This window comes from Anaerobacillus sp. (assembly GCF_046314235.1).
Lineage (GTDB): Bacteria > Bacillota > Bacilli > Bacillales > Anaerobacillaceae > Anaerobacillus.
On sequence record NZ_JBKBWN010000010.1, the window covers coordinates 115344 to 173014 of the forward strand.

The following is a 57671-nucleotide window of genomic DNA, read 5'->3' on the forward strand; positions in this document are numbered from 1 at the left end:
TAGCTTCAATAGCGACATCGCGAACGGTGTCTTTAAGAGCAATTATCCCATAAATGCCTTCTGAGTCAGCAACATACACTAATGTTTTTCCAGAGCTAGAAAGTTCTTCGGCTTCATCTTTATAAAATTTATCTGCGATCTCATCACCAATAAAGCTACGTTTGCCGATCTTAAATTGCCTACCATTAAGAGAAGCTTTAATTCCCCAACCAGTAACATCTTCAACATCATCAGGGTGAGTAAGCGAATTTATGTTTTGTTTTTTTGCGTAACTAACGATAGCTTCTGCCAATGGATGTGTAGAGTAACTTTCAACCGATGCCACTACATAAAGGAAATCTTCCTCAGAAAAACCATCTCTTATAATCACGTTTGTCACTTCAGGTTTGCCCTTTGTCAAGGTCCCTGTCTTATCCAAGGCAATCGCTTTAATAGAGGATAAAGCTTCAAGGTGAACACCACCTTTAAATAAAATGCCATTTCTGGCACCATTAGAAATGGCTGATAATGAGGCTGGCATGATTGATGCTACTAGCGCACATGGCGAGGCGACCACGAGCATTACCATCGCCCGGTAAAACGTTTCTGTCCAGCTCCATCCTAGTAAATAATGTGGCGCAAACAACATTAGAGTAACTACAATTAAAACTCCTTTTACATAAGTTCCTTCAAACTTTTCAATAAAAAGCTGTGAGGGTGATTTTTCATCTTTAGCTGTTTGAACTAATTCAATTATTTTGTGGAAAAGTGTTTCATCATTTGGTTTTGTAACAGCGACGGTGATAGCTCCATTCATATTGACTGTTCCCGAGAAGACATGATCTTCGATTTTTTTTACGACAGGCATTGACTCGCCCGTGATTGCAGCTTCATCAATAGTCGTTTGCCCTTTAATTATCATTCCATCAGTCGGAATTCGTTCACCAGGTTTAACTAAAACATGATCTCCAATTTGTAATGCAGTAACTGCAACAATCTTCTCAAGTCCATTAACAAGCACGGTTGCTTCCTCGGGTTGTAACTCCATTAAAGCAGATATCTCGCGATGACTCTTATTCAATGTATACGTCTCTAGTGCTCCGCTAAGTGAAAATATAAAGATCAGAATTGCACCTTCTGTCCAATAGCCAATAATTGCAGCCCCAATCGCAGCTAAAATCATTAATAACTCAACATTTAAGGAACGTTCAACAATTAAATCGGTAAGACCTTCTTTCGCTTTATAAAAACCGCCGATTCCATAGGATACTAGAAAAGCAGCGATTGCAAAAGTTTGTAAGTCTAGTTTTTGTAAAATAAATCCTAAACCTAAAAATAAACCACCAAGTAAAGCGAAGATTAACTCTTGATGTTCCGCAATTAATGATTGATTTGTTTGTAATGGTTCTTTATCTTTATTTAACTCTAAATTATCTTCCATGTTCTCATCTCCCTTTGCTATTTTGTGAGGACTTTTATACATGTAGTAGGTACAGGTGGATGTAATTGAGAAAAACAATCAAACTCATTACCCCTAAAAATGACGAAATGCTGCCACCCATAAAGGATGACAGCAAAATTTAAAAATTAAATGTAAATTATTATATTCAGTTTAACATGAAAAAGGGAGTTTAGATATAAGAAAATTGATGGATATAAGCAATACGATAATTAAGCTTAGCGAATGGCTAAAGTAATGGTGCTAGTGCTGTCGCAATTTTTTCTTTGCTTCTATGAAAGAAGGAGCGCTTTTCAAGCTGTTTGATTGTTAATCTTTCTGAGATAGAAATGTCGTGTTCCATCACTGCAATGACATCTTTTATAAACTCTCTGTTGAAAATTAGGCAGTTAATCTCATGGTTAATATGAAAACTGCGGGGATCAACATTAGCGGTACCGATGTCACAAATTTTCCTATCAATAACAATTGTTTTTGCGTGATAAAAGCCCCGATAATAGCGATAAACTTCACAGCCTGCTTCTAAAAGTGGCTGGAAGTATGGAAATGAAGCTTCCTTTACTAAAGGGTGATCACCTTGTTTTGGGACAATAAGTTTTACTGAAACCCCTCGTTTAGCTGCTTTTATTAATTCGTTCTTTATTGCTTTTCCAGGAATAAAATAGGGTGTTCCGATATAAATGGACTCCTCTGCTTCTTTTATAAATTCTATAAAAGAGTCTTCGAGAAACGAGCCGTCCGATGGAATGATTTTTAGTTCATGTAGTCCCTTAGTTAAAGGGAGGTAATAATTGTTTTCAACAATTTTTTCTTTAGTTGCGACTATCCAATCCTGTAAAAACTGCTCTTGCAAGTCTTGACATCCGTCGCCTTTAATTCGAAGGTGAATATCACGCCATTCGCCGAATTTAGGATCTCTCCCTAAATACTCATCACCAACATTGTACCCACCAATATATCCTATGTGTCCATCGATAACCGTAATTTTGCGGTGATTTCTTCGATTTAAGGTGAAAAATAGATAAGGGAATTTGGGAGAATGTGAATAGGCAAAACGGACTCCTGCTTGCATGAGCTGACGTCTCATTTTTTTAGAAATATTACAACCGATTCGGTCAACAAGAAGGCGAACTTCTACACCTTCTTGGGCTTTCTCTTTTAAAGCTGTTAATACTTCTGTTCCGATATGGTCGTCACGAAATATATAGAAGAGTACATGGATATGTTTTTCTGCGTTCTGAATATCACTAATTAGATTTTTAAATAAATCATGTCCGTTAATAAGCATTTCACATTGACCGTGGCGAATTTCTTGGATAAATCTTTTTCCTTCCTTTTTCTGCTTTTCAAAGCCTAGTTTGAAATCGATTCGCATCCAAATAACTAGAAGTAATATTACCGCAATCACTGTCATAAGTACCATTGTTACCCCTCCAATTTAAAGGTTTATAAAGTATTGTGCCCTAAATAGAACATTGTAATTTGGCAACGAAAAAAAAAACTAAAAAATAATCGACTGAATGCTCATTCACAAACTGTAATATGTTATAATAAAAATAAATTTAGTATTTTCAGAATTATAAATCACAGATAATTGAGGAGGTTGTTTGCATGGATATATTCTTATATATCAACTGGGCATTATTTTTAGTGGTTACTGGATATGCAGCTTATTTGTTTATTACGTTAGTCCGTACTCGTTATCAATTTATTAAGTTAGGGAAAAAGGCGGAATGGACGAATACGACAAAAGAACGAATCGAAGCTGTAGTGGTAAATGTTTTTGGTCAGAAAAAGCTTATGAAAGATAAAAAAAGTGGCATCATTCACGTCATGCTTTTTTATGGTTTTCTACTAGTTCAGCTTGGTGCCATTGATTTAATTTGGAAAGGGCTTGCGATTGGGTCACATCTTCCATTAGGTCCACTATACCCAATCTTTACGGTTTTTCAAGAAATCGTCGTGTTGATGATTATCATTGCCGTTGTATGGGCTTTTCACCGTCGCTATGTAGAAAAGCTCGTACGATTAAAACGTAATTTTAAATCCGGATTGGTTCTAATTTTTATCGGTGGATTAATGATTTCGAAATTGCTCGCCAAGGGAATGGAAATCATTTGGCTTGATAAAACAATTACATGGGCAGAACCTGTGGCAGCTACAATCGCAACAATATCAGGAGGATTAGGTTCTTCAGTTGCAGGAGTTTTATTTTTCATCTTTTGGTGGAGTCACCTTTTATTCTTACTTACCTTCTTGGTGTATATTCCACAATCGAAGCACGCTCACTTAATAGCAGGTCCTGCAAACGTTTACTTAGGGAGAACACATAAGGTAGGGCAGCTAGCATCTATTAACTTTGAAGATGAAGATCAAGAAGTGTTTGGAGTTAATAAAATTGAAGATTTTAACCAAAAGCAACTTTTAGACCTATATGCCTGTGTTGAATGTGGGCGCTGTACGAGTGTTTGTCCCGCAGCAGGCACAGGAAAATTATTATCACCAATGGACCTAATTGTAAAACTTCGAGACCACCTTACAGAAAAAGGTGCAGTCGTTACCTCAAGGAAACCTTGGTTACCTGCGTTTGCATTTAGTAAAACAAAGGCAAATCAGTTAGCAATGCAAGGAATAGGCTCTCAAGAAGCTGCAGCAGGATATGACGTTTCAATGATTGGTGATGTGATTACAGAAGAAGAGATTTGGGCATGTACAACGTGTCGCAACTGTGAAGATCAATGTCCAGTGGCGAATGAACATGTTGATAAGATTATCGACTTGCGTAGATATTTAGTTCTTACAGAAGGAAAGCTCGATGCAGATGCTCAGCGTGCAATTACAAATATTGAGCGTCAAGGAAATCCATGGGGTATTAACCGTAAGGAACGTGAAAACTGGAAAGACTTGCGTGAAGATATTCATGTTCCTACCGTCAAAGAAATGGAAAAAGCTAGCGAAGAGATTGAGTACTTATTCTTCGTAGGCTCTATGGGTTCTTTTGATAATCGAAGTCAAAAAGTAGCGCAATCATTCGCTAGAGTGATGAATGAAGCTGGGGTTAAATTTGCCGTTCTTGGTAACAAGGAGAAAAATTCAGGGGACACACCTCGTCGGATTGGAAATGAGTTTTTATTCCAAGAACTTGTGACGTCGAATATTGAATTATTCCAAAAACATAATGTTAAAAAGATTGTTACGATAGATCCTCATGCCTACAATACGTTCAAAAATGAATATCCTGAATTTGGGCTAGAGGCAGAAGTATATCACCATACTGAACTTTTGGCGGCTTGGATCAAAGAAGGAAAAATAACGCCTAAATATGAAGTGAAGGAAACTGTTACATTCCACGACTCTTGTTACTTAGGCCGTTACAATGAAGTGTATGAAGCGCCAAGAAATGTGTTAAGGGCTATTCCAGGTGTAACTTTAGTAGAAATGGAGCGTAACCGTGAAAACGGCATGTGCTGTGGTGCAGGTGGAGGGCTGATGTGGATGGAAGAACACGTTGGTACGAGAGTAAATGTAGCTCGAACTGAGCAAGCACTTGAAGTAAATCCAACCGTTATTAGTAGTGGCTGTCCATACTGTTTAACAATGTTAAGTGATGGAACAAAAGCAAAAGAAGTTGACGAAACAATCCAAACTTTAGACATTGTTGAGATTTTAGAAAAATCTTTAATAAAAAAAGATCTAGTTTCATAGAAAACAATAGAAAGAAAATTATAAATATTGTAAAATTACAATAAAGAGGAGCTGTTCCAAAAGTATCAGAACACCTCGAAGCCAAACTAAAGATAGATGTGTATGTTTGTACAACATCTATCTTTAGTAGACAAGGTGACTACCCTGTAAATAGCATCTACAGGAAAGTTCACTTTCTTCGATTGGATGTATTCTGTTGATCATATTTACATCCTTGTTGGTGAAAGTGAACTTTCATTGGTGACTGATACTATTGGTTTGGGACAGCCCAATTACTACAAACCTAGATCGTTTTCCAGACAATCATCCTAAGAATATGCCAAACCTATTTGCTACGTTAGATTCGATATTTTAATGAATCTATGTCTGTTAGCTGAGCGAGCGTTCGATCAAACCATTTATTCCTAAGGGGGAAGTTGAGAATGACAAGAACAGTAATTGTAAGTGGAGCAAGAACACCATTTGGTAAATTTGGTGGTAGTTTTAATAATCTAAAGGCTGTCGAACTAGGCGGTATTGCCATTAAAGAAGCGTTAGTACGAGGAAATGTAAACGCTTTAGAAGTTGATGAGTTGATTATGGGTATGGTTCTCCAGGGTGGGCAAGGTCAAATTCCATCACGCCAGGCAGCCGACCTAGCTGGTCTACCGTGGACGGTTCCAACTGAAACAATTAATAAAGTATGTGCCTCTGGAATGCGAAGTATTACGTTTGGTGATCAATTAATTCGTGCAAACGATGCTGAAGTAGTTGTTGCTGGTGGAATGGAATCGATGAGTAATGCACCTTACTTTATGTCAAAAGCTCGCTTTGGCTTTCGGATGGGTGATGGGAAAGTCCATGATTTAATGGTTCATGACGGCCTTACTTGTTCATTTAACGGTGTACACATGGGTACATACGGCAATGGTGTAGCCAATGAGCTAGAAATTTCGAGGGAAGAGCAAGATGATTGGGCACTTCAAAGTCATCGCAAGGCAGTTGCAGCAATTGAAGCCGGACGCCTCGCTGATGAGATTGTAGCAGTCGAAGTACCTGTGAGAAAAGGTAATCCAATTGTTGTTGATAAAGATGAATCGCCAAGAGCGGATACGTCTATTGAAAGACTTGCTAAATTAGCACCTGTATTCGACCCTACTGGAACAATCACAGCAGGAAACGCCCCTGGTGTAAATGATGGTGCATGTGCAGTTGTACTCATGTCGGAGAAAAGAGCACAAGAAGAAGGTAAGGATACTTTAGCGACAATTATTGGTCATACTTCGTTAGCAATAGAGCCGGAAAATTTCCCGAAAACTCCTGGTTTAGTTATAAATAAACTTTTAGAAAAGACCGGTAAATCTATTAACGAAATCGATCTATTTGAAGTTAATGAAGCTTTTGCAGCAGTAGCTTTGGCGAGCAAGAGTCTTGCAGGACTTGATCCTGAGAAAATAAATGTCAACGGCGGAGCAGTAGCGCTTGGACACCCAATCGGGGCAAGCGGAACTCGTATAGTTCTGACATTAGCCTACGAGCTAAAACGACGGGGTGGCGGTATTGGTATCGCAGCTATTTGTAGCGGTGGCGGTCAAGGTGATGCGGTGATGATTGAAGTGCAATAGTAACACGACACTTTGATTAGTTGAAAATTAACAATCTAAAGAAAGTTGGGGGATCAGATAATGGAAATAAAAAAGGTAATGGTAATTGGTGCCGGCCAAATGGGCTCAGGAATTGCTCAGGTTTGTGCTCAAGCAGGGTATGAGGTTTTACTAAATGACTTAAAAGGCGAATTTATTGTTCGCGGTTTAGGGAGCATTAGCAAAAATCTAAATCGTCAAGTAGAAAAAGGTAGATTAGCAGAAACAGAGCGGGATGATATTCTCAATCGCCTTACAGCTTCTGTGCAGCTAGAAGATGCTAGAGAAGTTGACTTAGTTATTGAAGCTGCTGTAGAAAATATGGAAATTAAAGCAAAAATCTTTGCGCAACTAGACGAACTCGCTCCAGCCCATGCCATCTTAGCGACAAATACATCATCGCTCCCAATTACAGAAATTGCAGCTGTTACAAAGCGTCCTGAAAAAGTAATTGGAATGCACTTTATGAACCCAGTTCCTGTTATGAAATTAATTGAGGTCATTCGTGGCTTAGCAACTTCAAGTGAAGTATACGAAGTTATTGAGGATATGTCCCGTAAACTAAATAAAATCCCAGTAGAAGTTAATGATTTTCCGGGCTTTGTCGCGAACCGCATTTTAATGCCGATGATTAATGAGGCAATTTATACAGTATATGAAGGGGTAGCAACTCCAGAAGCTGTCGATGAAGTCATGAAGTTGGGAATGAACCACCCAATGGGTCCACTAACGCTAGCTGATTTTATCGGGTTAGATACTTGTTTATACATTATGGAAACGCTTCATGAAGGTTTTGGTGATGACAAATATCGCCCATGTCCATTACTAAGAAAATATGTCAAAGCTGGCTGGCTTGGAAAAAAATCAGGCAGAGGATTTTATCAATACTAAGTTTAGAAATATAGAAGTAAAAACATTATTAAACTGTTTCTAGTTCAATGAATTTCATAATTCATTATTTTCGCTATTAAATCCTAAATGTAGTTGCGTTAAAACCATTCGCCACTACATTTAGTTTGAAATAGCTCGATTAAGGTAATTATGAAATTCACTTACTTATCATACGGGGAGTGAAGGCAATGGAACTACGATTTACAGAAGAACAAGAAATGATGCGAAAGATGGTAAAAGATTTTGCCCAGGAACAAATTGCCCCAATGATTGAAGAGATGGAGGAAACGGATCAATTCCCTCAAGATATTATTAAGCAAATGGGTGAATTAGGACTTTTAGGTATTCCTATTTCAGAAGAATATGGTGGTGCTGATATGGATTTCACTTCATATATTATCGCCATCCACGAATTATCAAAAGTGAGTGCAACGGTTGGTGTCATATTGTCGGTCCACACTTCTGTTGGTACAAATCCTATCTTATATTTCGGGACGGAGCAGCAAAGACAAAAGTATCTTCGGAAACTAGCATCTGGTGAATATTTAGGAGCTTTTGCGATAACAGAGCCAGGAGCGGGCAGTGATGCAGCTAGCATTCGCACAACCGCTGTAAAAAACGGTGATCACTATATTTTAAATGGCTCAAAAATTTTTATTACAAATGCAGGTGCCGCAGACACCTATATTGTATCAGCAAAAACAGATACTGCTGCAGGTGTGAGAGGGATTTCAACCTTTATTGTTGAGAAAAATACGCCTGGTTTTTCAATTGGAAAAAAAGAGAAGAAAATGGGGCTGTACGGTTCAAATACATGTGAAGTGATTTTCGAAGATGCAAAAGTTCCAGTTGAAAATTTTCTTGGTGAAGAAGGTGAAGGATTTAAAATTTTGATGGCTAACTTAGATGTTGGCCGAATCGGGATTGCAGCTCAAGCACTAGGAATTGCAGAAGCCGCGCTAGAAAGTTCCCTAGCCTATGCCAAAGAGAGAAAGCAATTTGGTAAACCAATTGGAGCACAACAAGGTCTAGGTTTTAAACTTGCAGACATGGCAACAAAAGTAGAAGCAGCAAAATTACTTGTTTACCGAGCCGCAGCACTTCGCGAAAAAAGGTTACCTTGTAGCAAGGAGGCTTCGATGGCGAAATTATTTGCTTCAAGAGCAGCTATGGAGGTTACTACCGAAGCAATCCAAGTATTTGGTGGCTATGGATATACGAAGGACTATCCAGTTGAACGATTTTTCCGTGATGCAAAAATCTGTGAAATCTATGAAGGTACAAGTGAGATACAGAGAATCGTTATTAGCAAGCATTTACTAAGAGACTAGGGGGAGAGAAAATGAATTTTTTATTAACGGAAGAACAAGAAATGATTAGAAAAATGGTTCGTGACTTTGCAAAAAACGAGGTGGCGCCAACAGCTGCCGAACGTGATGAAGAAGAGCGTTTTGACCGTGGGATTTTTGACATGATGGGTGAGCTTGGCTTAACAGGGATCCCATGGCCTGAAGAATATGGCGGAATTGGTGCGGACTATGTATCTTATGCGATTGCAGTTGAAGAACTTTCTCGTGTCTGTGCCTCTGTCGGGGTAACATTATCAGCCCATACATCATTAGCTGGCTGGCCCGTCTATAAATTTGGAACAGAACCACAAAAACAACAGTTTTTACGCCCAATGGCTGAAGGTAAAAAAATGGGTGCTTACGGCTTAACCGAACCTGGTGCAGGATCAGACGTTTCGTCAATGAAAACGACAGCAAAGCTAGATGGTGACGAATATATTTTAAATGGTTCAAAGATATTCATTACTAACGGCGGCGAGGCTGAGATTTATATCGTTTTTGCCGTAACACAACCAGAGTTAAAGCATAAAGGTGTTAGTGCTTTTATCGTTGAAAAAGGAACCCCTGGCTTTTCTTTTGGTAAAAAGGAGAAAAAGTTAGGGATTCGTTCTTCGCCAACATTAGAAATTATCTTTGAAGACTGCCGTGTACCTAAGGAAAATCTTCTCGGTAAAGAAGGTGAAGGCTTTAAAATTGCGATGATGACATTAGACGGTGGGCGTAACGGAATTGCTGCTCAAGCAGTGGGGATAGCTCAAGGTGCGCTTGATGCAGCTGTTGGTTACGCAAAGGAAAGAAAACAATTTGGTAAGCCTATTGCAGCACAGCAAGGGTTAGCATTTAAGATTGCTGATATGGCTACAAAAATTGAAGCTTCAAGATTATTAACTTACCAAGCGGCATGGCGCGAAAGTGAAGGACTTTCTTATGGTAAGGAATCGGCGATGTCTAAATTATTTGCTGGAGACACGGCAATGGATGTCGCCATCGAGGCTGTTCAAGTATTTGGTGGCTATGGTTACACGAAAGAATATCCTGTTGAAAGATATATGAGAGATGCAAAAATCACACAGATCTATGAAGGAACAAATGAAATTCAAAGACTCGTGATTTCCAAAATGCTCTTAGCAGATTAAACTAAGATGTAGTGGTGTAGACTGTATAGTTAATACTTAAATATTTTCATAATACAATTCTACATTTCTACATTAATTACAGGGGAGTGCATTAGTCGTTGAAAAAGAAGAAAGTACCTTCGATGGTAAAAGATCAACAACTTATTAAAAAAAGAAGAGAACAAATGATTAAGGCGGCCGTTATTCTTTTTAAAGAAAAGGGGTTCCATAGAACAACTACGAGAGAAATTGCGAAAGAGTCCGGCTTTAGTATCGGAACTCTTTATGAGTATATAGGCTCTAAAGAAGATATTCTCTATCTCGTTTGTGACGCGATTTATGATGAGGTTAGCGAAAAATTAAAAAAACGCCTGAAACAAGATGTAGAAGGAATCGATAGCTTAAAAGCAGCGATCGGAGCTCTCTTTAAAGTAATCGATGATTTGCAAGACGAAGTGTTAGTAATGTACCAGGAGTCTAAATCATTGCCAAAAGAGGCATTAGCTTACGTTTTACAAAAGGAAATAGATATGACGGCGATGATTGAGCATGTAATTCAAGATTGCGTGAACCTTGGTCATTTAAATTTATCAGATCAAGAAGTGAAGCTAGCTGCTCATAATATTCTCGTTCAAGCCCATATGTGGACATTTAGACGTTGGGCTGTTCAGAAAAGCTATTCGTTAGAGGAATATATTGAACTACAAACCCAATTGATTTTGGAAGGGTTACTAAAAGAGTAAGTGTATTTTTAAAATTGTAAAATAAAAGTTGCTTTTCATGTGGGGGATGAGTTAATGGAAAAGATTGAAATATATCGACCGAAAAACCATGTACGTTTTGTAACTGCCTCTAGTTTGTTTGATGGTCATGATGCCTCAATTAATATTATGAGAAGAATGCTACAAGCTTCAGGTGCTGAGGTTATTCACTTAGGTCACAACCGTTCAGCAGAAGAAGTAGTTAATGCGGCCATTCAGGAGGATGTTCAAGGTATTGCTCTATCTTCGTATCAGGGCGGCCATATGGAATATTTTAAATATATGTACGACCTATTAAAAGAACAAGGGGCTTCTCACATCCGCATTTATGGAGGCGGAGGTGGAGTGATTATCCCTTCTGAAATTAAAGAACTCCATCAGTACGGCATTGCGAGAATTTTCTCACCAGAAGATGGGAGAACACAAGGACTTCAAGGCATGATTAACATGATGATGGAGGAATGTGATTATCCAACAGTGAAAAGTGTTACTGTTGAAATTGAACAATTACGTGAGAAAAATGTTAAGGCAATTTCTAAGTTAATTACTCTAGCTGAAAAACAGGAGTTAAATAATCAAGAGATTGCGACTACTGCTGAAGCAGCCTTTGAAAAAATAAAAGCAATGGCAGAGGATGTTCCGGTTATCGGGATTACAGGAACTGGTGGAGCAGGTAAAAGTTCATTAACGGATGAGTTAGTTCGCCGTTTTTTATATGAATTTACAGATAAAACGATAGCAATTATTTCAATTGACCCGACAAAACAAAAAACAGGCGGAGCACTACTTGGAGATCGTATCCGTATGAACTCAATTAATTCACCACGGGTATTTATGCGTTCTCTTGCAACACGTGGATCAAGAATGGAAATTTCGGAAGGGATTCGCGATGCGATCCAAGTCGTTAAAGCAGCTGGTTTTGATTTAATCATCGTTGAGACGAGTGGAATTGGTCAAGGAGACGCAGCAATTGTTGAGGTAGTCGATATTTCGATGTATGTGATGACTAGTGAATTTGGTGCCCCATCTCAACTAGAAAAAATTGATATGATCGATTATGCAGATTTGATTTGTATTAATAAGTTTGAGCGCAAAGGCTCTGAAGACGCCCTTCGTGATGTAAAAAAACAGTATCAACGGAGCCGGACTCTTTTTGAAGAAGAGACTGACAACATGCCGGTATACGGGACGATTGCCAGTCAATTCAATGATCCTGGTACTAATACACTATTTGTAGCGCTAATTCATAAAATTAATGAAAAATTTCAGTTAGATTGGCAGACAACTCTAGAGACGACAAAAAACGTTGTCAAAAACAATATGATCATACCGCCTGAGCGTTCCCAATATTTATTTGAGATTGTCTCCACAATTCGTAGTTATAAACAATATTCAGAAGAGCAAGTAACCGTCGCTAGAAAGTTATACCAAATTAAAGGGACAATTGAAGCACTCAATTTAATGAGTGGCGAAACGTCTGAAGAAGTCCGTGCTGAACTCAATAAAGTTAAAAACTACTTTGAAGAAAAACTCCAACCAGAAACAAATGCGATTATCGAAAGATGGCCAACTTTAAAGGAGAACTACTCCAAAGATGAGCTAGTGACAAAAATTCGAGATAAAGAAATTCGTACAGAACTTATGACAACTAGCTTATCTGGATTAAAAATTCCAAAAGTATCTCTACCAAAGTTTGAAGATTGGGGAGAAATTGTGCGTTGGAGCTTCAAAGAAAATGTACCTGGAGAGTTTCCTTACACAGCAGGTGTCTTTCCGTTTAAACGTCAAGGTGAGGATCCGAAGCGGCAATTTGCGGGCGAAGGTACACCGGAGAGAACGAATAGACGGTTCCACTATTTATCGAAAGATGACGATGCAAAGCGTTTAAGTACCGCCTTTGACTCGGTTACGTTATATGGAGAAGATCCAGATTATCGTCCAGATATTTACGGTAAAGTAGGTGAAAGTGGAGTAAGTATTTGTACATTAGATGATATGAAGAAGCTTTACGCTGGTTTTGATCTATGTGCCCCTTCAACCTCGGTATCAATGACAATTAATGGACCAGCACCAATTATTCTTGCGATGTTTATGAATACAGCAATTGCACAACAAATCGAAAAATTTGAAACTGACCATAATCGCCAGGCTACAGACGAAGAACAAACAAAAATTAAAGCTCTTACGCTAGCAAATGTTCGTGGTACTGTCCAAGCAGATATTTTGAAAGAAGATCAAGGTCAGAACACATGTATTTTTTCAACAGAATTTGCCTTACGAATGATGGGGGACATTCAGCAGTACTTTATCGATTATAATGTACGAAACTATTACTCTGTTTCGATCTCAGGCTACCATATTGCTGAAGCAGGAGCGAACCCAATTAGTCAGTTAGCCTTTACGCTAGCAAATGGTTTTACGTATATCGAATACTATTTGAGTCGGGGTATGAAAATTGATGATTTTGCTCCTAATCTATCCTTCTTCTTCTCTAACGGACTTGATCCAGAATACACAGTTATTGGTCGTGTAGCTAGAAGGATTTGGTCTACAGTGATGAAAAATAAGTATCGTGGTAATGATCGCAGTCAAAAACTAAAGTACCATATTCAAACTTCAGGTCGTTCACTTCATGCTCAAGAAGTTGATTTTAATGATATACGTACAACGCTTCAAGCATTAATGGCAATTTACGACAATTGTAATTCACTGCATACAAATGCTTATGATGAAGCCGTTACAACACCAACTGAAGAGTCCGTGCGTCGCGCGATGGCAATTCAAATGATTATTACAAAAGAGCTTGGTCTAGCAAAAAATGAGAACTCTCTTCAAGGTTCCTTTATAATTGATGAGTTGACAGATTTAGTTGAAGAAGCAGTGTTGCAAGAACTCGAAAAATTAAGTGATCGTGGCGGAGTGTTAGGTGCCATGGAAACACAGTACCAACGTGGGAAAATTCAAGAAGAGTCAATGTATTATGAAATGAAAAAGCATAGTGGAGAACTTCCAATCATTGGAGTTAACACGTACTTAAATCCAAATGCAGCATCTGAAGAGGAATTCGCAATGGAAATAGCTCGAGCTACAAAAGATGAAAAAGAACAGCAAATTAACAATTTACGTGCATTCCAACAGCGAAATCAGGAATTTACAGAGTTAGCGTTAAAGCGGTTACAACAAACGGCCATGTCTAACGGTAATATTTTCGCAGAACTAATGGAAACAGTAAAAGTCGCTTCTCTCGGACAAATTACCCGAGCACTTTACCAAGTAGGTGGACAATACCGTCGTAATATGTAAAATATTTTTGGAGCTGAAAATCGCAAGTTTTCAGCTCCACTACTTTTGTGTGAAAAAAAGTTTGAGCATTAACTAACATATCATAAATACCAATTCCTAATGATAATAAAACTAATTTCTATTTGTTGTCGCTAGATTTGCTCGAACAAGCGTCTAAAATTCGATACAGTTTTAGTTTCTAGATTTTACATTCCATTTAATTTTTTCCAAGAGACTAGCATAATGTTTTCATTTATGTTTATAATGAAAGGTATGATTTTCCTTATAGAATTTTAAATACAAATCAAATTTTTTCATAGAAAAATGCTGGCTTTTAATAAGATAGTGTTTCTCTACCATAAATAATGATCAATGTTCATTGAAAGGATGTGTCAACTTTGACGCTAAATGAGTATACGCCAGAAGAAATTCAAGAAATGTCGATGATCGAAATCGCTTACGATTTAATGAAAGACACAAAACAGCCCTTTGTATTTGGCGATTTAGTTAAGCAAATTGCAGAAATTAAAGGAATGTCTGAAAGTGAGGTAATGGATCGAATCTCTTACCTGTATACAGATTTAAATGTTGATGGGCGTTTTATCTGTCTTGGTGAAAATCGATGGGGCTTAAGAACATGGTACCCGTATGAACAAGCTGATGAAGAAGTAACACAAACTGTTCGTCGTAAAAAAGTGAAGAAGACCGATGATGATGATGATCTGGTTGTTGAGTTAGATGAAGATTTTGATGATCTAGATGAAGACTTAGACGATGAATTCGAAGATTTAGAAGACGAACTTGATGAACTTGTTAGTGATGAAGACGACGAAGACGATGAAGATATCGACATAGATTTAGATGATGACGATGCAGATTCAGATGATGACCTAGATGTTGATCTAGAAGAGGATGAAGACGATATCCTATAAGGACAAGACTATAGGTAACCTTCTATTTTCATAAAAAAAATCTCATCTTGACAGATTTCGCTATTTTAGGTTAAAATTCTTTTTGGGCTTTTCTAATAAGCGAAATGAATAGAACTTAACTTATTATTTGAAAAATAGGGACGTTGCTAACTATTTAGCAAAATCTCTAGCCTTTCCAAATACTTAATGTAAAAACAAAAGTTCGCCCCCACTAAAATTGGGGCAGTGGCTTTTGTTTTTTTGTTTTTATACTTTAAATTTGATTAGATTGGAAAGTATAAAAGTGGAAACTATAAACTAAAATATTAAAGTGAGGGAACAAAATGGCGACGAAGTATATTTTTGTAACTGGTGGGGTTGTATCTTCACTTGGAAAAGGTATTACAGCTGCATCTTTAGGGCGGTTATTAAAAAATCGTGGGTTAAAAGTATTTATTCAGAAATTCGATCCTTACATTAACGTTGATCCAGGAACAATGAGTCCTTATCAACACGGTGAAGTATTCGTTACTGATGATGGTGCCGAAACAGATTTAGACCTTGGGCATTATGAGCGCTTTATTGATATTAACTTGAGTAAAAATAGTAATGTAACAACTGGTAAAATTTACTCAACAGTTTTGAAAAAAGAACGTCGTGGTGACTATTTAGGTGGAACTGTTCAAGTAATCCCTCATATCACAAATGAAATTAAAGAGCGTGTTTTCCGTGCTGCACGTGAAACGGCCGCCGATGTTGTTATTACTGAAATTGGAGGAACTGTCGGTGACATTGAATCACTTCCGTTCCTAGAAGCTATTCGCCAAATTAAAAGTGATGTAGGCGTTCGTAATGTAATGTATATTCACTGTACACTAATCCCTTATTTAGCAGCGGCAGGAGAAATGAAGTCAAAACCAACTCAACATAGTGTCAAAGAATTACGAAGTCTAGGTATTCAACCTAACGTTATCGTTGTTCGTACAGAACGTCCTGTCCCAGATGATATGAAAGATAAAATTGCGCTATTTTGCGATATTGATAAAGAAGCAGTTATTGAAGCTAGAGATGCTGAAACGTTATATGAGGTACCTCTTGAGTTGCAAAGACAAAAACTGGATAAGTTCGTCTGCGAGTATTTAAAGCTTGATTGTAAGGAACCTGATATGACAGAGTGGAAAGCTCTTGTTAATAAGGTGAAAAACTTATCTGGGAAAGCGAAGATTGGTCTAGTAGGTAAATATGTAGCTCTTCAAGATGCTTACCTTTCAGTTGCTGAATCGTTACGACATGCAGGGTATGCCTTTGATGCTGATATTGAAATTAAATGGATTAATGCTGAAGAGGTAACAGAGGAAAATGTAAGTGATTTGTTAAACGACGTTGATGGAGTTTTAGTACCTGGTGGTTTCGGAGATCGAGGGATCGAAGGGAAAATTTCTGCAATTAAATATGCAAGAGAAAACAAAGTTCCGTTTCTTGGGATTTGTCTTGGGATGCAATTAGCATCAATTGAATATGCTAGAAATGTATTAGGTTTAGAAGGAGCGAACTCTGCTGAACTTAATCCTGAAACGAAATATCCAGTTATTGACCTTTTACCAGAACAAAAAGACATTGAAGATTTAGGTGGAACTTTACGTTTAGGTCTTTACCCTTGTAAATTAACGCCAGGTTCTATTGCGTTTGAGGCATATCAAGAACAAGTGGTTTATGAACGTCATCGTCACCGTTATGAATTTAATAATGAATTCCGTGATCAGATGGAGAATGCAGGCTTTAAATTTTCTGGGACAAGCCCAGACGGTCGCCTTGTTGAAATTATCGAGATTGAAGATCATCCGTATTTTATTGCATCTCAATTCCACCCGGAATTTGTATCACGTCCAACTAGACCACAACCATTATTTAGAGAATTTATTAAAGCATCATTAAATAAAGCGTAGCCGCATGGCTACGCTTTTCTTTTTTTAGAGATCAAAAAAACTACATATTACTTGACGCTTGTAGTTTTTTATAAAAAGAAATTTTTGAAAATAGAAGGAGTTTCTGTCGCAAAAAAAGAATTAATATGTCAGGATATTATTGAAAATCTAGGGGAATGTGGTGAATTTATGAAGAAAAAAATATTAATTGTTGACGATCAATTTGGAATCCGTGTATTACTAAATGAAATTTTTCAAAAAGACGGTTATGATACATATCAAGCAGCAAGTGGTGTTCAAGCTTTAAGCATTGTTAAAGAGAATTTACCGGATTTAGTTATTTTAGATATGAAAATTCCAGGAATGGACGGATTAGAAATATTAAGAAGGTTAAAAGACTACAATTCAAGTATCGAAGTCATTATGATGACAGCGTACGGCGAGCTTGACATGATAAATGAAGCGATGAAACTAGGCGCCATTACACATTTTGCAAAACCTTTTGATATTGATGAAGTTCGTGCTGTTATAAAAAAGCAGCTTTTTCAATAAACAGCCAAAGGAAACGCTTACATTAAAGTTATGTTATTTGTCAAGATATTTTCGTAATTTTCTTTTCTTATTATGCTATAATTAGGTCTGTACAACTTGAATAACTATCTTATTAAGTGTAGCTCAGATCATTTGCGAGAAATAGCTTCCTTCTATACATAATTTCTATGCATTTATGTAAAAATTTAAGAGTAGAGCTACTTTTATAAATGGTTATTCGAGATAAGGGTACCTAAACGAGTGTTTTATATCAAAGGAGGAAATCACCAATGCCTTTAGTTTCAATGAAAGAAATGTTAGAAAAAGCAAAAAGTGAAGGGTATGCTGTAGGACAGTTTAACCTTAACAATCTTGAATTCACACAAGCGATTTTACAAGCAGCACAAGCGGAAAATTCACCAGTAATTTTAGGTGTATCAGAAGGTGCTGCACGCTATATGGGCGGTTTTAAAACAATTGTAAAATTAGTTGAAGCGCTAATGGAAGAGTATAAAGTTACTGTTCCTGTTGCTATTCATTTAGATCATGGTTCAAGTTTCCAAAAATGTGCTGAAGCTATCCATGCTGGATTTACTTCAGTTATGATTGATGCTTCACACCATCCTTTTGAAGAGAATATTGAAATCACTTCAAAAGTTGTTGAGCTTGCACATTTCCATGGCGTTTCTGTTGAAGCGGAATTAGGAACTGTTGGCGGCCAAGAAGACGATATTATTGCTGAAGGTGTAATCTATGCCGATCCTAACGAGTGTAAAGAGCTTGTAGAGCGCACTGGAATTGACTGCTTAGCACCAGCATTAGGTTCTGTTCATGGACCTTACAAAGGTGAGCCTAACTTAGGTTTCAAAGAAATGGAAGAGGTTCTTAACTTAACTGGTGTTCCTCTAGTATTACATGGTGGAACAGGAATTCCAACTGCTGACATTAAAAAGGCTATTTCTTTTGGTACAGCGAAAATTAACGTTAATACAGAAAGTCAAATTGCGTCTGCAAAAGTAGTTCGAGAAGTTCTTGCAGCAGATTCAGAAGTGTATGATCCTCGTAAATACTTAGGACCTGCACGTGAAGTAATCAAGCAAACAGTTATTGGTAAAATGCGTGAATTTGGTTCTTCAAACAAAGCTTAATTTATAATAATAAGAGTTGATCTTCTTAATTGAGGTCGGCTCTTTTTTATGAATATTTGAAAAGTTACGTATTTAGATAAAGGAATTAAGGATTGAACTATTGAATATAGTAGACAGGTAAAAGTCCACCGAAGGTTGTGTCTTTAAACCGCAAATCTTTAAAAAAAATTTCGATATTAAGATAAAATAGGGGTGAATAAAAATGAAATTCTTTATTGATACGGCAAACTTAGAAGAAATTCGTGAGGCAAATGAATTAGGTGTGTTAGCCGGTGTGACAACAAACCCTTCTTTGGTAGCTAAAGAAGGTGTCGATTTCCATACTCGACTGAAAGAAATAACGTCGATTGTATCAGAGTCTGTTAGTGCTGAGGTAATTGCTCTTGATTATGAAGGCATGATCAAAGAAGGAAAAGAGTTAGCTGCTATTGCTCCAAATATTACTGTAAAAGTCCCAATGACATCAGAAGGATTAAAAGCTGTAAGAACTTTTAGTGATTTAGGAATAAAAACAAATGTAACCCTTGTCTTTTCAGCTGTACAAGCGTTACTAGCTGCAAGAGCAGGTGCGACGTATGTATCGCCATTTTTAGGGAGACTTGATGATATCGGTCAAAATGGACTGGATTTAGTTGCACAAATTGCAGAAATGTTTTTCATTCATAACATCGAAACAGAGATTATTGCTGCCTCTATTCGTCATCCAATGCATGTTCATGATGCCGCTATGAAGGGTGCTCATATCGCAACAATTCCGTTTAAAGTCATTAGTCAACTAGTAAAACATCCTCTAACTGACCAAGGTATTGAAAAATTTTTAGAAGATTGGAATAGGCAAAAATAGTGGTATAATAGGTAAGAAGCAATGAATGCAGTTGCTCTTATAATAATAAATAATTTGCGACAATTTTTCGCAAGGTGTTAAGCTTAATATATTTTTAAAGCTAGAGAAGCAAAGAAGCGCCTAAAAAGGTGCTTCTGTGCTTCTATGGTTTTGAGTGCTGAGTTTTGAGTTATGAGTTTTTGGGTATGGTTCAAAGTCGAAGTTTGCATTCTGGCTTAAAACTCAACACTCGAATGATTGAAGATTTTTGTTTTTTAAGGTTGATTTCACTTAATGTGGTTATAATGGTAAAAAATGATTAAGGGTAGAAAAACGTACTTAACATATTATGTTAAATTTGTTTTTCTTAATTCAGAATATAACCTGAAAGTAATGAAAAGAAGAAGGGAAGCTGTTATGGAAAAGTTATTAATTGAGGGCGGTTATCCTCTAGAGGGAAGAGTAAATATAAGTGGGGCAAAAAACAGTGCAGTTGCACTCATTCCAGCTGCCATTTTAGCTGATTCAGAGGTAATTATTGATAATTTACCCCAAATATCTGACGTACAGTTACTAAGTGAACTTCTTGAAGAAATTGGCGGGAAAACAACTCTTGAGGGGGATTCTTTAATTGTTAATCCTGAAAACATGTTCGCTATGCCACTACCTAATGGACGAGTAAAAAAGCTACGCGCATCCTATTATCTTATGGGAGCAATGCTTGGTAAGTTTAAGAAGGCAGTCATTGGATTACCTGGCGGGTGTAACTTGGGCCCTAGGCCAATTGACCAACATATTAAAGGTTTCGAAGCTCTCGGCGCAAAAGTAACAAATGAACAGGGAGCAATCTATCTACGAGCTGATGAGTTGCGTGGTGCAAAAATTTACTTAGATGTAGTTAGTGTAGGTGCAACGATCAATATTATGCTAGCAGCTGTAAAAGCAAAAGGTAGAACAGTCATTGAAAACGCAGCAAAAGAGCCAGAGATCATTGATGTAGCAACATTGCTGACAAGTATGGGTGCGCAAATTAAAGGTGCTGGTACCAATGAAATTCGCATTGATGGTGTCGACTCTCTTCATGGTTGTCGCCATTCGATTATTCCTGACCGAATTGAAGCAGGAACGTATATGGTTTTAGCTGCTGCAATGGGTAAACAAGTATTGATTGATAATGTAATTCCATCACACTTAGAATCACTAATTGCGAAGCTTCGTGAAATGGGCATTAAAATTGAAACAAATGAAGATCAAGTTTATATATATCAAACTGGTAATTTAAAAGGTGTCGATATAAAAACATTAGTGTATCCAGGTTTCCCAACCGATTTACAGCAGCCGTTTACGTCGCTTTTAACAAAAGCAAGTGGCACAAGTATTGTCACAGATACGATCTATAATGCCCGATTTAAGCATATAGATGAATTAAGAAGGATGGGTGCCGATGTAAAAGTAGAAGGGCGATCTGCAATTATTAATGGTGGAAATATCGAACTTCAAGGGTCAAAAGTGCGAGCAAGTGACCTTCGTGCGGGTGCGGCACTTGTCGTGGCAGGGCTTATGGCAAAAGGTGTTACTGAAATATCTGGGGTTGAACACATAGATCGCGGGTATGAACATTTAGAAGAAAAGCTCATTGGTCTTGGAGCGAAAATTTGGCGCGAAAAAATGAATGCCGAAGAAATGAAAGAAGTCGAAAACGCTTAATAGTAGGGGATTTAAAGCTTATTTTAGGGGTCTTTAAAAGGGGGAGCGAAAATGGAAAGAAGTTTAACAATGGAACTAGTTCGGGTTGTTGAAGCAGCAGCATTAGCATCTGCTCGTTGGATGGGGAGAGGAAATAAGGAAAGTGCAGACGATGCAGCAACAAAAGCAATGCGTGATGTTTTTGATACAATTCCTATGAAGGGAACAGTTGTCATTGGTGAGGGTGAAATGGATGAAGCACCGATGTTATACATAGGTGAAAAACTTGGAAACGGGTACGGACCACGCCTCGATGTTGCAGTAGATCCTTTAGAAGGAACAAATATCGTAGCTTGCGGAGAGTGGAACGCGTTAGCTGTACTAGCAGTAGCAGACCAAGGTAATTTACTCCATGCTCCTGATATGTACATGGATAAAATAGCAGTAGGACCGGAATCTGTTGGTAAGGTAAGCCTAGACTTCACAGTTTTAGAAAACCTTCAAGCTGTAGCAAAAGCGAAGAAAAAAGACATTGAAGATTTAGTAGTAGCCATTTTAAAACGTGAACGTCATGAAAAACTAATTCAAGAAATTCGTGATACAGGTGCTAGAATAAAGTTAATGCAAGATGGAGATGTAGCTGCGGCTATTAATACTGCTTTTGAAGATACAGGTGTTGATATTTTATTAGGTTCAGGTGGAGCCCCTGAAGGCGTTTTGGCTGCAGTTGGTTTAAAATGTTTAGGCGGGGAACTTCAAGGTAGATTACTGCCGCAAAATGATGAAGAAATTGAGCGCTGTAAGAAAATGGGTATTGAAGACGTTAATCGCATATTGCTCATGGATGACCTTGTAAAAGGAGACGACTGTATTTTTGCAGCTACAGGAGTGACAGACGGAGAACTGCTGAAAGGTGTCCGTTACCAAGGGCAGGTTGGGTTCACTCAATCTATCGTTATGAGAGCAAAATCAGGAACAGTTCGATTTATTGATGGAAAACATAGCTTAAAAAAGAAACCGGATTTAGTTATTAAATAAACTGCATGAGAGTTTAGAGGGACTTTAACCTCTAAACTCTATAATTTTTCATTTTTACGAACGAATGTTCTTTTAATTTATACTCAAATTAGGTATAATAGAATAAAAAAGATCCGTTCCAACCTTGCTTCAAAACTCTTTCCTTGTATAAGAGTATTATTTGTGGTTAAAATAATAGTTGCATTTATATGTTTAATAGAAAAATGTATATGTATAGTTTGTAAGGAATTTAACGTCTTTCTCTTTCTGTAATTTTTTTGAGCACGCCTTCTATCAAAGGAAGAGGATAACAGTGCGAGAAACCAGCTGTCTGCCAATTACATGAGAGCTCATGGATGTCTTTTGAAATTATTCAGCTTTTACTATTCTTCTGAAAATGACAAGCGAACCTCAGTTTCAACTTCATTTAGTATATCCTTTCATAATTAAATTCCAGATTTAAATAATTATCGCATCTAAGTCTCTTCATAGAAGAGGTATTTTGTTTTTTAGGAAAAAATCTATTAAAAAGAAGTGGTGTAAATATGGGAGTAAATTTAGCCGAATTAGAAAATATGAAGTTACGTGAGCTGTACGAATTAGCTAAACAATATAAGGTAACTTCATACAGTAAGTTAACTAAGAGAGAATTAATTTTTGCCATCTTAAAAGGACAAGCAGAAGAAGATGGATTGATGTTTATGGAAGGGACGTTAGATATTGTCTCTGCAGAAGGTTTTGGATTTTTAAGACCAATAAACTATTTACCTAGCTCTGAAGATATTTATATATCTGCTTCACAAATCCGCAGATTTGAGCTTCGAAATGGTGATAAAGTATCCGGGAAAGTTAGAAAGCCAAAAGAGAATGAGCGTTTTTATGGACTTCTGCACGTTGAGGCTGTTAATGGTGATGATCCAGACACCGCCAAAAATAGACCGCATTTCCCTGCATTAACTCCGTTATATCCTGAAAAGAAAATCAAGTTAGAAGCTTCGCCAGAGAAAGTTTCATCGAGGATTATTGATCTTATCTCTCCAGTAGGGTTTGGTCAACGTGGTTTAATTGTCGCTCCTCCAAAAGCAGGTAAAACACTTTTGTTAAAGGAAGTAGCTAATAGTATATCGATCAATCATCCGGAGGCAGAATTAATTGTCCTTTTAATTGATGAACGTCCTGAGGAAGTTACAGACATTGAGCGTTCTGTAAATGCAGAAGTTGTTAGCTCGACTTTCGATGAAGTTCCTGAAAATCATATTAAGGTTGCTGAGCTTGTACTTGAACGAGCAATGCGTCTTGTTGAGCACAAAAAAGACGTCATCATCTTAATGGATAGCATTACACGTCTAGCTCGAGCTTATAACCTAGTCGTCCCTCCAAGCGGAAGAACACTATCAGGTGGTATCGACCCTTCAGCGTTCCATCGCCCTAAGCGTTTCTTTGGAGCGGCAAGGAATATTGAAGAAGGTGGTAGCTTAACAATTTTAGCTACAGCATTAGTTGATACTGGATCACGGATGGATGAAGTTATTTATGAGGAGTTTAAAGGAACTGGAAACATGGAACTTCATCTTGATCGAAAACTTGCTGAAAGACGTATCTTCCCAGCAATTGATATTTTACGTTCTGGAACAAGACGTGAAGAACTTCTATTACCAAAAGCTCAACTTGAAAACCTATGGGCAATTCGTAAAACGATGAAAGATTCTTCAGAATACGTTGATCACTTTATTCGTAAAATAAAATCGACGAAATCAAACGAAGAGTTCTTTGCATCAATAGAAGAAGACAAAGCTGGCCGAAAAGTCCGTTCGTAATAAGAAAAGCTGAAAAGCCCGGTTACCCACAAAATTACAGTTGCAAAATGTCTTTTAAGTTGATATAATTTCGACATGTGTGAAAAAGGTGTTTATTTTTTAAACATCTAGTTAACTCTGTTTCGAAGAGATTCAGGGCAAAAAGGAGATGAAAAGTATGAAACCGGAAATCCATCCTAAATATCAAAAAGTTGTATTTAAGGATACAAGTACAGGTTTTATGTTCTTAAGTGGCTCAACTAAGTATTCTAAAGATACTGTTGAGTGGGAAGATGGAAAAACTTATCCGCTAATTAATGTTGAGGTAAGTTCTGATTCTCACCCGTTCTACACAGGTCGTCAGAAGTTTGCTGACGCTGGTGGACGTGTTGACCGCTTCAAGAAGAAATACAACCTTAAGTAATAAAGAAGACAGGCAAGCGCAATTTTACTTGCCTGTTTTTTTTGCACAATCTCCTGCATTGGAGAGAATACTTGAACATCAGTGATGGGAGAGACAATAATATGCATTTGACAAGAAAAGAAGGCTGGTTGGAAATTGTTTGCGGAAGTATGTTCTCGGGGAAATCAGAGGAGCTAATTCGACGTGTACGAAGAGCTAGTTTTGGGAAACTAAAAGTTCAAGTTTTTAAACCAGCACTTGATAATCGATATAGTACTGAAGAAGTAGTATCACACAATGGTACCAAAGTGTTAGCCAAACCTGTAAAGGCTTCATTAGATATTTTAGAGCTACTGGATTTTGATACACAAGTTGTAGCAATCGATGAGGTACAATTCTTTGACGAAGCGATTATCTTTGTTGTTCAATCTCTTGCTGATCGAGGGATTCGCGTAATCGTTGCAGGGTTAGATCAAGATTTTCGTGGAGAACCATTTGGTCCGGTACCGACGCTTATGGCCTTAGCTGAAACTGTAACAAAACTACAAGCGATTTGTTTGTCTTGTGGTTCGCCCGCCAGCAGGACACAAAGATTGATTAATGGACAACCTGCAAACTATAATGATCCAATTATTTTGGTAGGCGCGTCAGAGTCGTACGAACCAAGATGTAGACATTGTCATGAAGTGCCAGGGAAATCAGAATTATTATCTATAAAGCAAGAACAAACCAATCTCTCCTGAGGTTGGTTTTTTATTATCGCAAACCAAATCTTTCTAGAAAGGCAATTAAAGTCTTTAAAATCAAGGAGCGCCATATAAAGGCAAAGTAGTTGCCGAAATTATTTGTTTGAACTGGGTAAGCTATTGGTAGGAGGTGTTTTCATGAAAAAAGCGAGTATCTTACTAGCTGCTCTATTCATGATTTCCGCATGTTCACCAATTACTCCGCTTGAGGCAGGCCAGAATAATCAAATGGATGCAAAACAGGTTGCTTACGGTTTATTAGGGCCGGGTCCAATCAATTATGGCGTTATTCGTGATGATGTCGATGAGTACCAATATGATGGGATGATCAATCAAACACCAAGCTTCCGAACATTAGATCGTCATCGTCAAGACTTTGGCGACGATAAAAATAAGGTAAGGACCATCTTATTTCAAGAAGGAACTCACCCAGAATCGGTATTCATCGTTGGTAAAGACATTTGGGTAAATGCCAGATTTGATGCAGCTGATAAGAAAGAACGAGATCGAAAACAAGCCCAACTCCAGAAAGTATTAACACAAGCGATGCAGCGCTACGATATTCATTTAAGTATTAATCCTTAAAAGAAGGAGGTTGTCCCAAAGCACCTCGACTACTCTGGATAGATTGTGTAGGTATAAACACTTCTATAAAGTAGCCGAGTTCCGCTAGTTGGACGACCTCTTTCACTATTTCAAAATGAGTTAAAAATTCTTAGTATATCGTAGAAGCAATAATGGGCGGACGGATACTTGTGATGGATTATCTACATAGAACCTTTGACTATATAAAGCAGGTGTACTATAATTAGAATGTTATGCTATAAAAAGAGGTGAATGAGCATGTTTGAACGATTACAGTCATTGGAAGATCGTTACGAAAGATTAAATGAGCTTTTAAGTGATCCAGACGTTATTAATGATTCGAAAAAACTTCGTGAATATTCGAAAGAACAATCCGATTTAACAGATACAGTGCAAGCATATAAGGAATATAAAGAAGTTGTTACTCAATATAGAGACGCTAAGTCTATGTTCGAAGAAAAGTTAGATGACGACATGTATGAAATGGTTAAAATGGAAATTAGTGAGCTTGAAGAGCAAAAAGAAGAGCTAGAAAAAAGGCTAAAAGTACTCTTACTACCAAAAGACCCTAATGACGATAAAAACGTTATTGTAGAAATACGTGGTGCTGCTGGTGGCGATGAAGCTGCATTATTTGCAGGTGATTTATACAAAATGTATTCTCGCTTTGCAGAAGCCAGAGGTTGGAAGACAGAAGTAATTGAAGCCAACTATACAGAAATTGGTGGCTATAAAGAAATTATTTTTATGATCAATGGTGCAGGTGCCTATTCTAAACTTAAATATGAAAACGGTGCTCACCGAGTTCAACGTGTACCGACAACTGAATCAGGTGGCCGCATTCACACATCAACAGCTACAGTAGCTGTTTTACCAGAGGCTGAAGATGTTGAATTAGAAATTCATGATAAAGATATTCGCGTTGATACGTTTTGTTCTAGTGGAGCTGGTGGGCAAAGTGTTAATACAACTGCATCGGCTGTACGTGTCGTGCATATTCCAACAAATACGGTTGTTACGTGTCAGGACGAGAAATCTCAACATAAAAACAAAGATAAAGCGATGAAGGTATTAAGAGCCCGCATCTTTGATAAAATGCAACAAGAGCAACAAGCAGAATATGATGAAGTTAGAAAGTCAGCTGTTGGTACGGGAGATCGATCAGAACGTATTCGTACCTATAACTTCCCGCAAAGTCGCGTGACTGATCACCGGATTGGTTTAACTTTACAAAAGTTAGATCAAATTCTGCAAGGGAAACTTGATGAAATCATCGATGCATTAGTTGTAGAAGAGCAAGCAAGCTTAATGAATCAGGCGGACGAGTAATGGCTATGCAATTGATTAAAATTTACGAAGCCCTCCGCTGGGCTTCTTCTTTTTTAACTGAACATGGTCTCGAACATCCGATAGCAGAAATTTTATTAAAGCATTTGCTTAATGTTGACCGCTCACAGCTTTTTGGGATGCTTCAAGATGAACTCCCTTTAGAAATTGAACAGGCGTTTAAAGACGCATTATATAAAGTAGCAGAGGGTACACCTGTCCAACATATAACAGGTGTCGAAGACTTTTATGGGAGACGCTTTCTTGTTAACGGAAATGTGTTAATTCCCCGTCCAGAAACGGAGGAGTTAGTTCTAGGTCTTTTCCAACGGATAGAAAAGGTATTTCCTAATCATTCTACGATCGATGTTGTCGATATCGGAACAGGTAGTGGTGCTATTGCGATTACCTTAGCGTTAGAAAGTCAAAAACTAAATGTCGCAACTGTTGATATTTCCGCTCTAGCGATCGAAGTTGCTAAGAAAAACGCGGCAAACTTAGCTGCAAATGTACAATTTATTGAAGGTGACTTACTTCAACCTCTGCTTATAACAAAAACAAAGGTTGACGTTGTAATCTCTAATCCACCATATATATCAGAAGCGGATTTTCAATTGCTAGCTAAAAACGTTCGAGATTATGAACCAACACTAGCATTAGTAGGTGGTAGTTCAGGCTATGAGCTTTATGAAAAGTTAATCGCACAAATTCCAGCTGTTTTAAATAAAAAAGGGATAATTGCTTTTGAGGTCGGTGTCGGGCAAAGTCAACGAGTTGAACAACTTATTAAAATCCAATTTCCTGATGCTTTTACAGAAATCGTTTTTGATATTAACGGTAAGGACCGAATGGTATTTGCAACAATCGTGTAGCAATTAGAGTGTTGATTTTAATAGTGGTAGGGCACAAGTAAAACTAGCCTCACTGAAAATTCAACACTCTACCAAAAAAATAATTAAATATGTTTATAATCTCTTAATCTTGTCCACACTTGTATTATTGAAAGGGTGGGGGATGAAAATGAGATTAAATCAAAAAGCTATTGTTTATATATTTACTAGTTTACTAGTGTTAGTAATGAGCTGGGAGGCTCAAAGGAGTATGTCTGTCGCTGCCGCAAATATGGTGGCCATTCCTGAGGAGGCAATTCGCCTTCGAATTCTAGCTAATAGCGACTCGCCGAAGGATCAGTGGTTAAAACGAGAAATTCGCGATCAAGTAAATGCAGAAATTACAAATTGGGTAACAGAATTAGAGTCTATTGAATATGCCAGAGATGTGATTGAATCTCAGCTTGAAAAAATTGAATTAATTGTTGCATCTGAACTTGCTAGAATTGGTGTTAGTGACAGCTTTACTGTAGAGTTTGACGAAGTGCAATTTCCAACAAAGCTTTATGGCAATGTTGTTTACCCGGCTGGGTTGTATGAAGCTGTTTTAATTACAATTGGTGAAGGGAAAGGTGAAAATTGGTGGTGTGTTCTATTCCCACCACTATGTTTTATCGACTTTGCTAATGGTGATGCTGCTGAAGCTGAGCAAGATGGCGAGGAAGTAGAAACTGAAGTGCGATTTTTTGTAGTTGAAGTTTTTCATACAATCAAGAATTTTATGTTTGGATAAATGTTAGTAGTTATGTTCTTGTGGTGCTGATAGTCTATTTTACTTACTGTTATTCTATAAAAAAGTGATATTTACGAGTTTCTTCTCATAAGATGGTAGTACAAGCCATTTTGTAGGAGGAGAAGGAATGGGAATCGTGATAAGAATAGCTACAGAAAAAGATTTGTTACCGATCCAGCACTTATTAGCGAAAGCTAATTTATCTGAACGAGGAATTGAGGATAATATTGATAACTTTCTTGTTGTAGAAGACCCAGACAAAAAGATCATTGGAACCGTAGGGATTGAGCCGATTGAAAATGACGGATTATTACGGTCTTTGGTGATGTCATCAGAAAGTTGGAATGCAAAAATTGGCTTAGATTTCATCGAATTAGCAGTTGCTTATGGCAAACAAAAAGGATATGAGACATTGTATTTATTAACAAATTCTTCAATGCCGTTTTTTGAGTATATTGGTTTTAAGATCCTTGAAGAAAACGAAATTCCTGAACACTTAAAGCTGTCAGAACATTTTGCTCAATACGTAGAAGGTGTTACGAAAGTAATGGCCTTATCCACAGCTGATATCTAAGATGAAATAGTTGTGGACAAACAGTTATATAATAAAGTAAATTTAGTAACATAATCATTATTTCAAACTGTTTTAAATTATCAACAGGTTATCCACATCCGTGGATAACTATTTTTTTCATTAAAAATATTGTATATTGTGATTGAATTTTTTTTTTTCAAAAGACATCGGTAGGTTGTTACAAAAACAATAGAAAGTAAGGTTTTTCATTACGAGAATAGAAAAAATATTGCGATAAAATGAAGATAATCTAGATTTAAGGAGTAATGACGATGGCTTATGTAGAGACAAAGAAGTGGATTGTAGAAGATGTTGACTTGAATTATCCACAAATTCAAGAGGCTGCTATGTGGATAAGAAAAAATGAAGTTATCGCATTTCCAACAGAAACTGTTTACGGTTTAGGAGCTAATGCGTTTTCTACAGAAGCGGTAGCGAAAATATTCCAAGCTAAAGGTAGACCAAGTGATAACCCGCTAATTGTTCATATAGCTAAGTTAGAGCAATTACAAGAGCTTGTTAATGAAATACCCGCTCATGCCAATACATTGATTAAAGCGTTTTGGCCTGGCCCCTTAACGTTAGTATTAAAAAAAGGAGAGGGGATTGCAGATAACGTTACGGCTGGTTTATCCACAGTTGGCGTTCGCATGCCGAATCATCCAGTTGCTCTTGCTTTAATAAGTGAGGCGAATGTGCCAATTGCGGCTCCGAGCGCCAATGTTTCAGGAAAACCTAGTCCAACGACAGCTGAGCATGTGTATGATGATCTCGCTGGAAAAATTGTTGGAATTGTCGATGGTGGAGCAACAGGCGTTGGAGTTGAATCGACAGTATTAGATTGTACAGCTGAAATACCGATGATTTTACGTCCGGGTGGTGTGTCAAGGGAACAACTTGAAAAAGTAATTGGTCTGGTAGCTGTTGACCCAGCTCTTGAAGAAGATGGACAAGCCCCAAAATCTCCTGGATTGAAATACAAACACTATGCACCAAAGGCGAAGTTGTATTTAGTTGATGGAAGTGTTTCTTTTCTACAAAAACAAGTAATATCTGCAAAAGAAAAAGGAAAAAAGGTTGGAATACTGACTACTGTTGAAAATGATAAAACTTACCAAGCTGATGTGATTCTGTCTTGTGGTTCGACGATTGATTTATCGTCAGTAGCCTTAAATCTCTATCAAGTTTTAAGGAAGTTTGATGAATATGACCTTGACGTTATTTTTAGTGAGACGTTTTCAGAGCAAGGTGTCGGCAAGGCGGTTATGAACCGTCTAACGAAGGCTGCTGGTGGCGATGTTATTAACGAATAGCAAGACACATTAGAAATGCATAGAGGGTTCTTTGCTTTTTGTCGAATAATATTTAGACGCTAATTAAAGTATTAAATAATGAAATAATTTTCCTTGGACGTGCATAGGGTAGAGTAGCATGTACTAGGGGGAGATCCTTTTGTTGAATGAATTGATTACGATTAGTATTATGGCATTTGCCTTAGGCATGGATGCTTTCTCCTTAGCAATCGGAATGGGAATGCTAGGGTTGCGCTATAAGCATATTTTTAAAATAGGAATCACAATTGGTGCTTTTCATGTGATTATGCCATTTCTAGGAATTGTTATAGGGAAATTTTTAACGCAATATTTTGGATTTTTAGCTATTATGATCGGTGGCGCACTTCTAATAATTTTGGGGCTACAGATGCTATACTCTGCTCTTTTTTCAGATGAATATAATGAAAAAATACTGCAACCCCAAGGAATAGGTCTTCTACTTTTTGCGTTAAGTGTAAGTGTTGATAGTTTTTCGGTTGGACTTAGTCTAGGAATGATCGGCGCAAAAACGGTCATTACTTTGTTGAGTTTTGGTTTTATGAGTATGACTTTGTCATGGTTAGGTTTAATTATAGGTAAAAAGGTTCAGGGGTACATAGGTGTCTATGGAGAATTGTTAGGTGGTTTTATTTTATTGGGGTTTGGAATAAAACTTTTATGGCCACTTTAAAAAACATATGTGTTATAAAATATATGAGTTATGATAAAATGTAAATGTTAACAGCAGTATTGCTGTTAACATTTTTTCATAGCTTTTTACCACTTTTATTAAAAAGGAAGTCTTTTCCTAAAGATATTATGAAAAAGCTCTTATATAATTTTGTATAACATTGTAACATTATAGCAGAAGGGAAGTGGGGAAATGGAAAAGTTCCTCTTCGTGTGTACGGGAAATACTTGTAGAAGCCCACTCGCACAAGCTCTTTTAAAAGAGAAGCGACCGGATATTGAAGTTAAATCAGCAGGTGTTAATGCTTTGCCGGGGATGAAGGCGTCTGATGGTACTTTAAAGATTTTGGCTGAAAAAGGAATTTCTTTTAATCATTCTTCAAGTCAAGTAAATGAACAATTGATAGAGTGGGCTGATATTGTCCTAACGTTGACGGAAAGTCATAAAGCAACCTTAATTAAACAATTCCCAGCTTTTGTCGATAAAATATATACGTTAAAAGAATACGCTTTCAACAAGGATTTGGAGGAAACATACCGAACGCTGCAACAGCATTATGTTGAAATGGAGCTGAAACAAGCGCAATTTATTCAAAAACATAAAGATGAAATAGAAGAATTGAGTAAGCGTCAAGACATCGGTGCCCAGAAACAACTCGATAATCTAAATAAATCACTTCAACAATTATTAACAGAAGAGCGTGAACAAATTGAAAGGCTGGAAAAGCTCTTACCTACTTTTGATGTCTCTGATCCATTCGGAGGTTCAATAGAAGTTTATAGAAGGACGGCTAAAGAAATAGAGGAGGCCATTGATAAACTGCTAACAAAGTTATAAACGCATTAAATATTAATGACTAAAGGCGAACTGGAAATTAGGAAAATGAAGATAAGTAAGGTACAGCGTCTATTAGGCTCTAAACAATTTCACTAAAAAGCGGAGGCACATGTAATGAGTAAAAAGAAGAAATATACGTTTAGTCTAAGAAAAAAGTTGGTAGTAGGTATTACTACCGTTGCTGCAATTACTTATGGAACGAGTGCCTTTTTTATTTTTTACTGGAGTGAGGTTTTAGGAACTAGACTTGGTGTTAACGAGGATATCTTTACAAGTGTTACACTGATCCTTGGTGTCATTTGGTGTGCAATCCTCGGCTATATCGGTGCCGGTTTTATTACAAAACCATTGACGAGACTCGAAGAAGCATCAAGGAAAGTAGCTAGTGGTGATATTAGTGTCGATGTAGATGTCACTAAATCTGATGATGAAATTCGTGCGCTAGGCTTAGCGTATCAAGAAATGGTCCAAAACTTACGTGGAATGGTTTCCGATATTGAAACAAACTTCCAATTAACAAATGTAAAAGTTAGTAATATCAAAAATTCGTCGCAATCAGCAGCTCATCAAGCTGAAAATATTGGACGAACAGTTAATGAAATCGCGGCGGGTGCAGAAAACTCTGCTAGCGCCATTCAAAGAACGGCAGAGTTAATGGAAGATGTTTCACAGTTAGCAGATCAAGTTCAAGATCGAGCGGTTGTATCCAAAGAACTTTCAATTGAAATGGTAGAAACATTAGCTGAGAGTAAGCAAGTGATTAACACGCTAGTATCAGGAATTAATCAGTTAGCACAAGATAACCAAAATTCATTAACAGTAGTAAACCGTTTAGAATCGCATGCGAAAAAAGTAGGTGAGATTATCTCTTTAGTCGGAGATATTGCTGAACAAACAAACTTACTTGCTCTAAATGCATCAATAGAGGCGGCGAGGGCTGGTGAGCAAGGAAGAGGTTTTGCTGTTGTTGCTGATGAAGTGCGTAAATTAGCAGACGAGAGTTCTAAAGCTGTGCAAGGAATTTCTGGCTTAATCAAAAATATTCAGGATGAAGTAGCTAACGTTGTTTCGCAAATATCGAAACAAGTCGAGGTAGCAAATAAGGAAGCTGAAAAAGGCTCACATACAAATGAAGCTATCGCAGAAATGACTAAATCAGTGAATGAAGTAGCGAATGCTGTTCAAGATATAACAGAGATTATTAATCGTCAGCGCCAAGCGATTAAAGTGACAACAAAGGAATCGCAAGAAGTAGCAGCGATTGCCGAGGAAACATCTGCAGGAACTTTAGAAGTGTCTTCTACAACTCAAGAGCAAGCGGCAGTGATGCAAGAAATTGCGTCTTCAGCCGAAGTTTTAGCAAGCCAAGCTAGTGAGCTACAAAAAACGATTGGTAAATTTACAACTTAATTTTGGAAGAGGGGCGTCAAATGAAAGTAGCAATTAGTTCAGACCATGGTGGCATTAATATTAAAGCTGAGATCATTGATCTTATGAATGAAATGAATATACAATATGAGGATCTAGGCTGTACTTGTGGGGAATCAGTAGATTATCCTGACTATGCATTACCAGTTGCAAAAAAGGTAGCGAACAAGGAAGTTGATCGAGGCATCCTTATTTGTGGCACTGGAATTGGTATGAGTATTGCAGCGAACAAAGTAAGAGGCATTCGTTGTGCTCTTGTCCACGATACTTTTAGTGCACAAGCAACTAGAGAACATAATGATAGCAATGTATTAGCAATGGGTGAAAGAGTTATTGGGCCAGGTTTAGCTAGAGATATTGCGAAAGTTTGGTTAGAAACTGAGTTTTTAGGTGGTCGTCATGCTCGCCGTGTCGAAAAAATCACCCTATTAGAAAAATAATAAAATTCTTAAATCCATCAGCTAGAGATGAAATCTCTGTCTGGTGGATATTTAGTAGTATCAAATTTTTTAAAAGAGGTGCTTTGAGCAATTAAGACAACTCGAAGTTCTAAACTAAAAACTATAAAAAGTTGGTGATTGTAATTGAGTTCTATAGGGCAAATTTTTGATCAGGTTAATCAGGCCTTAGTTGATTTAAATAATAAAATGGCATTCACTAAAGAACATGTTTTAGTCATTGGCACGAGCACAAGTGAAGTAGTTGGCCAACACATCGGTACATCTGGAACAAAAGAAGTAGCTGAAGTGATTTTTCGGGCATTACAATTATTTCAGGAAAAAACAGGTGTACAGCTAGCTTTCCAGTGTTGTGAACATTTAAACCGAGCCTTAGTTGTTGAAGAAAATACACAAAGACAATATAATTTAGAACAAGTGTCAGTTATCCCTATTCCTAAAGCTGGTGGTTCGATGGCAGCTTATGCATACCAGCAGTTCGAAAACCCTACGGTTGTTGAATTTATTAAAGCGGATGCTGGGATAGATATAGGTGATACGTTAATAGGTATGCACTTGAAACATGTCGCTGTTCCTGTAAGAAGCCAAATAAAAATGATTGGTGAAGCTCATTTAACGTTAGCGATCACAAGGCCTAAGTTAATTGGGGGAGTAAGAGCAGTTTATGAATTGCAAGAAGAAGAAGGTAATTGTGACTAAAAATTTTTCTTTTTCAAAAATTTCAAGTTCAAATCATGATCAAATGTGATAAAATAGTGAACGTGAGATTTCTTTAACGATTTAATGTATGGAAGGGGATTGTAAAATGGAACGTCTAAAGCATCAGGATCCAAAACTTTATGAAGCAATGCAAGATGAATTATCAAGACAACGCGATAAAATTGAATTAATTGCATCGGAAAACTTTGTAAGTGAAGCGGTAATGGAAGCGCAAGGCTCAGTCTTAACAAATAAATATGCTGAGGGCTATCCTGGGAAGCGATATTATGGCGGGTGTGAACATGTTGATGTCGTTGAGGATATCGCAAGAGACCGTGCCAAGGAGATTTTTGGAGCTGAACATGTAAACGTTCAACCACATTCAGGTGCTCAAGCAAATATGGCTGTTTATTTTACAATTTTAAACCATGGCGATACAGTATTGGGAATGAACCTTTCCCATGGTGGTCACTTAACTCATGGAAGCCCGGTCAACTTTAGTGGTGTTCAATATAACTTTGTTGAATATGGGGTTGATGAAGTAACGCACCTAATAAATTATGAAGATGTCCTAGAAAAAGCGAGAGTACATAAACCTAAGTTAATTGTTGCTGGAGCAAGTGCTTATCCAAGAGCGATTGATTTTAAGAAGTTCCGTGAAATCGCTGATGAAGTTGGTGCTTACTTCATGGTCGACATGGCTCATATAGCAGGACTTGTTGCTGCTGGAGTTCATGAAAATCCAATTCCATATGCTGATTTTGTTACAACAACAACTCATAAAACACTCCGTGGCCCTCGTGGTGGAATGATCTTATGTAAAGAAGAATGGGCGAAGAAAATAGATAAGTCAATTTTCCCTGGAATTCAAGGTGGTCCATTAATGCATGTTATTGCAGCCAAAGCAGTTGCATTAGGTGAGGTCCTTCAACCTGAATTTAAACAGTACGGTGAGCGAGTTGCTGAAAATGCAAATCGTCTTGCGAACAAGCTTGTAGAAAAAGGAATTGATTTAGTATCTGGTGGAACTGACAACCACTTAGTTCTTCTTGATTTACGAAGCTTAGAGATGACTGGAAAAGTTGCTGAAAAAGCCTTAGATGATATTGGTATTACAACAAACAAGAACACCATTCCATTCGATCCACAAAGTCCATTTGTTACTAGCGGAATTCGCATCGGTACAGCAGCAGTAACATCCCGTGGATTGGGGTTAGAAGATATGGACGAGATTGGTGAAATTATTGCATTAACGTTAAAAAATATTGAAAATGAAGAAAAGCTTGCTGAAGCAAAAGAGCGTGTTGCTGCGCTCATGAGCAAACATTCTTTATATCCAAATTTATAAAAATAAAAAAAGCACAAAGTGTCAGTTGTCGAACTTTGTGCTTTTTTGTCGTTTGGCTAGAAAGTCACATGATTTGGCTAGTAAGTGAGTGATTTTCGCTAGTAAATTCTTAGAAAAATAAATTAACAAGTTAAGTTATGCAATGATCAGTCTACAAAAGATGAGTAAATCGGCGAATTTTCAACAATATGTGGAGACTTTTTAATTATTTCTTGAAGTTATCGTACTTTTTATGTAAAATCTTCAAGGAGCAAAAAAGAGTTAACGTGGTATATTAACTTATAGTACATAACTCTAAAGAATAGGAGCGGGTAGCAGATGAGTAAGGTATTTGTTTTTGATCATCCATTAATTCAACACAAATTAACGTACATTAGAGATAAGAGTACAGGGACTAAGGAGTTTCGTGAACTAGTAGACGAAGTGGCGGCATTAATGGCATTTGAAATTACTCGTGATCTTCCCCTGAAAGATGTAACTGTAGAAACGCCAGTCGGACCGGCAAAGTCAAAAACGATCGCTGGGAAAAAATTAGGTTTAGTTCCTATTTTACGTGCAGGTTTGGGGATGGTAGATGGAATATTAAAGTTAATCCCAGCTGCAAAAGTTGGACATGTTGGCTTATATCGTGACCCTGAAACATTACAGCCGGTAGAATATTACGTAAAGCTTCCAACAGATGTGGAGGAGCGAGAGTTTATCGTTATCGACCCGATGCTTGCTACAGGGGGATCAGCTGCAGAAGCCATCAACTCATTAAAAAAACGTGGTGCCAAGAATATTAAATTGATGTGTTTAATAGCTGCTCCAGAGGGTGTAGAAGTTGTCCAAAAGGAACACCCGGATGTAGATATTTATTTAGCGGCAATGGATGAAAAGTTAAATGAAAAAGGATACATCGTCCCAGGCTTAGGTGACGCTGGAGATCGTTTATTCGGAACAAAGTAAATCTATTCCATTTTTTAAAAGGAATATGTATATCAACTATATTAATAAAAGATCTGTATCTCGCTTCCTAAAAGCGGTGCAGATCTTTTTGTTTTTTTAGGATCTTATATGTTTTAAGATGCTTGACAGAATTGTCGGGGCATACTAGGGCGTTTGTGCTTTGTTCTTTTTCTGAGTACTTTGTATTAGGAAGTCCTTACCGAGTAAAACATTCGCATGTTTTTGTCATAATGTGGAACGCTAAAAAAGCTAATTATACAAAAGGAATGATTTTCATGCTTTTAAGAAATTAGCTACTACACGGTTTTACTTAACTATCTAAGTGCACTAAAAATACTTGAAATTCAATAAAAACAGGGAGGGAAAAACGGAATCGGATGAAAAAAATATTATTATTGACCTTGATATTTACAGTTAGCTTTATACAACAAGTTTTAGCGGCAACTTTTCCAGAACGCCCTCCAACAAACAAAGGAAATGGCGAAGAAGAGACAGTCGTTATGGTAGAGGTCGAGGGAAATCCAAATGAGATATTGACCCAGATTGAACGAGAACTTCCTAATAGCCAACTTCGAAAAATATTTCAGTCGCTATTTACCGGTTTTTCTTTAGGAATACAAAAGCAGGATATTGAAGTGCTTGAAAAGATTGCAGGCATTAAACGAATCGATCCATTACGAACATATGAAGTAACATTGGATGAAAGTGTGCCGTTCATTGGTGGTGACAAAATCCGAGGCAAGTTAGATAAAAAAGGGCAACGCCTAACCGGTAAAGGGATAAAAATTGCAGTTATAGATACTGGCATTGATTACGAACACCCAGACTTAAAGAAAAATTTCAAGGGTGGATACGACGTCGTTGACCAAGATGGAGACCCGATGGAGACGACGAAGGAGCAAGGTCTTTCTACCATCCATGGTACTCACGTAGCTGGTATTATTGCTGCGAATGGGAAAATAAAAGGCGTTGCTCCGGAAGCTGAAATATATGCCTATAGAGCCTTAGGTCCCGGTGGAAAAGGGACGACAGAACAGGTTATCGAAGCCATTGAGAAAGCAGTGGACGATGGCGTTGACATAATCAATCTTTCTTTAGGCAATACGGTGAACGGTCCTGATTGGCCAACGAGTATTGCTTTAGATAAAGCAGTTGAAAAAGGTGTAATAGCCGTGACGTCTAATGGTAATAGTGGTCCAAATATGTGGACAGTAGGATCACCCGGTACATCACTGAGAGCAATCTCTGTAGGAGCTTCTACACCTCCATTAAAAGTACCTTATTTAACTTATGAAAGTGAAGATCGCGAAATAGCTCTGAATATGTTGGTAGGTTCAAAGCCTTGGACATTTAAAAGAGATATTCCTATTAAAGAAGTAGGGCTCGGTAGAACTGAGGATATGAAAGACGTCAAAAATAAACTTGTGCTTGTTAAAAGAGGTGTAATTCCTTTTGTTGAAAAGGCAAAAACTGCCCAACTTGCTGGTGCTAGAGGTGTCATTATTTACAACAATACGCCAGGGCCATTTATGGGTGCACTAGAAATGCAGTTAGATATTCCTGTAGTTTCGATTTCAAAAGAAGATGGTGAATGGCTAAAAGACAAGGTTGATCTAAAGGAGAGTAATTATCTGCGCACGATCTATCGAAAGGAAGAAGATCAAATTGCCCCATTTAGTTCAAGAGGACCAGTTACCCACACGTGGGGGGTAAAGCCTGATGTTGTTGCGCCTGGTGTTGCAATTGATAGTACGATACCTAAAGGGTACTTAGGGTTAAACGGAACGAGTATGTCTGCGCCGCATGTCGCAGGAACAGCTGCTTTAGTTAAACAAGCTCATCCAGATTGGACTCCTGATGAAATAAAAGCAGCAATTATGAATACAGCAAAACCTATTGAAGATAAGGAAGGGAAGCCGTACTCTCCGCATGAACAAGGAACAGGTCGTATTCAAGTAGGAAAGGCAGTGCAAGCTGAGACGCTAGTATACCCAGGGACAGTTGGATTTGGGAAATGGACAAGGGAGCAATCGAGGCATTTAAAAGAAGTAGAGATAACCATCAAAAACACATCTCAAAGAACGCGGACATATCACGTTAAGCCGCCTTTTATCGTCCCAGACGGAATTCAATGGAAGGTACCTTTTTCTATTACATTGAAACCGGGTGAAGAAAAGCAAGTCCCGGTCACGATCGACATCTTACCAGCTGTTTTTCAATCAGGTATTCATTACGGTGAGTTTGTCGTTGAAGGTGGTAGAGACCCGGTTCGCGTTCCATACATGTTTTTTATTGAAGAACCGAACTACCCTCGTCTAATGGCATTCTCATTTGAGTTTGGCGATGAGGAAGGCGAATATCGTTACGAAATTTATTTGCCGGGGGGAGCGGAAGAAGTCGGTATTGCCCTGTACGATCCTGACACGTTCCAATTTATTAAATATCTAGATGTAAAAGAAGATGTTGATCGCGGTCTACTCGAAGTAGAATTAGATGATTTACAACTTGAGGAAGGTATTTATAAAACACTCGTTTACGCCATGAAAGAAGGAAAAGAAGATCTTATTGAAACAACAATTTATATCGGTGAGGATATAGAGAAAATATCTGGGCATAACATGCATATTAGATAAGGTTAAGAAGCAGAATGCTATTTATGTTGTTAAAGTAGCATTCTGCATAAAAAACTGCTTAAAATTTGTGGTTAGGCACAATGTTTAATTAAAATAGAGTTATGGTTTTTACCGTATTTTTAATTTCAAACATTTACCACAAAAAAAATGTTGCATATGTTGAACATTTCTTGTCAATATAAGTTATAATGATTTTGTGAAATAGTAAACTTTTTTCACCGAATTGTCCTATTTTAGAATGGGAGTTAGCACTGTGCAAATAAAGTTAACTTAATTTTTTTTATTTTGTAAATCCGTTGACAGATGTTAGACCCTATTGTACGATTACAAAGGACATAATGATAGGGTTTACATTAAGAACTCTCTCTGCATAGTACTTCCATTTGTTACATAACAGTTTTTCAATGTTTAGAGTGTAGTTTAAAGTTTTTCAATTTATACTTCGAACATAAATAAGGGGTATTTATGCAAAATCCTGAACGCTTTAAACAAACAATGAGATCACTTGCCCTTATGTCTACGATTAGTTCCTATTTGCTAGGTTCGATACTAGTAGGTGTTTTTGGTGGTAGATGGCTTGACAACTACTTTGAAACAAAATCAGTATTTCTCATTATTGGACTTTTTATAGGCCTTGGAACTGGTACTTACGGGGTTGTTATCGCTGTAAAGCATTTTTTTAAGGGACAGGATCAATGAGAGATCAAGGGGAACAAGGCTAGTAGCATCTGTTTCTCTAAGGAGAAGATTGGTAATCGTGGACTATATATCTTTAACTAAGCGCTATACAGTATATGCAGCTATTATTATGGGTTTCTTCGTGGTTTTAGCCTTTACAACTACATACACTTCCATTTTTCTTGGGCTTTTGTTAGGTTCTGTCATCAGCTTGAGCAATTTATGGAGTACATATTTTCAAGTGAAAAGGTTAGGCGAATCGATGGAAATCGGACGAGCAAAGTTATCGTTAGGAACCCTATTTCGTTTTGCTCTAGTGTTAGGCGCAGTGTATATCGCGATCCAATACCCCGATAAATTCCACTTTATAAGTGTGGTCATAGGTTTAATGCTAACCTATATCATCATATTAGTTAATTCATTATTTCAACTTAAACATCTATAGTATGAAAAGAGGTGAAACGAATTGGTAACAAAACCTCCCATGAGGGAAATATTCGGTCTTGACGTCAATATGTCTAGTATTTTAATGACAACGGTAGCGGCAGCAATTGTCTTTTTTGTTTGTTTTTTTATGTCGCGTAGAATTCAAATGAAACCAACAGGTGCACAAAATGCTTTAGAATGGCTAGTTGATTTTGTTAAGAACATTATTAATAGTAATATGGACTGGAAAGTCGGAAAGAACTTTGTCATGCTTGGCTTAACAATTATTTTGTATGTATTTGTCGCCAACATGTTGGGTGTTCCTTTCGAGATTAAGTCAAAGATTGCTGAGGGTGTTTATGAAGTATGGTGGAAATCACCGACATCAGACCCAGTATTGACGTTGTCCTTAGCGGCATTTGTCATTCTGTTAACCCATTACTATGGCATTAAGCTTAAAGGTCCTAAAGAATACGGGAAGGACTATTTCCGTCCGGTACCATTCTTATTTCCGTTCAAGATTATTGAGGATTTTTCTAACACACTAACGCTTGGAATGCGTCTTTTCGGTAACATTTATGCAAAAGAAGTTCTAATGATGATGCTGGTAGGTCTAGGAACGGGTGGCTTTTTGCTGGCATTTGGTACAGCAATACCGCTTATGATTTGGCAAGCATTTAGTATTTTCATTGGTTCACTTCAAGCGTTCATCTTCTGTATGTTGACGATGGTATATATGTCACATAAAGTCAGTGAAGATCATTAAAGTTAGCAACAAAGCTTGTATAACATTGTTTTTCCATTTGTCTTGTTCATTCAGGGCGTAATAATAAAAAAAACTAATTTTTCATATCTTAAAGGAGGATTTTTTCATGGTATTTTTATCAGCGGCAATCGTAGCAGCATTAGCAGCAATCGCAGGGGCATTTGGGGTAGCAATCATCGTTCGTGCTACTTTAGAAGGAGTTACTCGTCAACCGGAAATCAAAGGTTCACTTCAAACAATCATGTTCATTGGTGTTCCATTAGCAGAGGCACTTCCTATCCTTGCAATCGTTATCTCATTCTTAATCTTAGGTAACGCTTAATCTTTTAATTTTTAAAAAAATGGCGGAGAAGGTTACTATTGATCAATCTTCGCCATTCCTTATGTAAGATTAGAAAAGGAGGAGAATGTTTTGTTTACAAATATTCCTTGGATCAACGCGGTCTATCAACTAGTAGTATTCTTGATTCTCCTTATGTTACTTAAAAAGTTCGCTTTTGGGCCAATCATTGCGATGATGCAAAAGCGTGAGGAGCATATTGCAAATCAAATTACTTCTGCAGAAAGAAACCGTGAAGAAGCAGAAAAATACTTAGTAGAACAACGTGAAGAAATTCAAAAAGCTCGTACTGAAGCTCAAAGTATTATTGCAAACGCGAAAAAACTTTCTGAGCAACAAACAGAAGAGATGATTAAATCAGCTAAAGTTGACACTGAAAGAATGAAGGAAGCAGCATTAGCTGAAATTAAAAGAGAAAAAGAACAAGCTGTTTCGGCATTACGCGAGCAAGTTGCGTCTCTTTCTGTTTTAGTAGCAACAAAAGTGATCGAGAAGGAACTTGACGAGAAGGCTCAATCTAAGCTTATCGAAGATTACCTTAAAGAAGTAGGCGAAGATCTATGAAACAAGATCACGTAGCAAAAAGGTATGCTATAGCTGTATTTGAACTAGCAAAAGAGCAAAATACGGTAGCTCAAACGACAGAAGAGTTGAAGGTTGTAAGTGAAGTCGTAAAAAATACCAATCTATTTGATACGTTCTTCAAACATCCGAAAGTGTCGCTAAACGAAAAGAAAGATCTTGTGAGAGCAAGCTTTCAAGGGCAAATTAGTGATACGTTGCTAAATACATTATTCCTTCTCATCGACAAAAAGCGTGAGGGGATTCTTTTTAAAATGGTAGAAGAATTCTTGAAGCTTACAAACGAAGAGCAAGGTGTTGCAGAAGCGAAAGTATATACTGCTAAGCCACTTACAGATGTTGAAAAGATTGCTTTTGAAGCAACTTTTTCAAAAATATCTGGAAAAGGGAGACTTACCATTAATAATATCGTTGATCCTGAATTAATCGGCGGTTTTAAAGTCCGTATTGGTGATCGTATATATGATGGAAGCGTTTTAAACCAACTAAGACGTATTGAACGTCGTATGATTTCTGGAAAACGTTAGTAGATAGGGGTGAAGGATATGAGCATCAAAGCTGATGAAATTAGCTTAATTATAAAAAAGCAAATTGAAGACTATCAGTCTGAAGTTGAAATTAATGATGTCGGTACCGTTATCCAAGTTGGGGATGGTATTGCATTAGCACACGGTTTAGAAAATGCGATGGCTGGAGAGCTTCTTGAGTTTTCTAATGGTGTAATGGGTATGGCTCAAAACCTAGAGGAAAATGCTGTCGGGATTATTATTCTTGGCCCTTACACAGATATTCGTGAAGGTGATGAGGTAAAAAGAACAGGCCGTATCATGGAGGTTCCTGTAGGTGAAGCACTTCTTGGTCGTGTAGTTAACTCTTTAGGTCAACCTGTTGATGGTTTAGGACCAATTGAAACAACTGAAACTCGTCCAATTGAATACAATGCTCCTGGAGTAATGGATCGTAAATCAGTTCACGAGCCACTTCAAACAGGAATTAAAGCGATCGACTCTTTAATTCCAATTGGTCGTGGTCAGCGTGAGTTAATTATCGGAGACCGCCAAACAGGTAAAACAGCAATCGCTATTGATACAATTATTAACCAAAAGAATGAAAATATGATTTGTATCTATGTTGCGATTGGACAAAAGGAATCTACAGTTGCAGGTGTTGTTGAAACACTTCGCCAACAAGGTGCCCTTGATTACACAATTGTTGTTACAGCGAGTGCGTCTCAACCAGCACCATTATTATTCTTAGCACCTTACGCTGGGGTAACGATGGGCGAGCACTTCATGTACAATGGTAAGCATGTTTTAGTTATTTATGATGATTTAACAAAACAAGCATCTGCTTACCGTGAGCTTTCATTATTACTTCGTCGTCCTCCAGGTCGTGAAGCATATCCAGGGGATGTATTCTACTTACACTCACGTTTATTAGAGCGTGCAGCTAAGTTAAGTGATGCAAAGGGTGGCGGTTCATTAACTGCACTACCATTCATCGAAACACAAGCAGGTGACGTTTCTGCGTATATTCCAACAAACGTTATCTCAATCACAGATGGACAAATATTCTTACAATCAGATCTTTTCTTCTCAGGGGTACGTCCAGCGGTTAACGCAGGTCTTTCAGTATCTCGTGTAGGGGGTTCTGCTCAAATTAACGCAATGAAAAAAGTTGCTGGTACACTACGTCTAGACTTAGCATCTTACCGCGAATTAGAAGCATTCGCGCAGTTCGGTTCAGACTTAGATAAAGCGACACAAGCGAAGCTTAACCGTGGTGCACGTACAGTTGAAGTACTAAAGCAAGGCCTACATGAGCCACTTGCTGTTGAGAAACAAGTACTAATTCTATTTGCGTTAACGAAAGGTTTCATAGACGATATCGCAATAGAAGATGTGAAACGTTTTGAAGAAGAACTTTACACGCACTTCGATCACAACAACAAAAATCTACTAGAGCAAATCCGTTCAACTGGTAAACTGCCTGACGAAACTGAACTGAAGGCTGCAATTGAAGCATTTAAGAAAAACTTCGTAAGTTCAAAATAGTAGAGCTGATCAAAAGGTAGGAATTGCTTTTTGAAATCCTCTAAAAATGGGATACCAGTTTAGAATAAAGGTGGTGAACGGAACATGGCTTCTTTAAGAGATATTAAAAATAGAATTACATCTACAAAGAAGACGAAGCAAATTACAAAGGCGATGCAAATGGTGTCTGCTGCTAAGCTTAACAAAGCGCAACTGAAGGCCCAAAACTTTCAGCCTTATACTGATAAAATTCGTGATGTTGTTGTCTCTATTGCTGGTGGCAGTTCAGAAAAAACACATCCGATGATGCAGAAACGCCCAGTAAATAAAACAGGTTATATCGTTATTACGTCTGATCGTGGTTTAGCTGGTGCTTATAACAGTTCAATACTTCGTGCTGTAATGAACATGATTAAGGAACGTCATCAATCACCTGATGAGTACGGTTTAATTGTGATGGGACGTATTGGCCGCGATTTTTTCAAGAAACGCAGAATGCCAATAATTCAGGAAATCGTTGGATTATCCGATAACCCTACGTATGCAGATATTAAAAATATCGCAAGCACAACAGTTCAAATGTTTACTGATGAAATCTTTGACGAATTGTTTGTCTATTACAATCACTTTGTCAGCCCGATTAAACAAGACGTAACAGAAACTAAGCTGTTACCGTTAACTGAACTATCATCAGACGCAGCAACTCCAGAATATATTTACGAACCAGATGAAGATGTAATCCTAGAACAGCTATTACCACATTATGCGGAAAGCTTAATCTTTGGTGCGCTTCTTGATGCAAAAGCAAGTGAATTCGGTGCAAGGATGACTGCAATGAGCTCGGCAACAGACAATGCTGGTGCGCTTATTGATGACCTTACACTCAAATATAACCGTGCCCGACAAGCTGCAATCACACAAGAGATTACAGAAATTGTTGGTGGAGCGGCGGCCCTTGAATAACCTTATCTCTGCTTGAATGGAAGTTAGGAGGAAAAATTATGAACAAAGGACGCGTAACTCAAGTAATGGGACCTGTTGTTGACGTAAAGTTCAACCGCGGTGAACTACCTGAGATTTATAACGCTTTAAAGATCTCTCACAAAGCACAAAATGCTGGTGAAGTTGATATCGAGTTAACATTAGAAGTTGCTCTTCACTTAGGTGACGATTCAGTTCGTACAGTTGCGATGGCTTCTACAGACGGAGTTGTCCGTGGATTGGAAGTAATCAATACAGGTGCACCAATTTCAGTACCAGTAGGTGAAGTAACGTTAGGTCGTGTGTTTAACGTATTAGGAGAAAACATCGACTTAGATGAGCCGGTTCCGGCCAATGTAAGAAGAGACCCGATCCATAGATCTGCACCTAAATATGAAGAACTATCAACTACAACAGAAATTCTTGAAACAGGAATTAAAGTTGTAGACTTACTAGCTCCTTATATTAAGGGTGGTAAGATTGGTTTATTCGGTGGTGCCGGTGTAGGTAAAACAGTATTAATCCAGGAATTAATCAATAACATCGCTCAAGAGCATGGCGGTATTTCAGTATTCGCAGGTGTAGGTGAGCGTACTCGTGAAGGAAATGACCTTTTCCACGAGATGAGTGATTCTGGAGTTATTAAGAAAACGGCGATGGTATTCGGTCAGATGAATGAGCCACCTGGAGCACGTATGCGTGTAGCCTTAACTGGTTTAACAATGGCAGAATATTTCCGTGATGATCAAGGTGCAGACGTATTATTATTTATCGATAATATCTTCCGCTTTACACAAGCAGGTTCTGAAGTATCAGCCCTTCTGGGCCGTATGCCTTCAGCGGTAGGTTATCAGCCAACTCTAGCAACAGAAATGGGTCAGCTTCAAGAGCGTATCACATCAACAAAAACAGGTTCTGTAACATCGATCCAAGCGATCTATGTACCTGCCGATGACTATACGGATCCGGCTCCTGCTACAGCTTTCGCTCACTTAGATGCAACAACAAACCTTGAGCGTAAGCTATCAGAAATGGGTATTTACCCTGCGGTAGATCCGCTTGCTTCAACTTCAAGAGCACTTGCTCCTGAAATTGTTGGTAAAGAGCACTATGAAGTGGCTCGTCGTGTTCAGCAAACACTACAAAAGTATAAAGAATTACAAGATATTATCGCCATCTTAGGGATGGATGAATTATCTGAAGATGACAAGCTAATCGTACACCGTGCTCGTCGTATTCAATTCTTCTTATCACAAAACTTCCACGTTGCTGAGCAATTCACTGGACAACCAGGTTCTTACGTACCAGTTAAAGAAACAATTCAAGGGTTCAAAGAAATCCTTGATGGTAAGTACGATGATCTTCCAGAAGATGCATTCCGTCTTGTTGGACGTATTGAAGAAGTTGTTGAAAAAGCGAAAGCGATGGCATAGAAAAGCGGAAGCGCCTTGCTAAGCCCCGACATGCAAATGTTCTGACAGGAAAAAAGTAGGTTTATCACTTTTTTAACTGGCAGGTTATTTGACCTCGAGGGGCTAGGCGCTGTAGCTAGACATCATGATAAATAAGTTTAGATCCTAAACTTAATTAATCTAAGCTATTTTAGTGAAGATATATTTCACTGAATTAGTCTCCACTCATAGAGAAGCCACGCACTGTGGCTACCAGAGTGCTTAAGGAGGGTTTTCATGAAGACAATGAATGTCACTGTTGTAACCCCTGATGGTAAAGTATTCGATGGAGACGTTGAAATGGTAAGTGTGAATACGATTAACGGCGGACTTGGTATTTTACCAAACCATATCCCTTTAGTTACTCCTTTAACCATTGGAGCGGTTCGAATAAAAAAAGATTCTGAGATAACACTTGTAGCAATTACTGGCGGCTTAATGGAAGTACGCGGTGACCAAGTTAGTATCCTTGCAGAATCAGCTGAATTGCCATCAGATATCGACATTTCACGTGCGCGTGCCGCTAAGGAACGTGCGGAACGTCGCCTGCAACAAGCAATAAAAGATGATCTCGACTTCAAACGTGCAGAAATGGCCCTTAAACGTGCGATTAACCGTTTGAATGTTGCTGAAAGAAAATAAAAAAGACGCCTCGGCGTCTTTTTTCTTTTAGATTTTCATGTAAGTGATTAAATAAAAAGGACAATAAATTATCATACTAGTACAGCAACTTAAATCTAGTAGTACAATTATATTTTTTATTCCGAAGTTCGACAATTATCGCCATGCATTCGACCTCTCTGGTTTAGCGATAATAGTTTGAAAATTATTATAAGATCAAGGCTCCGCTTAATTTATAACATTTAGATAGTGTTATGTATAACAATTTGAATATTGAGAAAAATGTGGACATATTTTGAACGGCTTTGTTATAATTTAGAAGGGGAGTTGAAATACAAATAAAGCAAGGAATGGAGGGAGAGAGCGCATGGATTTGGATTTATATCTAAACAGTTATGTGTATGTCATCATATTTTTGCTTTTAGGTATTGCACTTCCAGTCGGAGGATTGACGTTTGGTAAGCTTTTGAGACCACACAACCCATATCCTGAAAAATTAGTTCCATATGAAAGTGGAATTTTGCCAACTGGAGATGCTCAAGTGCGGTTCAACGTGGCCTACTACATAGTTGCGCTAGAGTTCGTAGTATTTGATGTTGAAACCGTTTTCTTATATCCTTGGGCGGTTGCCCTTGACCATCTTGGATGGTTCGGGATCAATGCAATGCTTATATTTATTGTTGTACTTGGGTTAGGCCTTGCGTACTCTTGGAAAAAGAAGGTGCTAGAATGGAACTAAGAAAACAGGGGTTAGAGGAATTCGATCCAGCTGTAGTCGAAGAAGTACAGCGTAATGTACTAATTACAAAGGTTGAGGAAGTGAAAGCATGGGCACGAACGAGGTCATTTTGGCCACTGACATTCGGTCTAGCTTGTTGTGCAATCGAAATGATGGCAACAGGAGCTGCACGTTATGACTTAGATCGCTTCGGTGTTATCTTCCGTGCATCACCGCGTCATGCTGACTTAATGATCGTTGCGGGAACTGTGACTGCGAAAATGGCACCAGTTGTAAAACGCCTATACGATCAAATGCCTGAACCTAAATGGGTAATTGCAATGGGGTCTTGTGCTACATGTGGCGGCCCATATCACAAAGCTTATAGTGTTGTTAACGGCGTTGACAAAATCGTTCCTGTCGATGTTTACATCCCAGGTTGTCCACCAACTCCACCTGCGCTGTTAGACGGCATTGAGAAACTTCGTATCCAAATCAGGGAAGAAGCAAAGGGTAAGAGAAGGAAGAAGGTGGGCCAAAGGATATGAGTCAACAATTATTAGATATAGTATTGAAAAAAATTGAAGATTTATCAGGCCCGGAAGTAGTTGTTGAAAGTAAATTAAATTTCAATGAACCTTTTTTGACGATCGATACTGAGAACTGGAAATTAGAAATTGTTCAGATGTTGGTAGACGATGAAAAATTGAGGTTCGATTTTCTATGCTGTTTAACAGGTGTAGACTATGCAGAGCATATGGAAGTCATTTATAACTTTTATTCGATGGAATTAGATCAATACCTTTGTATTAAGGTTAAGATGCCAAGATCTAATCCAAAAGTAATATCCGTACAACCTGTTTGGAAAACGGCGGATTGGCATGAGCGAGAAGCTTATGATTTATTAGGAATTGAGTTTATCGGTCATCCAAACCTATCCCGAATTTTATTAGAGGATGACTGGGTTGGTCATCCGCTTCGTAAAGACTACAAGTTTGATAAAGAAGAAATGGGTTTATAGTAGGGGGTGACTGTTGATGAGTATAAAAACAGAGCAAATGGTATTAAATATCGGCCCGCAACATCCTAGTACGCACGGTGTATTTCGTATTGAGGTTGTGATAGAAGGTGAGATAATTAAACAAGCAAAACCTGTGATCGGTTATTTACATCGAGGATCAGAAAAACTTGCTGAAGACTTAGTTTACTCGCAGTTTATCCCGTATACTGACCGCCTTGATTACATGAATGCAATGACTAATAACTACGTCTATTGTGCTGCTATTGAGAAGTTAATGGAAATTGAAGTTCCTGAGAGAGCTGAATATTTGCGTGTCATTACGATGGAGTTAAACCGGGTCGCAAGTCATCTAGTCTGGTGGGGAACGTACCTGCTTGACATCGGTGCTTTAAGTCCATTTATTTATGCTTTCAGAGATCGTGATACGATCCTTGATCGTTTAAATGAAATAAGTGGTGCAAGAATGACGTTTAACTACATGCGTATTGGCGGTGTGAAGTGGGATGCGCCAGTTGGTTGGATCGAAAAGGTTCAAGAAACAGTGAAGTTACTCCGTAAAAACTTTGAAGAGTATGACAGGCTCGTAACTGGAAATGAAGTATTCGTTGGTCGAACAAAAGGTGTCGGAATTATCACGAAAGAAGATGCAATAAATTGGGGGCTTTCAGGTCCAATTTTACGTGGTAGTGGTGTCAAGTTTGACTTAAGAAGAGATCAACCTTATTCAATTTACGATCGCTTTGATTTTGAAATACCGACAAGAGAAGAAGGCGACTGCTTTGCAAGATATGAAGTAAGGCTTGAAGAAATGCGACAGTCTTTGCGAATTGTTGAGCAAGCATGTGAGCAAATTGTTGAAGGAGACATTATTCACAAAAAAGGCCAACGACTTATGATGATTAAACCGCCAGCTGGAGAAACATATTTCCGCTGTGAGGCTTCAAAAGGTGAAATTGGTGTTTATGTTGTCAGCAACGGAAAAAATAAGCCGTACCGCGTAAAACTACGTCGTCCTTCGTTTGTTAACGTAGAAATCCTTGCAGATATGCTGAAAGACAGAAACATTGCCGACTTAGTTGCGATCTTTGGAAGTCTTGATGTCGTTCTCGGGGAGGTCGATGCATAATGGATTTATTATTTATGATTACGTATGCAGTAATCATTCTAGGGATGCTACTAGGAGCAGTTACCTTTGCGATCCTTTTTGAAAGAAAAGTTATTGGTTACATGCAAGTTCGTATCGGTCCAAACCGTCATGGTCCTTGGGGATTACTGCAAACGGTAGCCGATGTTATGAAACTTTTGATGAAGGAAGATATTATTCCTGCACAGGTTGACCGGAAAGTCTTCATGATTGCACCAATCATTGCTTTTGCACCATCCTATATGATTTTAGCAACAATATCATGGAGTGAAGGTCTTGCTGGTGCCGACTTAAATATTGGTGTCCTTTACTTTATCGGAATTTCTTCAATTACAACAATCGGCGTATTGATGGGTGGATGGAGTTCGAACAATAAATATTCATTAATGGGAGCTATGCGTTCAGTTGCGCAAATGATCAGTTATGAGATTCCGCTAGTTCTTGCAATTATTGGGGTTGTTATCTTAGCTGGATCTCTCAATTTAAGGGATATCGTATTTGCGCAGCAAAGCATGGGTGTTTGGTTTATCATTCCGCAGTTTTTAGGTTTTGTTATTTATATGATTGCTGCCATTGCCGAATTAAACAGATCTCCATTTGACTTACCAGAAGCAGAAAGTGAGCTTGTTTCAGGTTATCACACAGAATATAGTGGATTTCGTATGGCATTCTTCTTCCTTGCTGAGTATGTGTATGCAATCGCAATTTCTGCTCTTGCCACAACGTTATTCCTTGGTGGATGGTTAGGGCCAGTGTTACCAGGCATTGTGTGGTTCTTGCTTAAAATGTGTTTGTTTATGTTCATTTGGTTTTGGTTACGTGCAACAATGCCACGTGTCAGAGTGGACCAGTTAATGTCCTTTGGATGGAAGGTTTTAATACCACTAGCACTTCTTAACATTGTCATTACGGCAGTGATAAAAGTATGGATGGGGTGATGTAAATGTTTAACTTTTTAAAAGGATTCGGCATAACACTGAAATACTTCGTAAAACCAAAGGTAACCATCCAGTACCCTGAACAAAAACCAGACATTCCAGATCGTTTTCGTGGCATTCAACGCTTTTTCCCGGATAAATGTATCGTCTGTAACTTATGTGTAACGGCTTGTCCGACAGATGTTATTACATTAACAGGGAAACCAAGTCCTGAAAATCCAAAGAAAAAAGTGATCGACACGTATAATATTGATTTTCAAGGCTGTATTTTATGTGACTTTTGTACAGAAGTTTGTCCAACTGAAGCAATTGTTATGACAACAAAGTATGATAATCTTTCAGACTATACTCGTGATCCGATGTTCAAGGATATTGAGTGGTTAACAAATAATGAAGTATACGGAAATTACACTATTGAAGAGCCGGTTGAAGAAACAGAGCGAGGTGAAGAAAAATGAATGGAGAGTTAATTATTTTTCTAATCCTGGCAATTCTAGCTATCTCATGTTCAGTTTTAGTTATCGTTTTACAACGGATTGCTCATCGTGTATTGTGTATGGCATTTACCTTCTTTGCAGTTGCTGGTATTTACTTTCTGCTTAGAGCGGAATTTATCGGTATTGTTCAAATCATGGTCTACGTAGGGGCGCTCTCAATTCTCTTCGTATTCGGTATGATGATGACTGACCATAAATCAGTTTCGTTCGGACCAGAGAAAACTCAAGTTCATAAAATGGTGAGCTTAGTAGGGGTAGGAGCACTGTTAGTTTTAATGCTAAATGGTATTTTTACTCTTGATGTACCAGGGGGCGGGGAGCTTTATATTGGTACTGCAGAACAGATTGGAATTGAGCTATACGGGAATTACGTCATCGCATTCCAAGGTGCAGGTATATTATTACTTGCCGCTTTAGTAGGGGCCATTGTGTTGGCACGAAAGGAGGCCGATTAGAATGGTACCAATAACGTTATATCTTGCCTTAGCAGCTATTCTATTTTGTATCGGCTTATATGGGGTACTTACGAGAAGACATCTCGTAATTGTTCTTGTTTCTGTAGAGTTAATGTTAAACGCGGTCAATATTAATCTAGTAGCATTTTCTAGTATTGGACCATTTGCCAATATTACAGGGCAAGTATTTACTCTATTTGTCATAACTGTAGCTGCCGCTGAAGCAGCCGTTGGTTTAGCGATTTTAATTGCCTTATATCGTAACCGCAAATCAATTGATGTTATGAAACAAGATCTTATGCGTTGGTAAGGCTATAGATACAGATCGTAATCAAAAAAACGTAAAACAGAACCGTCGAACAGTTTTCGGGTGGTTATGATTACCGTATTTTTGAACTACGTCTGGTAGACTAAAAGAGGAAAAGGTGATGGTATGATGCAATTTGCCTGGATAATACCAGTCTTCCCACTATTAGCCTTCGTGTTGCTTCTACTTTTTGGAAGAATACTTAAAGAAAAGGCGGCTTACGTTGGAATTATTGCAATGGCTGCTTCATTCGTGACGTCATTAGTCGTCTTATTCGAAAGAGTCGGTGGGGAAGGTTATAAGTACGTTGTAAGGTGGATTACCTTTGGGGAACACACAATTACAATGGGATATGAAGTAACAGCATTAAACGCGATGATGTTATTTGTTGTTACAACGGTAAGTTTACTAGTTCACTTATTTTCAAAACAATATATGCATGGGGACGATCGCTTCCCTGTTTTCTATTCATACTTAGGGTTATTTTCATTTTCAATGTTAGGGCTCGTGTTATCTCCTAACCTATTACAATTATTCATATTCTGGGAGTTAGTAGGGGTTTGTTCATTCTTACTAGTAGGTTTCTGGTTCTTTAAGCCTGAAGCTGCTGCGGCCGCTAAAAAGGCATTTTTAACAACAAGAATTGGAGATGTTGGCTTATTCATCGGTCTTGTGCTTACATTCATCTATACAAGATCATTTGAATATGAAGCAATTTTTGCCGCAATTCAAAGTGGTTTAGTTGAACAAACGATGATTACAGTTATTGCACTCTGTGTTTTCTTGGGAGCAGTTGGTAAATCAGCGCAATTTCCACTACATGTTTGGTTACCTGATGCGATGGAAGGTCCAACACCAGTTTCTGCATTAATCCATGCGGCAACGATGGTAGCTGCCGGGGTTTACTTAGTGGGCGTTATGTATCCAGTATTTTTAGCGTCGCCAACAGCGATGACTGTTGTCGCGTATACAGGTGCAATTACTGCAATCTTTGCTGCTTCAATTGCTTTAGTTAATACAGATATTAAGCGTGTTCTTGCTTATTCAACAGTAAGTCAGCTTGGTTTTATGATTTTAGCTTTAGGAACTGCTGGCTATGTAGCTGGATTGTTTCACTTAATGACTCATGCATTTTTTAAAGCATTGCTATTCTTAGGAGCAGGTAGTGTTATTTACGGAATGCATCACCGACAAGACATCCGTGAAATGGGTGGACTATGGTCGAAAATGAAGATTACTGCAGTAACATTTTTAATCGGTACGCTAGCGATTGCTGGTGCTCCACTCTTGTCTGGATTTTGGAGTAAGGAAATTATTTTAGCTGCTGTATTATACAATGGCGATCCATTCTTATTCGCGATTGCTTCGATCACAGCTGCAATGACGGCATTTTATATGTTCCGTTTATTCTTTAAAGTATTTACTGGGAAATACCGTGGTAGTGATAGCTTGGAGGCTGGAGAGCACCATCATGAACCACATGAAAGTCCAAAAGTCATGACGATCCCATTAATCGTATTAGCTACTTTTGCTGTTTTTGCTGGTTTTGTTAATACACCGATTTTTGGTTTTCACCTTGAAAGTTTTCTGACGGAAGGATTAAATGTTGGTAAGCAAGCTCACGGTGAACTTTGGTTAGTCGGTTACTCAATTGTGATTGCGGCAGCTGGGTTTATCCTATCATATTTAATCTACTTTAAAGGGACAATTTCTGAGAGCTTCTTCCCCAAACTTGCACCTGGAGTCCATAAGCTTCTATTAAACAAGTATTATATGGATGAATTATACTTAGCTGTTTTTGTTCGTCCAGTCGTTAATCTTGGGAAATTCCTTTGGGCGGTCGATCGCTTCATTATTGATGGGATCGTTAACGTAACTGGTTACCTTGCAAAGGGAACAGGCTATGCTATTAGCAGAGGGCATTCAGGTCAATTGCAAACTTACGGCTTAGTATCTGTCGTTGGTGGACTCGCAGTTATTGCCGTTGCCTTTGTATTAAGGGGGTATTTCGGATGATCCCAAACATCTTAAGTTTACTTGTCTTTTTACCATTATTGGGTGCGTTGATTATATTGACCATTCCTGGTGAACATAAAAATGTTATTCGTTCAGTTGCTGGTATTACTTCGTTTGTAACACTAATTCTCTCAATTATTGTATGGAATTCATTCAATCGTGGTGTATCAGGGTTGCAGTTTGCCGAAAACTATACGTGGATTGACTTAGGCTTTGTATCATTTAATTATGAGCTTGGTGTCGACGGCCTTTCAATGCCACTGTTAGTTCTTACAACAATCGTTACCTTTTTAGCAGTTGTTGCGTCGGTGACAATTACAGAGCGTGTCAAAGAATATTTTGTCTGGATGCTCATTCTTTTCACAGGGATGCTTGGAGTATTCGTAGCTTTAGATATGTTCCTATTCTTCTTGTTCTTTGAATTGACGTTAATTCCAATGTTTTTTATCATCGGAATTTGGGGCGGCAAAGAGCGAGAATATGCAGCATTTAAATTTTTGCTCTATACAGGACTAGGAAGCGCGTTAATGTTAATCGCCTTCTTCGCGATGTTCTATCAAGGATTATTAACTGGTGAGGCATCACTAAATTTCCTTCGTTTAGCAGAAATTTATTCAGACCCAGCAAATGCTAATATTATTTCAAATGCATTTAGAGCGGGCTTATTCTTAACTCTATTTATTGCATTTGCAGTAAAACTACCAATCTTTCCTTTCCATACGTGGTTACCAGATGCGCACGTTCAAGCACCAACTGCAGCTAGTATGATTTTAGCAGGTGTCTTGTTAAAAATGGGTGCTTATGGATTACTTCGTATCGGGTTTGGAATTTTACCTGACCAAGCAGCCAATTTTGCTTCGTTGATTGCGATCCTTGGGGTTGTAAACATAATTTACGGTGCTTTACTTGCTCTTGTTCAAAAAGATCTCAAGAAGCTTGTTGCGTACTCAAGTATTTCGCACATGGGGATCGTTCTTCTTGGTGCAGCATCATTCACAACTGCAGGTATGCAAGGAGCAATTTTCCAATTAGTATCACATGGATTTATCGCAGCACTTCTATTCTTTATGGTTGGTGCGATTTACGAGCGAACTCATACACGAATGATCGAGGAATTAGGCGGACTTTCAAAGACAATTCCAATTCTAGCTGGTTTTTTACTTGCGGCTGCAATGGCTTCAGTCGGACTTCCAGGTATGTCTGGATTTGTTAGTGAATTTTTAGCGTTTATGGGTATTTTCTGGGCATCTCCTGATGTCATTCCGGCTGCAAAAACGATCGCTGTTATTGCAGCATTAGGGATTATTCTTACCGCTGCTTATCTATTATGGGCAATGCAAAGAACAACATTTGGTCAATTACACCAGTCCCATGCGCACCTTGAAGATGCACGTCCAATTGAGTATGTCCCAATGGTTTGTTTACTTGGGTTAATCATTCTAATTGGTGTTTATCCAGCAATTTTAGGTGACGTTATTAATACTACAGTGATCGACATTGTGTCGAAGATAGGGGGTTAAAGACAATGACAGCATTTAACGCAGACTGGTCTTTAATGACTCCGGAGATTGTGTTAGCAATACTTGCACTTACGGTGTTCACGATTGATTTTACTACTGGTATTCGTGGTAAAAAACCATTCATTGGTACGCTTAGTGTGATCTCACTATTGATTACAATTGTTTTAGTCGTTGTTTTCAATCAGAATACTGGTTCAATTGGGGAGATGTTTGTTGTTGATCCATTTGCCATGTTATTTAAGATTGCGATCCTAATTGGGGTAGCGCTTGTTATTCTAACATCAATGTCCTACATGGATAAGCATAAAGAAATGTATCAGGGTGAGTTGTATTCACTATTACTTTTTGCTGCACTAGGTGCGATGCTGATGGTTTCTTCTGCCGATTTAATTACGTTATTTATCGGTTTAGAGTTACTTAGTATTTCTTCTTACTGCTTAGCTGGCTTCCGTAAATCACAAGCTAGATCAACAGAGGCAGCACTTAAATATGTTATTCTTGGAGGAACTGCCTCGGCATTTATCCTTTACGGTATGTCATTTTTGTATGGATTAACAGGATCGACAAGTTTATCCGTTATTGGAACTGCGATGCCGACACTCCATGCTGACTACCCATATTTAGTAATCATGTCATTACTATTTATGATAGCTGGTTTTGGATTTAAGATTTCAATTGTCCCGTTTCATATGTGGGCTCCAGACGTTTATCAAGGTGCACCAACACCAATCACTGGCTTTTTAGCAACAGTTTCAAAGGTTGCAGGATTCGCAATTTTAATCCGAATCTTAGCTGTAGGTTTTGGTGGACTCTATGATCATTGGTACTTTATTATTGCGGTGATTGCTGCCTTAACAATGATCGTAGGTAATACAGTTGCCCTCGTTCAATCAAATGTTAAGCGGTTAATGGCTTATTCAGGAATTGCGCAAGCAGGCTACTTATTAGTTCCATTAGCGGCATCACTTGCATTTGATATCACAATGAGTATGATTGTCTACTATGCTTTTGCATATATATTTATGACACTAGGGGCATTTGCGATCATTTCTTATGTAACGGAAGAAGCTAATGACGAAGACCTTTCTAGCTTTGCGGGCCTATATAAACGTTCGCCGTTTTTAGGAGTAGGAATGACAATCTTTCTATTATCAATGGCGGGCTTACCAATTACAGCAGGTTTCGTAGGGAAAGTATACATTTTCCTAGGGGTCATTACTAGCCAAATGGTTTGGCTAGGGGTAATTATGATTGTAACAAGTACTATTTCGTTCTTCTATTACTTTGCGATCATTAAACAAATGTATTTTAGAGCACCTAAGGAAGATAGCTTGTTAAAAGCACCAACAAGTATTGCATTAATCGTAACAATTTGTATTGTTGGTACGATAGGCTTAGCCGTATTTGCTACTTTACTTACAAGCTATTTGAACGGTTTAAACTGGATTGTACTTTAAGTTTAGCTTAACCAATTGCTAAAGGATTAACCTACCAGAATGAGAGTCTGGTAGGTTTTTCCTTTTTTCTCTTTTTTATTCTTATACATTTTTTCTTCGACTTTTCAA

General features: G+C 38.0%; 54 protein-coding genes (1 of these 54 only partly in view). 52 read left to right on the forward strand and 2 right to left on the reverse strand.

The features are described from left to right. Positions 1–1420: the 5' portion of a heavy metal translocating P-type ATPase gene (locus ACK4M9_RS14855; RefSeq protein ID WP_409852088.1), read on the reverse strand. It extends 497 nt beyond the left edge of the window; only the first 1420 of its 1917 coding nucleotides appear in the window; it begins with the start codon at positions 1418–1420; its stop codon lies beyond the left edge, outside the window. Between the two features lie 247 nt (positions 1421–1667). After that, positions 1668–2861 (reverse strand): cardiolipin synthase, encoded by a 1194-nt coding sequence (cls, locus tag ACK4M9_RS14860; RefSeq protein WP_409852091.1) that lies wholly within the window; start codon positions 2859–2861, stop codon positions 1668–1670. 188 nt (positions 2862–3049) lie between these two features. Between cls and ACK4M9_RS14865 the strand changes: the two genes are divergently transcribed. From ACK4M9_RS14865 to ACK4M9_RS15120, 52 genes are all read left to right on the forward strand, one after another. Then, positions 3050–5143: a heterodisulfide reductase-related iron-sulfur binding cluster gene (locus tag ACK4M9_RS14865; protein ID WP_409852093.1), complete on the forward strand. Its 2094-nt coding sequence runs from the start codon at positions 3050–3052 to the stop codon at positions 5141–5143. A 422-nt stretch (positions 5144–5565) separates the two neighbouring features. Beyond that, a complete protein-coding gene (locus ACK4M9_RS14870; protein ID WP_409852095.1) occupies positions 5566–6747 on the forward strand; it encodes an acetyl-CoA C-acetyltransferase in 1182 nt (393 codons plus the stop codon). A gap of 60 nt (positions 6748–6807) precedes the next feature. Beyond that, entirely contained in the window at positions 6808–7656 is an 849-nt protein-coding gene (locus ACK4M9_RS14875; protein WP_409852097.1) for a 3-hydroxybutyryl-CoA dehydrogenase, read from the forward strand. 188 nt (positions 7657–7844) lie between these two features. After that, positions 7845–8987, forward strand: coding sequence for an acyl-CoA dehydrogenase (locus tag ACK4M9_RS14880; protein WP_409852099.1), 1143 nt, complete (start codon positions 7845–7847; stop codon positions 8985–8987). 11 nt (positions 8988–8998) lie between these two features. Continuing rightward, on the forward strand, positions 8999–10141 hold the full coding sequence (locus tag ACK4M9_RS14885) for an acyl-CoA dehydrogenase (RefSeq protein ID WP_409852102.1): 1143 nt from the start codon (positions 8999–9001) through the stop codon (positions 10139–10141). Positions 10142–10239: 98 nt separating this feature from the next. Next, positions 10240–10863: a TetR/AcrR family transcriptional regulator gene (locus ACK4M9_RS14890; RefSeq protein ID WP_409852104.1), complete on the forward strand. Its 624-nt coding sequence runs from the start codon at positions 10240–10242 to the stop codon at positions 10861–10863. 54 nt (positions 10864–10917) lie between these two features. Further along, a complete protein-coding gene (gene icmF, locus ACK4M9_RS14895) occupies positions 10918–14184 on the forward strand; it encodes a fused isobutyryl-CoA mutase/GTPase IcmF (protein ID WP_409852107.1) in 3267 nt (1088 codons plus the stop codon). A gap of 368 nt (positions 14185–14552) precedes the next feature. Continuing rightward, positions 14553–15095 carry a DNA-directed RNA polymerase subunit delta gene (rpoE, locus tag ACK4M9_RS14900; RefSeq protein WP_409852110.1) on the forward strand — a complete coding sequence of 181 codons (543 nt, stop codon included), beginning with the start codon at positions 14553–14555 and terminating at the stop codon, positions 15093–15095. 323 nt (positions 15096–15418) lie between these two features. Then, positions 15419–17020: a CTP synthase gene (gene pyrG, locus ACK4M9_RS14905; protein ID WP_409852112.1), complete on the forward strand. Its 1602-nt coding sequence runs from the start codon at positions 15419–15421 to the stop codon at positions 17018–17020. A 168-nt stretch (positions 17021–17188) separates the two neighbouring features. After that, positions 17189–17551 carry a response regulator gene (locus ACK4M9_RS14910; protein ID WP_409852114.1) on the forward strand — a complete coding sequence of 121 codons (363 nt, stop codon included), beginning with the start codon at positions 17189–17191 and terminating at the stop codon, positions 17549–17551. Positions 17552–17820: 269 nt separating this feature from the next. Beyond that, entirely contained in the window at positions 17821–18678 is an 858-nt protein-coding gene (locus ACK4M9_RS14915) for a class II fructose-bisphosphate aldolase (RefSeq protein ID WP_409852117.1), read from the forward strand. Positions 18679–18880: 202 nt separating this feature from the next. Continuing rightward, a complete protein-coding gene (gene fsa, locus ACK4M9_RS14920; protein WP_409852120.1) occupies positions 18881–19522 on the forward strand; it encodes a fructose-6-phosphate aldolase in 642 nt (213 codons plus the stop codon). A 396-nt stretch (positions 19523–19918) separates the two neighbouring features. After that, positions 19919–21208, forward strand: coding sequence for a UDP-N-acetylglucosamine 1-carboxyvinyltransferase (locus ACK4M9_RS14925; protein WP_409852122.1), 1290 nt, complete (start codon positions 19919–19921; stop codon positions 21206–21208). A 51-nt stretch (positions 21209–21259) separates the two neighbouring features. Next, the gene (glpX, locus tag ACK4M9_RS14930; protein WP_409852125.1) at positions 21260–22225 is read left to right on the forward strand and encodes a class II fructose-bisphosphatase; all 966 of its coding nucleotides are present in this window, start codon (positions 21260–21262) and stop codon (positions 22223–22225) included. A gap of 524 nt (positions 22226–22749) precedes the next feature. Further along, positions 22750–24021, forward strand: a complete 1272-nt coding sequence (gene rho / locus ACK4M9_RS14935) for a transcription termination factor Rho (RefSeq protein WP_409852128.1) — start codon at positions 22750–22752, stop codon at positions 24019–24021. Positions 24022–24178: 157 nt separating this feature from the next. Then, a complete protein-coding gene (locus ACK4M9_RS14940) occupies positions 24179–24424 on the forward strand; it encodes a type B 50S ribosomal protein L31 (RefSeq protein ID WP_409852130.1) in 246 nt (81 codons plus the stop codon). Between the two features lie 101 nt (positions 24425–24525). Then, positions 24526–25146: a thymidine kinase gene (locus ACK4M9_RS14945; RefSeq protein WP_409852133.1), complete on the forward strand. Its 621-nt coding sequence runs from the start codon at positions 24526–24528 to the stop codon at positions 25144–25146. Positions 25147–25287: 141 nt separating this feature from the next. Beyond that, positions 25288–25734, forward strand: coding sequence for a hypothetical protein (locus ACK4M9_RS14950; protein WP_409852136.1), 447 nt, complete (start codon positions 25288–25290; stop codon positions 25732–25734). A 258-nt stretch (positions 25735–25992) separates the two neighbouring features. Then, entirely contained in the window at positions 25993–27063 is a 1071-nt protein-coding gene (prfA, locus tag ACK4M9_RS14955) for a peptide chain release factor 1 (RefSeq protein WP_409852139.1), read from the forward strand. 14 nt (positions 27064–27077) lie between these two features. Next, positions 27078–27932 (forward strand): peptide chain release factor N(5)-glutamine methyltransferase, encoded by an 855-nt coding sequence (gene prmC, locus ACK4M9_RS14960; protein ID WP_409852241.1) that lies wholly within the window; start codon positions 27078–27080, stop codon positions 27930–27932. 148 nt (positions 27933–28080) lie between these two features. Next, positions 28081–28683: a stage II sporulation protein R gene (spoIIR, locus tag ACK4M9_RS14965; protein ID WP_409852142.1), complete on the forward strand. Its 603-nt coding sequence runs from the start codon at positions 28081–28083 to the stop codon at positions 28681–28683. Between the two features lie 127 nt (positions 28684–28810). Beyond that, positions 28811–29257 carry a GNAT family N-acetyltransferase gene (locus tag ACK4M9_RS14970; protein ID WP_409852145.1) on the forward strand — a complete coding sequence of 149 codons (447 nt, stop codon included), beginning with the start codon at positions 28811–28813 and terminating at the stop codon, positions 29255–29257. Between the two features lie 272 nt (positions 29258–29529). Then, positions 29530–30570, forward strand: a complete 1041-nt coding sequence (locus tag ACK4M9_RS14975) for an L-threonylcarbamoyladenylate synthase (RefSeq protein WP_409852147.1) — start codon at positions 29530–29532, stop codon at positions 30568–30570. 142 nt (positions 30571–30712) lie between these two features. Next, the gene (locus ACK4M9_RS14980) at positions 30713–31261 is read left to right on the forward strand and encodes a manganese efflux pump MntP (protein ID WP_409852244.1); all 549 of its coding nucleotides are present in this window, start codon (positions 30713–30715) and stop codon (positions 31259–31261) included. A 192-nt stretch (positions 31262–31453) separates the two neighbouring features. Then, on the forward strand, positions 31454–32098 hold the full coding sequence (locus ACK4M9_RS14985) for a low molecular weight protein arginine phosphatase (RefSeq protein WP_409852150.1): 645 nt from the start codon (positions 31454–31456) through the stop codon (positions 32096–32098). Between the two features lie 114 nt (positions 32099–32212). After that, the gene (locus tag ACK4M9_RS14990; protein ID WP_409852153.1) at positions 32213–33508 is read left to right on the forward strand and encodes a methyl-accepting chemotaxis protein; all 1296 of its coding nucleotides are present in this window, start codon (positions 32213–32215) and stop codon (positions 33506–33508) included. A gap of 20 nt (positions 33509–33528) precedes the next feature. Further along, entirely contained in the window at positions 33529–33966 is a 438-nt protein-coding gene (gene rpiB / locus ACK4M9_RS14995; RefSeq protein ID WP_409852155.1) for a ribose 5-phosphate isomerase B, read from the forward strand. A gap of 144 nt (positions 33967–34110) precedes the next feature. Beyond that, positions 34111–34683, forward strand: coding sequence for a TIGR01440 family protein (locus ACK4M9_RS15000; protein ID WP_409852158.1), 573 nt, complete (start codon positions 34111–34113; stop codon positions 34681–34683). A gap of 106 nt (positions 34684–34789) precedes the next feature. Then, complete coding sequence (locus ACK4M9_RS15005; protein WP_409852161.1) at positions 34790–36031, forward strand: serine hydroxymethyltransferase; 1242 nt, start codon at positions 34790–34792, stop codon at positions 36029–36031. A gap of 318 nt (positions 36032–36349) precedes the next feature. Next, positions 36350–36979 (forward strand): uracil phosphoribosyltransferase, encoded by a 630-nt coding sequence (gene upp / locus ACK4M9_RS15010; RefSeq protein ID WP_409852163.1) that lies wholly within the window; start codon positions 36350–36352, stop codon positions 36977–36979. 377 nt (positions 36980–37356) lie between these two features. After that, the gene (locus ACK4M9_RS15015) at positions 37357–39612 is read left to right on the forward strand and encodes a S8 family serine peptidase (protein WP_409852166.1); all 2256 of its coding nucleotides are present in this window, start codon (positions 37357–37359) and stop codon (positions 39610–39612) included. 465 nt (positions 39613–40077) lie between these two features. Next, complete coding sequence (locus ACK4M9_RS15020) at positions 40078–40311, forward strand: AtpZ/AtpI family protein (protein WP_409852169.1); 234 nt, start codon at positions 40078–40080, stop codon at positions 40309–40311. 58 nt (positions 40312–40369) lie between these two features. Continuing rightward, on the forward strand, positions 40370–40735 hold the full coding sequence (locus ACK4M9_RS15025) for an ATP synthase subunit I (RefSeq protein WP_409852171.1): 366 nt from the start codon (positions 40370–40372) through the stop codon (positions 40733–40735). A gap of 39 nt (positions 40736–40774) precedes the next feature. After that, positions 40775–41482, forward strand: a complete 708-nt coding sequence (gene atpB / locus ACK4M9_RS15030) for a F0F1 ATP synthase subunit A (RefSeq protein WP_409852247.1) — start codon at positions 40775–40777, stop codon at positions 41480–41482. Positions 41483–41588: 106 nt separating this feature from the next. After that, entirely contained in the window at positions 41589–41804 is a 216-nt protein-coding gene (gene atpE / locus ACK4M9_RS15035; RefSeq protein WP_261180390.1) for a F0F1 ATP synthase subunit C, read from the forward strand. A 90-nt stretch (positions 41805–41894) separates the two neighbouring features. Beyond that, positions 41895–42386 carry a F0F1 ATP synthase subunit B gene (gene atpF, locus ACK4M9_RS15040; RefSeq protein ID WP_409852173.1) on the forward strand — a complete coding sequence of 164 codons (492 nt, stop codon included), beginning with the start codon at positions 41895–41897 and terminating at the stop codon, positions 42384–42386. Continuing rightward, positions 42383–42931, forward strand: coding sequence for a F0F1 ATP synthase subunit delta (locus ACK4M9_RS15045; protein ID WP_409852175.1), 549 nt, complete (start codon positions 42383–42385; stop codon positions 42929–42931). Before atpF ends, ACK4M9_RS15045 begins: the two co-directional genes overlap by 4 nt. Positions 42932–42949: 18 nt before the next feature. Next, positions 42950–44458, forward strand: coding sequence for a F0F1 ATP synthase subunit alpha (gene atpA, locus ACK4M9_RS15050; protein ID WP_409852178.1), 1509 nt, complete (start codon positions 42950–42952; stop codon positions 44456–44458). Between the two features lie 84 nt (positions 44459–44542). Continuing rightward, entirely contained in the window at positions 44543–45400 is an 858-nt protein-coding gene (locus tag ACK4M9_RS15055; RefSeq protein ID WP_409852181.1) for a F0F1 ATP synthase subunit gamma, read from the forward strand. 38 nt (positions 45401–45438) lie between these two features. Continuing rightward, complete coding sequence (gene atpD / locus ACK4M9_RS15060; protein ID WP_409852184.1) at positions 45439–46851, forward strand: F0F1 ATP synthase subunit beta; 1413 nt, start codon at positions 45439–45441, stop codon at positions 46849–46851. 255 nt (positions 46852–47106) lie between these two features. Further along, complete coding sequence (locus ACK4M9_RS15065; protein ID WP_409852187.1) at positions 47107–47511, forward strand: F0F1 ATP synthase subunit epsilon; 405 nt, start codon at positions 47107–47109, stop codon at positions 47509–47511. Between the two features lie 346 nt (positions 47512–47857). Continuing rightward, positions 47858–48229, forward strand: coding sequence for an NADH-quinone oxidoreductase subunit A (locus tag ACK4M9_RS15070; RefSeq protein ID WP_409852190.1), 372 nt, complete (start codon positions 47858–47860; stop codon positions 48227–48229). Next, positions 48220–48756: a NuoB/complex I 20 kDa subunit family protein gene (locus tag ACK4M9_RS15075; protein WP_409852193.1), complete on the forward strand. Its 537-nt coding sequence runs from the start codon at positions 48220–48222 to the stop codon at positions 48754–48756. Before ACK4M9_RS15070 ends, ACK4M9_RS15075 begins: the two co-directional genes overlap by 10 nt. Continuing rightward, positions 48753–49229, forward strand: a complete 477-nt coding sequence (locus tag ACK4M9_RS15080) for an NADH-quinone oxidoreductase subunit C (protein ID WP_409852195.1) — start codon at positions 48753–48755, stop codon at positions 49227–49229. Before ACK4M9_RS15075 ends, ACK4M9_RS15080 begins: the two co-directional genes overlap by 4 nt. 16 nt (positions 49230–49245) lie before the next feature. Further along, positions 49246–50355, forward strand: a complete 1110-nt coding sequence (locus tag ACK4M9_RS15085; protein ID WP_409852198.1) for an NADH-quinone oxidoreductase subunit D — start codon at positions 49246–49248, stop codon at positions 50353–50355. After that, positions 50355–51311, forward strand: coding sequence for an NADH-quinone oxidoreductase subunit NuoH (gene nuoH, locus ACK4M9_RS15090; protein ID WP_409852201.1), 957 nt, complete (start codon positions 50355–50357; stop codon positions 51309–51311). Before ACK4M9_RS15085 ends, nuoH begins: the two co-directional genes overlap by 1 nt. 5 nt (positions 51312–51316) lie before the next feature. Continuing rightward, complete coding sequence (locus tag ACK4M9_RS15095) at positions 51317–51769, forward strand: NuoI/complex I 23 kDa subunit family protein (RefSeq protein ID WP_409852204.1); 453 nt, start codon at positions 51317–51319, stop codon at positions 51767–51769. Beyond that, the gene (locus ACK4M9_RS15100) at positions 51766–52263 is read left to right on the forward strand and encodes an NADH-quinone oxidoreductase subunit J (protein WP_409852206.1); all 498 of its coding nucleotides are present in this window, start codon (positions 51766–51768) and stop codon (positions 52261–52263) included. The genes ACK4M9_RS15095 and ACK4M9_RS15100 overlap by 4 nt, the downstream gene beginning before the upstream one ends. Position 52264: 1 nt before the next feature. Then, complete coding sequence (gene nuoK, locus ACK4M9_RS15105) at positions 52265–52573, forward strand: NADH-quinone oxidoreductase subunit NuoK (protein WP_409852209.1); 309 nt, start codon at positions 52265–52267, stop codon at positions 52571–52573. Between the two features lie 123 nt (positions 52574–52696). After that, the gene (gene nuoL / locus ACK4M9_RS15110) at positions 52697–54586 is read left to right on the forward strand and encodes an NADH-quinone oxidoreductase subunit L (RefSeq protein ID WP_409852211.1); all 1890 of its coding nucleotides are present in this window, start codon (positions 52697–52699) and stop codon (positions 54584–54586) included. Beyond that, complete coding sequence (locus ACK4M9_RS15115) at positions 54583–56106, forward strand: complex I subunit 4 family protein (protein WP_409852213.1); 1524 nt, start codon at positions 54583–54585, stop codon at positions 56104–56106. The genes nuoL and ACK4M9_RS15115 overlap by 4 nt, the downstream gene beginning before the upstream one ends. A gap of 5 nt (positions 56107–56111) precedes the next feature. Next, positions 56112–57563, forward strand: coding sequence for an NADH-quinone oxidoreductase subunit N (locus ACK4M9_RS15120; RefSeq protein ID WP_409852215.1), 1452 nt, complete (start codon positions 56112–56114; stop codon positions 57561–57563). Positions 57564–57671: the final 108 nt, after the last annotated feature.

What these genes read in the sequence shown, in the direction of transcription:
- cls (WP_409852091.1), bottom strand. Translation starts at nt 2,861, where the DNA reads ATGGTACTTATGACAGTGATTGCGGTAATATTACTTCTAGTTATTTGG.
- ACK4M9_RS14865 (WP_409852093.1), top strand. Translation starts at nt 3,050, where the DNA reads ATGGATATATTCTTATATATCAACTGGGCATTATTTTTAGTGGTTACT.
- ACK4M9_RS14870 (WP_409852095.1), top strand. Translation starts at nt 5,566, where the DNA reads ATGACAAGAACAGTAATTGTAAGTGGAGCAAGAACACCATTTGGTAAA.
- ACK4M9_RS14875 (WP_409852097.1), top strand. Translation starts at nt 6,808, where the DNA reads ATGGAAATAAAAAAGGTAATGGTAATTGGTGCCGGCCAAATGGGCTCA.
- ACK4M9_RS14880 (WP_409852099.1), top strand. Translation starts at nt 7,845, where the DNA reads ATGGAACTACGATTTACAGAAGAACAAGAAATGATGCGAAAGATGGTA.
- ACK4M9_RS14885 (WP_409852102.1), top strand. Translation starts at nt 8,999, where the DNA reads ATGAATTTTTTATTAACGGAAGAACAAGAAATGATTAGAAAAATGGTT.
- icmF (WP_409852107.1), top strand. Translation starts at nt 10,918, where the DNA reads ATGGAAAAGATTGAAATATATCGACCGAAAAACCATGTACGTTTTGTA.
- pyrG (WP_409852112.1), top strand. Translation starts at nt 15,419, where the DNA reads ATGGCGACGAAGTATATTTTTGTAACTGGTGGGGTTGTATCTTCACTT.
- ACK4M9_RS14910 (WP_409852114.1), top strand. Translation starts at nt 17,189, where the DNA reads ATGAAGAAAAAAATATTAATTGTTGACGATCAATTTGGAATCCGTGTA.
- ACK4M9_RS14915 (WP_409852117.1), top strand. Translation starts at nt 17,821, where the DNA reads ATGCCTTTAGTTTCAATGAAAGAAATGTTAGAAAAAGCAAAAAGTGAA.
- fsa (WP_409852120.1), top strand. Translation starts at nt 18,881, where the DNA reads ATGAAATTCTTTATTGATACGGCAAACTTAGAAGAAATTCGTGAGGCA.
- ACK4M9_RS14925 (WP_409852122.1), top strand. Translation starts at nt 19,919, where the DNA reads ATGGAAAAGTTATTAATTGAGGGCGGTTATCCTCTAGAGGGAAGAGTA.
- glpX (WP_409852125.1), top strand. Translation starts at nt 21,260, where the DNA reads ATGGAAAGAAGTTTAACAATGGAACTAGTTCGGGTTGTTGAAGCAGCA.
- rho (WP_409852128.1), top strand. Translation starts at nt 22,750, where the DNA reads ATGGGAGTAAATTTAGCCGAATTAGAAAATATGAAGTTACGTGAGCTG.
- ACK4M9_RS14940 (WP_409852130.1), top strand. Translation starts at nt 24,179, where the DNA reads ATGAAACCGGAAATCCATCCTAAATATCAAAAAGTTGTATTTAAGGAT.
- ACK4M9_RS14945 (WP_409852133.1), top strand. Translation starts at nt 24,526, where the DNA reads ATGCATTTGACAAGAAAAGAAGGCTGGTTGGAAATTGTTTGCGGAAGT.
- ACK4M9_RS14950 (WP_409852136.1), top strand. Translation starts at nt 25,288, where the DNA reads ATGAAAAAAGCGAGTATCTTACTAGCTGCTCTATTCATGATTTCCGCA.
- prfA (WP_409852139.1), top strand. Translation starts at nt 25,993, where the DNA reads ATGTTTGAACGATTACAGTCATTGGAAGATCGTTACGAAAGATTAAAT.
- spoIIR (WP_409852142.1), top strand. Translation starts at nt 28,081, where the DNA reads ATGAGATTAAATCAAAAAGCTATTGTTTATATATTTACTAGTTTACTA.
- ACK4M9_RS14970 (WP_409852145.1), top strand. Translation starts at nt 28,811, where the DNA reads ATGGGAATCGTGATAAGAATAGCTACAGAAAAAGATTTGTTACCGATC.
- ACK4M9_RS14975 (WP_409852147.1), top strand. Translation starts at nt 29,530, where the DNA reads ATGGCTTATGTAGAGACAAAGAAGTGGATTGTAGAAGATGTTGACTTG.
- ACK4M9_RS14985 (WP_409852150.1), top strand. Translation starts at nt 31,454, where the DNA reads ATGGAAAAGTTCCTCTTCGTGTGTACGGGAAATACTTGTAGAAGCCCA.
- ACK4M9_RS14990 (WP_409852153.1), top strand. Translation starts at nt 32,213, where the DNA reads ATGAGTAAAAAGAAGAAATATACGTTTAGTCTAAGAAAAAAGTTGGTA.
- rpiB (WP_409852155.1), top strand. Translation starts at nt 33,529, where the DNA reads ATGAAAGTAGCAATTAGTTCAGACCATGGTGGCATTAATATTAAAGCT.
- ACK4M9_RS15005 (WP_409852161.1), top strand. Translation starts at nt 34,790, where the DNA reads ATGGAACGTCTAAAGCATCAGGATCCAAAACTTTATGAAGCAATGCAA.
- upp (WP_409852163.1), top strand. Translation starts at nt 36,350, where the DNA reads ATGAGTAAGGTATTTGTTTTTGATCATCCATTAATTCAACACAAATTA.
- ACK4M9_RS15015 (WP_409852166.1), top strand. Translation starts at nt 37,357, where the DNA reads ATGAAAAAAATATTATTATTGACCTTGATATTTACAGTTAGCTTTATA.
- ACK4M9_RS15020 (WP_409852169.1), top strand. Translation starts at nt 40,078, where the DNA reads ATGCAAAATCCTGAACGCTTTAAACAAACAATGAGATCACTTGCCCTT.
- atpB (WP_409852247.1), top strand. Translation starts at nt 40,775, where the DNA reads ATGAGGGAAATATTCGGTCTTGACGTCAATATGTCTAGTATTTTAATG.
- atpE (WP_261180390.1), top strand. Translation starts at nt 41,589, where the DNA reads ATGGTATTTTTATCAGCGGCAATCGTAGCAGCATTAGCAGCAATCGCA.
- ACK4M9_RS15045 (WP_409852175.1), top strand. Translation starts at nt 42,383, where the DNA reads ATGAAACAAGATCACGTAGCAAAAAGGTATGCTATAGCTGTATTTGAA.
- atpA (WP_409852178.1), top strand. Translation starts at nt 42,950, where the DNA reads ATGAGCATCAAAGCTGATGAAATTAGCTTAATTATAAAAAAGCAAATT.
- ACK4M9_RS15055 (WP_409852181.1), top strand. Translation starts at nt 44,543, where the DNA reads ATGGCTTCTTTAAGAGATATTAAAAATAGAATTACATCTACAAAGAAG.
- atpD (WP_409852184.1), top strand. Translation starts at nt 45,439, where the DNA reads ATGAACAAAGGACGCGTAACTCAAGTAATGGGACCTGTTGTTGACGTA.
- ACK4M9_RS15065 (WP_409852187.1), top strand. Translation starts at nt 47,107, where the DNA reads ATGAAGACAATGAATGTCACTGTTGTAACCCCTGATGGTAAAGTATTC.
- ACK4M9_RS15070 (WP_409852190.1), top strand. Translation starts at nt 47,858, where the DNA reads ATGGATTTGGATTTATATCTAAACAGTTATGTGTATGTCATCATATTT.
- ACK4M9_RS15075 (WP_409852193.1), top strand. Translation starts at nt 48,220, where the DNA reads ATGGAACTAAGAAAACAGGGGTTAGAGGAATTCGATCCAGCTGTAGTC.
- ACK4M9_RS15080 (WP_409852195.1), top strand. Translation starts at nt 48,753, where the DNA reads ATGAGTCAACAATTATTAGATATAGTATTGAAAAAAATTGAAGATTTA.
- ACK4M9_RS15085 (WP_409852198.1), top strand. Translation starts at nt 49,246, where the DNA reads ATGAGTATAAAAACAGAGCAAATGGTATTAAATATCGGCCCGCAACAT.
- nuoH (WP_409852201.1), top strand. Translation starts at nt 50,355, where the DNA reads ATGGATTTATTATTTATGATTACGTATGCAGTAATCATTCTAGGGATG.
- ACK4M9_RS15095 (WP_409852204.1), top strand. Translation starts at nt 51,317, where the DNA reads ATGTTTAACTTTTTAAAAGGATTCGGCATAACACTGAAATACTTCGTA.
- ACK4M9_RS15100 (WP_409852206.1), top strand. Translation starts at nt 51,766, where the DNA reads ATGAATGGAGAGTTAATTATTTTTCTAATCCTGGCAATTCTAGCTATC.
- nuoK (WP_409852209.1), top strand. Translation starts at nt 52,265, where the DNA reads ATGGTACCAATAACGTTATATCTTGCCTTAGCAGCTATTCTATTTTGT.
- nuoL (WP_409852211.1), top strand. Translation starts at nt 52,697, where the DNA reads ATGATGCAATTTGCCTGGATAATACCAGTCTTCCCACTATTAGCCTTC.
- ACK4M9_RS15115 (WP_409852213.1), top strand. Translation starts at nt 54,583, where the DNA reads ATGATCCCAAACATCTTAAGTTTACTTGTCTTTTTACCATTATTGGGT.
- ACK4M9_RS15120 (WP_409852215.1), top strand. Translation starts at nt 56,112, where the DNA reads ATGACAGCATTTAACGCAGACTGGTCTTTAATGACTCCGGAGATTGTG.